Annotated in this window: 45 protein-coding genes; 25 read left to right on the top strand and 20 right to left on the bottom strand. The window is 47.6% G+C overall.

Features of this window, described 5'->3' with window-relative positions; genetic code table 11:
* The first annotated feature begins 354 nt into the window (after window positions 1-354).
* The 7 genes from Q365_RS27450 to Q365_RS0113105 all read left to right on the top strand — a co-directional run bounded on the left by Q365_RS27450 (window position 355) and on the right by Q365_RS0113105 (window position 7,914).
* Window positions 355-2,634: an HET-C-related protein gene (locus Q365_RS27450; RefSeq protein ID WP_245621550.1), complete on the top strand. Its 2,280-nt coding sequence runs from the start codon at window positions 355-357 to the stop codon at window positions 2,632-2,634.
* Window positions 2,635-2,648: 14 nt separating this feature from the next.
* On the top strand, window positions 2,649-3,365 hold the full coding sequence (locus tag Q365_RS0113080) for a DUF7738 domain-containing protein (protein ID WP_028023759.1): 717 nt from the start codon (window positions 2,649-2,651) through the stop codon (window positions 3,363-3,365).
* A gap of 214 nt (window positions 3,366-3,579) precedes the next feature.
* Window positions 3,580-3,954: a hypothetical protein gene (locus Q365_RS25725; RefSeq protein WP_051563794.1), complete on the top strand. Its 375-nt coding sequence runs from the start codon at window positions 3,580-3,582 to the stop codon at window positions 3,952-3,954.
* 7 nt (window positions 3,955-3,961) lie between these two features.
* Entirely contained in the window at window positions 3,962-4,516 is a 555-nt protein-coding gene (locus Q365_RS0113090) for a DUF3592 domain-containing protein (RefSeq protein ID WP_028023760.1), read from the top strand.
* 68 nt (window positions 4,517-4,584) lie between these two features.
* Window positions 4,585-6,303 (top strand): hypothetical protein, encoded by a 1,719-nt coding sequence (locus tag Q365_RS0113095; protein WP_028023761.1) that lies wholly within the window; start codon window positions 4,585-4,587, stop codon window positions 6,301-6,303.
* Between the two features lie 121 nt (window positions 6,304-6,424).
* Window positions 6,425-7,186: a DUF2927 domain-containing protein gene (locus Q365_RS0113100; protein ID WP_028023762.1), complete on the top strand. Its 762-nt coding sequence runs from the start codon at window positions 6,425-6,427 to the stop codon at window positions 7,184-7,186.
* Window positions 7,187-7,302: 116 nt separating this feature from the next.
* Entirely contained in the window at window positions 7,303-7,914 is a 612-nt protein-coding gene (locus Q365_RS0113105) for a hypothetical protein (protein ID WP_028023763.1), read from the top strand.
* A 347-nt stretch (window positions 7,915-8,261) separates the two neighbouring features.
* Here the strand turns inward: Q365_RS0113105 and Q365_RS0113110 are convergent, their stop codons facing one another.
* The 7 genes from Q365_RS0113110 to Q365_RS0113145 form a co-directional block, all read right to left on the bottom strand.
* Window positions 8,262-9,953 (bottom strand): sigma 54-interacting transcriptional regulator, encoded by a 1,692-nt coding sequence (locus Q365_RS0113110; protein WP_028023764.1) that lies wholly within the window; start codon window positions 9,951-9,953, stop codon window positions 8,262-8,264.
* A gap of 14 nt (window positions 9,954-9,967) precedes the next feature.
* On the bottom strand, window positions 9,968-11,761 hold the full coding sequence (locus Q365_RS0113115; protein ID WP_028023765.1) for a helix-turn-helix domain-containing protein: 1,794 nt from the start codon (window positions 11,759-11,761) through the stop codon (window positions 9,968-9,970).
* A gap of 172 nt (window positions 11,762-11,933) precedes the next feature.
* Window positions 11,934-13,016, bottom strand: a complete 1,083-nt coding sequence (locus tag Q365_RS0113120) for a glycerol dehydrogenase (RefSeq protein ID WP_028023766.1) — start codon at window positions 13,014-13,016, stop codon at window positions 11,934-11,936.
* A 28-nt stretch (window positions 13,017-13,044) separates the two neighbouring features.
* Window positions 13,045-14,679: a dihydroxyacetone kinase subunit DhaK gene (locus Q365_RS0113125; RefSeq protein ID WP_028023767.1), complete on the bottom strand. Its 1,635-nt coding sequence runs from the start codon at window positions 14,677-14,679 to the stop codon at window positions 13,045-13,047.
* Window positions 14,680-14,969: 290 nt separating this feature from the next.
* Window positions 14,970-16,556, bottom strand: coding sequence for an acyl CoA:acetate/3-ketoacid CoA transferase (locus Q365_RS0113135; protein ID WP_028023769.1), 1,587 nt, complete (start codon window positions 16,554-16,556; stop codon window positions 14,970-14,972).
* A 44-nt stretch (window positions 16,557-16,600) separates the two neighbouring features.
* Complete coding sequence (locus tag Q365_RS0113140; RefSeq protein WP_028023770.1) at window positions 16,601-17,749, bottom strand: acyl-CoA dehydrogenase family protein; 1,149 nt, start codon at window positions 17,747-17,749, stop codon at window positions 16,601-16,603.
* Window positions 17,750-17,779: 30 nt separating this feature from the next.
* Entirely contained in the window at window positions 17,780-19,024 is a 1,245-nt protein-coding gene (locus Q365_RS0113145; RefSeq protein ID WP_028023771.1) for an MFS transporter, read from the bottom strand.
* A gap of 325 nt (window positions 19,025-19,349) precedes the next feature.
* Between Q365_RS0113145 and Q365_RS0113150 the strand changes: the two genes are divergently transcribed.
* Window positions 19,350-20,033, top strand: a complete 684-nt coding sequence (locus tag Q365_RS0113150) for a nitroreductase family protein (protein WP_035024978.1) — start codon at window positions 19,350-19,352, stop codon at window positions 20,031-20,033.
* A gap of 231 nt (window positions 20,034-20,264) precedes the next feature.
* Window positions 20,265-21,272, top strand: coding sequence for a substrate-binding domain-containing protein (locus Q365_RS0113155; RefSeq protein ID WP_028023773.1), 1,008 nt, complete (start codon window positions 20,265-20,267; stop codon window positions 21,270-21,272).
* A gap of 136 nt (window positions 21,273-21,408) precedes the next feature.
* Here the strand turns inward: Q365_RS0113155 and edd are convergent, their stop codons facing one another.
* Window positions 21,409-23,205 carry a phosphogluconate dehydratase gene (gene edd, locus Q365_RS0113160; RefSeq protein ID WP_028023774.1) on the bottom strand — a complete coding sequence of 599 codons (1,797 nt, stop codon included), beginning with the start codon at window positions 23,203-23,205 and terminating at the stop codon, window positions 21,409-21,411.
* Window positions 23,202-23,723 carry a gluconokinase gene (locus Q365_RS0113165; protein WP_028023775.1) on the bottom strand — a complete coding sequence of 174 codons (522 nt, stop codon included), beginning with the start codon at window positions 23,721-23,723 and terminating at the stop codon, window positions 23,202-23,204. Before Q365_RS0113165 ends, edd begins: the two co-directional genes overlap by 4 nt.
* 158 nt (window positions 23,724-23,881) lie before the next feature.
* Here Q365_RS0113165 and Q365_RS0113170 point away from each other — a divergent pair, with 158 nt between their 5' ends.
* The 3 genes from Q365_RS0113170 to hdhA all read left to right on the top strand — a co-directional run bounded on the left by Q365_RS0113170 (window position 23,882) and on the right by hdhA (window position 26,875).
* Window positions 23,882-25,258, top strand: a complete 1,377-nt coding sequence (locus Q365_RS0113170; RefSeq protein WP_028023776.1) for a GntP family permease — start codon at window positions 23,882-23,884, stop codon at window positions 25,256-25,258.
* A gap of 9 nt (window positions 25,259-25,267) precedes the next feature.
* Window positions 25,268-25,885, top strand: a complete 618-nt coding sequence (locus Q365_RS0113175) for a bifunctional 4-hydroxy-2-oxoglutarate aldolase/2-dehydro-3-deoxy-phosphogluconate aldolase (protein WP_028023777.1) — start codon at window positions 25,268-25,270, stop codon at window positions 25,883-25,885.
* A 222-nt stretch (window positions 25,886-26,107) separates the two neighbouring features.
* Complete coding sequence (hdhA, locus tag Q365_RS0113180; RefSeq protein ID WP_028023778.1) at window positions 26,108-26,875, top strand: 7-alpha-hydroxysteroid dehydrogenase; 768 nt, start codon at window positions 26,108-26,110, stop codon at window positions 26,873-26,875.
* Window positions 26,876-26,973: 98 nt separating this feature from the next.
* Here the strand turns inward: hdhA and Q365_RS0113185 are convergent, their stop codons facing one another.
* The gene (locus tag Q365_RS0113185; RefSeq protein WP_245621548.1) at window positions 26,974-27,537 is read right to left on the bottom strand and encodes an SRPBCC family protein; all 564 of its coding nucleotides are present in this window, start codon (window positions 27,535-27,537) and stop codon (window positions 26,974-26,976) included.
* Window positions 27,538-27,648: 111 nt separating this feature from the next.
* Window positions 27,649-28,890 carry a polyhydroxyalkanoate depolymerase gene (locus tag Q365_RS0113190; protein WP_028023780.1) on the bottom strand — a complete coding sequence of 414 codons (1,242 nt, stop codon included), beginning with the start codon at window positions 28,888-28,890 and terminating at the stop codon, window positions 27,649-27,651.
* 275 nt (window positions 28,891-29,165) lie between these two features.
* On the opposite strand from Q365_RS0113190, the gene dctP reads away from it, so the two are divergent.
* The 8 genes from dctP (at window position 29,166) to yjjX (ending at window position 39,180) form a co-directional block, all read left to right on the top strand.
* Complete coding sequence (dctP, locus tag Q365_RS0113195) at window positions 29,166-31,274, top strand: TRAP transporter substrate-binding protein DctP (protein ID WP_028023781.1); 2,109 nt, start codon at window positions 29,166-29,168, stop codon at window positions 31,272-31,274.
* Complete coding sequence (locus Q365_RS0113200; RefSeq protein WP_028023782.1) at window positions 31,274-33,712, top strand: PAS domain S-box protein; 2,439 nt, start codon at window positions 31,274-31,276, stop codon at window positions 33,710-33,712. The genes dctP and Q365_RS0113200 overlap by 1 nt, the downstream gene beginning before the upstream one ends.
* The gene (locus Q365_RS0113205) at window positions 33,712-34,095 is read left to right on the top strand and encodes a response regulator (protein ID WP_028023783.1); all 384 of its coding nucleotides are present in this window, start codon (window positions 33,712-33,714) and stop codon (window positions 34,093-34,095) included. Before Q365_RS0113200 ends, Q365_RS0113205 begins: the two co-directional genes overlap by 1 nt.
* On the top strand, window positions 34,092-35,741 hold the full coding sequence (locus tag Q365_RS0113210; protein ID WP_028023784.1) for a diguanylate cyclase: 1,650 nt from the start codon (window positions 34,092-34,094) through the stop codon (window positions 35,739-35,741). The genes Q365_RS0113205 and Q365_RS0113210 overlap by 4 nt, the downstream gene beginning before the upstream one ends.
* A 298-nt stretch (window positions 35,742-36,039) precedes the next feature.
* Complete coding sequence (locus tag Q365_RS0113215) at window positions 36,040-36,702, top strand: spondin domain-containing protein (protein WP_028023785.1); 663 nt, start codon at window positions 36,040-36,042, stop codon at window positions 36,700-36,702.
* Window positions 36,703-36,715: 13 nt separating this feature from the next.
* On the top strand, window positions 36,716-37,378 hold the full coding sequence (locus tag Q365_RS0113220) for a spondin domain-containing protein (RefSeq protein WP_028023786.1): 663 nt from the start codon (window positions 36,716-36,718) through the stop codon (window positions 37,376-37,378).
* 371 nt (window positions 37,379-37,749) lie between these two features.
* On the top strand, window positions 37,750-38,580 hold the full coding sequence (locus Q365_RS0113225) for a sterol desaturase family protein (protein WP_028023787.1): 831 nt from the start codon (window positions 37,750-37,752) through the stop codon (window positions 38,578-38,580).
* Window positions 38,581-38,658: 78 nt separating this feature from the next.
* On the top strand, window positions 38,659-39,180 hold the full coding sequence (yjjX, locus tag Q365_RS0113230) for an inosine/xanthosine triphosphatase (RefSeq protein WP_028023788.1): 522 nt from the start codon (window positions 38,659-38,661) through the stop codon (window positions 39,178-39,180).
* 140 nt (window positions 39,181-39,320) lie between these two features.
* On the opposite strand, the gene trpR is transcribed toward yjjX, so the two are convergent.
* Both trpR and sltY read right to left on the bottom strand, forming a co-directional pair.
* Window positions 39,321-39,614: a trp operon repressor gene (gene trpR / locus Q365_RS0113235; RefSeq protein ID WP_028023789.1), complete on the bottom strand. Its 294-nt coding sequence runs from the start codon at window positions 39,612-39,614 to the stop codon at window positions 39,321-39,323.
* Window positions 39,615-39,743: 129 nt separating this feature from the next.
* On the bottom strand, window positions 39,744-41,714 hold the full coding sequence (gene sltY, locus Q365_RS0113240) for a murein transglycosylase (protein ID WP_028023790.1): 1,971 nt from the start codon (window positions 41,712-41,714) through the stop codon (window positions 39,744-39,746).
* A gap of 500 nt (window positions 41,715-42,214) precedes the next feature.
* On the opposite strand from sltY, the gene ettA reads away from it, so the two are divergent.
* The 3 genes from ettA to Q365_RS0113255 all read left to right on the top strand — a co-directional run bounded on the left by ettA (window position 42,215) and on the right by Q365_RS0113255 (window position 45,582).
* The gene (gene ettA, locus Q365_RS0113245; RefSeq protein WP_028023791.1) at window positions 42,215-43,882 is read left to right on the top strand and encodes an energy-dependent translational throttle protein EttA; all 1,668 of its coding nucleotides are present in this window, start codon (window positions 42,215-42,217) and stop codon (window positions 43,880-43,882) included.
* A gap of 170 nt (window positions 43,883-44,052) precedes the next feature.
* A complete protein-coding gene (locus Q365_RS0113250; RefSeq protein ID WP_028023792.1) occupies window positions 44,053-44,424 on the top strand; it encodes a PilZ domain-containing protein in 372 nt (123 codons plus the stop codon).
* Between the two features lie 108 nt (window positions 44,425-44,532).
* Window positions 44,533-45,582, top strand: a complete 1,050-nt coding sequence (locus Q365_RS0113255; protein ID WP_028023793.1) for a M23 family metallopeptidase — start codon at window positions 44,533-44,535, stop codon at window positions 45,580-45,582.
* Window positions 45,583-45,698: 116 nt separating this feature from the next.
* On the opposite strand, the gene radA is transcribed toward Q365_RS0113255, so the two are convergent.
* Entirely contained in the window at window positions 45,699-47,078 is a 1,380-nt protein-coding gene (gene radA, locus Q365_RS0113260; protein WP_028023794.1) for a DNA repair protein RadA, read from the bottom strand.
* A 144-nt stretch (window positions 47,079-47,222) separates the two neighbouring features.
* On the opposite strand from radA, the gene Q365_RS0113265 reads away from it, so the two are divergent.
* A complete protein-coding gene (locus Q365_RS0113265) occupies window positions 47,223-49,559 on the top strand; it encodes a PilZ domain-containing protein (RefSeq protein ID WP_028023795.1) in 2,337 nt (778 codons plus the stop codon).
* 134 nt (window positions 49,560-49,693) lie between these two features.
* On the opposite strand, the gene serB is transcribed toward Q365_RS0113265, so the two are convergent.
* Window positions 49,694-50,659, bottom strand: coding sequence for a phosphoserine phosphatase (gene serB, locus Q365_RS0113270; RefSeq protein WP_028023796.1), 966 nt, complete (start codon window positions 50,657-50,659; stop codon window positions 49,694-49,696).
* 228 nt (window positions 50,660-50,887) lie between these two features.
* Here serB and Q365_RS0113275 point away from each other — a divergent pair, with 228 nt between their 5' ends.
* Entirely contained in the window at window positions 50,888-51,496 is a 609-nt protein-coding gene (locus Q365_RS0113275) for a YtjB family periplasmic protein (protein WP_028023797.1), read from the top strand.
* 98 nt (window positions 51,497-51,594) lie between these two features.
* Here Q365_RS0113275 and deoD read toward each other — a convergent pair whose 3' ends face one another.
* The 5 genes from deoD to Q365_RS0113305 form a co-directional block, all read right to left on the bottom strand.
* A complete protein-coding gene (gene deoD, locus Q365_RS0113280; protein WP_028023798.1) occupies window positions 51,595-52,320 on the bottom strand; it encodes a purine-nucleoside phosphorylase in 726 nt (241 codons plus the stop codon).
* A 97-nt stretch (window positions 52,321-52,417) separates the two neighbouring features.
* Entirely contained in the window at window positions 52,418-53,638 is a 1,221-nt protein-coding gene (locus Q365_RS0113285; RefSeq protein ID WP_028023799.1) for a phosphopentomutase, read from the bottom strand.
* Window positions 53,639-53,649: 11 nt separating this feature from the next.
* Window positions 53,650-54,981: a thymidine phosphorylase gene (gene deoA, locus Q365_RS0113290; RefSeq protein ID WP_028023800.1), complete on the bottom strand. Its 1,332-nt coding sequence runs from the start codon at window positions 54,979-54,981 to the stop codon at window positions 53,650-53,652.
* A gap of 66 nt (window positions 54,982-55,047) precedes the next feature.
* Window positions 55,048-55,821, bottom strand: coding sequence for a deoxyribose-phosphate aldolase (gene deoC, locus Q365_RS0113295; RefSeq protein ID WP_028023801.1), 774 nt, complete (start codon window positions 55,819-55,821; stop codon window positions 55,048-55,050).
* Between the two features lie 588 nt (window positions 55,822-56,409).
* Complete coding sequence (locus tag Q365_RS0113305) at window positions 56,410-57,648, bottom strand: NupC/NupG family nucleoside CNT transporter (RefSeq protein ID WP_028023803.1); 1,239 nt, start codon at window positions 57,646-57,648, stop codon at window positions 56,410-56,412.
* Between the last annotated feature and the right edge of the window lie 23 nt (window positions 57,649-57,671).

Below are 57,671 nucleotides of genomic sequence, written 5' to 3' on the forward strand. Positions count from 1 at the left end.
AGATTCTCTATGTGGCTGAGTGGTGTGTTTGGTCATGATATTCCGCCACAAGCCTATCTAGATTTTTACAAAGCCATTGAATCGGGAAGTATCACCAACCCACCGATTGAAGTCGTTGTTGGCAGTGTGGCCTATTACAACAACAAAACCCAGACAATCATCATTGGCAAAAATTTCATCAGAAACGCGAAAGGTGAAACAGGTAAAGACCATAAAGCCCAGCTGCTTACAGTCTTAGTGCACGAGTTTGGTCACCATGTTGATTACCTGCTGCGCAATGTTTACAGCTCGGTTGGTGGAGATGCCAGTTTGGACGAAGGTGCGGCTTTTGCCGTGCTGCTATCCAATATCAATATGCGCAAGAAAACAGAAACCGTTGTTGCAAACTACAAAGGAACATGGGGAGACGAGCTTCTTTCTATCACCTATGCCAATGTGCACAAAGAGCTTCAGAAGCAGCGCAGCTTCATAGAAAACGATAAAAAAAGCCAAGACGGAGATAGGGAGTATTTTTCCGCAGGAGGAACAGCGGAACAAGCCAAATATGGAAAATACGGGCATAGGTCGATAGAAGCAGCACTCGAAGGCTTTTTCGATGAAGAAGAAAGGGACACAATCTACTACGGCAATTGGCTACGTGATTATTCTCAGGTAGTCGATATCAAGCTTCTAGAATTCAATCTCGATTTACTTATTGGTGCAGCAGACGAGCAAATCAATGACATAGATACCATTAAGAAAGAATTACCTTCTTATCTGAATAAAGTGCAAAGCGAAACAGAGCAAATTAGAACGCAAGCTGTCGTTCAGTTAGAAAAAGCAAAACTCAATCTTGCCCGTTTCACTGATGCAACTTCTGAGCAGATGTTCAGAATGTCTTCTGAGCTATCCAGTTATAGAAGCGCCCTGAATGCTCAAATAAATGCTTTAACAGCGTCCCGGGCTGAGCTTAACACCCTACTCAATCAACGTTCGTTGCCACCCAGTAACACAAATCAAGTTAAACAGAGTATAGATAACATTGACTCCGCAATTGTCGCAAAGCGGGCGCAGCTCAGTTTAATCGATGAACTGGATGCTTTTGTTCTTGGTGGTGGCCAAATTGCTTCCTTTTCAAGCCAAAGCACAGAACATCAGTTATCTTCTGTACAACGGATTGTTACAGATGCGGATATCAGTCGCTTTTTTAAGCACGTTCATCAGTCACTCCCTGCTATCGAGCAACATCTCACCCAAATACAGGAAGCATTGAAGAAATGCTCTGCTCTGCTCAAAAAAGTGGCTGATATAGAAATTACAGATAATACAGGGATCACTTCCGGCGGGCGTCGTGTCGGTAGCAAAGCGATTTCTCGTGAGTCCTTAACACAAGTTGTCGAGATTCTGGCAAGAAAGGAGTTTCCTGAACGTTTCGCTGAAAGCGATAACTCTCCGTTCCGGCTCAACCCTAAGAAGCTCGGTGTATATCGACCCGAAGAGCATTTAGACAATCCCAAAGGTATAACCGCACCAGCCAACCCTCAATACACAGGCGCATTCAGAGGTAACTATAAAGATTCTGAAGGAGAGATTGACGCTAACAAGTGGTATAAGAATTTCTTCAAAGACTCCATCACCTACGCGAAAGAGCAGCTTTCTCTCGCCGCTGATGCGGGCAGGAATCCCAAAGGGTTGATCCACTTTGGGCAAGCATTACATGTGATGGAAGATATTTATGCCCACTCTAACTTCGTGGAACTCGCTATCAACAGGCATCGTCGTGAGAGTGGTGAGAAAAGGTTATTTTGGGCCAAGCCTATGAATACTTGGGTTCAACCAGTACAAGTTGGCAAAACTGATAGCCAAGAGGTAGAGCCCTTAACCACAGGAATATTTGGCGCCAGTGACACCGTTGTGAGCCTACTTTCGGTTTTGGAAAAAGGCAGTGATCATTCAACATCCGCAGAAAAAGAGCACTACCAAACACAAGTCAGTATTATGTTAGTGTTACTCAATGATTATAAGCCAAACGCTGTCGCGCTACTTTTTGACAAACTGGGCTTAGAATATTCTTCAAAGGCTAAAAGCCTTTCCGCAGAGCAGGCATTGGAGGCTGCCCAAAAAGCCGACGAGGTATCATACCTCTATCGTTGGATGGTCAAAGAGCTTCTAAACTTATTGTTCCTGTTTTCAAATCAGCTTAAAGCACTCATTGCCCGCCAAATGATGGAGGCGATAAAATACGCACAGGATGATACATCACCCACGAATCCGACACATACCCAGTTGGCTAAAGACCCGGATGACCATCCATTACACACTATTGCTGCAGAAACTGCTCAGCGGATGGTAGGTACAATGGGGGAAGCGATGAGCGAAGTCTGGCTCGGGCGAAGAAACAAGTCGAGCCTAGAGAATTTTGTAGATGATTTCTTCATTCATCCGGAACACGTTAGCAATAACAGCCCGGCTCATATAAGGGATTTGTATGAGGAAATACGCATATGGGCACTTAATAACCCTATTAAACTGAGGATGGCTGCCGAGTATGATGGCCATCTGGAACATGAGTTAGAAAAGCTCAAGGTAATGGCAGAACAAAACACCCAAGCCCTGGACTTTTACATTGGACTTGAAAAGTTACTTTCAGAGTAAGGTCATTGTCATTTATGAAAATTAGATATCTTATTACCATCGCCTTATTTCTTCTAAGTGGATGTTTCTCTGAAACAGAAGCATCTAACAAACCCATTCGATTGGTCATATCGGGAGATCAAATTACCATTGACGGCAAGGCATTAAGTTTTGAAGAACCGCTCAAAGAGTGGATTGAGGTTTTAGGTGACGGTTATTTGCAAGGTAACAATGGACCAATTAGCGCATTTTACATGAATCGTTTTATTTACCCCGAGTTAGGTATTGACTTAGAGGTTCAATTAAACTACTCCGATGTTAAGTCAGATTGGATAGATGGAGAAGTCGGCACATTAAAAGATCCGTATAATCGCTTCGTTAGTGTTGTCAGGATCAGTATGAACCCTGAATCAAAAGCTAATCCGAGTGATTATCGTTACTTAGATAAAGAAGAGGCCGAGCACCCTTACTATACAATGTATGCCGATTATGCCATTGATTTCTATGGCGCCATTGTAGACAGTGACACGTCAATCGAATCAGTACTCAGTCAAAGCAATATCGTAAAAAGAAACCGGAAATTTCACGCCAGTGTTGGTGTCTATTCGGGTTACGAGAATCTAGGGAATATCGTTTTTAACCACTTTTTTGGTGAGCAGCCTGAAGTTTCTATGTCTATGGAAGTTTGGCCAACCTTAGAGCTAAGGTTAGAAAACGAACGCCGATATTTTGGTAAAGTGGTGACGCGCTAAATGATGCCCTGCTTTGTTAAATCCATATTTGCACTTCTCTTAGTCATAGTTGGCTTACTTACCTAGCACTCTATTTGCTGCGACAACAGCGGTAGGAAGCTACTCCACACCCATCGACTCATGAACCACCACTTTTGATCGCCAGGTATTCATTAAAACCATTCCAGAGTGGAGGTGGGTGAATGCCACGCCGTTTGTCCAGAATGGCGACAATATGAAAAAGCTCTACAGAGCTTACAGTGAATTGCAGGAAATGATTAAAAAACGCGATACCGAAGGATTGAAAGCAGCGTGGTCATTATCAAGCAGAGAGAAAACGATGGCAGATGGTTATGGCTCCACACCAGACGAAATTTTTAATGCTATTGGTATTGAAAGCAAATACGAAAGATACAAAGACATAATCTTTGAACCCATTGGTGAGTGGGCTGATTTTAAGCTTGTTACCTACGCCGGAAGACGCTTAGTTCGACTTGAAAACGCCAGAGGCCATTCACCCCTCAGAGTTTCCTCAGACGAGTTGGATGCAATAACTTCCTTTACCCCCTATTTCTCTATCATCGACGGTCGAGTCGTAACTTCAAGGTAAGGTCAAAATGCAAACAGGGAAAGCAGAAAACACCAAGGAAAAAGGCTCATCATCAGATTTCGCAAAAGCCATGTTGCTATTGGCTTCGATACCGGCAACCTTGATTGCGGCTGTGGTATTTGACGAGCACGGCGGCCATATTCTTGGTGGGTATTTCGCCTTGATTTTTGCATTGGTAGCATTTGGGGCACTACGCAAATTCGTGGTCAGTTTGTTTGTTGAATCAATGACTGTCGAAGGCGTGGTTGTCAGCCTTACTAGCAGCACCAAATTTGTAGAAAAAGAGGGCTCATTAAGCAGGGAAGCTAAAACTCATTATTCACCTGTTTTCCAGTTTTACTATTTAGGACGGGAGTATCGAATTGCATCCCTAATTTCTCGTGATAGCTTTTTTCAAAAGCTGTTCGGCCCCAAGGTCGGCGATAAAGTCAGCATATGGGTTCCCGTCAATAATCCACAAGAAGCAGAGCAAAACAATTTTCGCGGGAGATACCTACACCTGCTAGTCGGTGTTGGAATGTCAGCTCTATCCTTTTGCATTGTCCATTTGTTGACACAATAAGAATGCTTCTTGGTCGTTTATTCTTGTACTTCAATTCAAAAATGACACTCTCCGCAAGGAAAGCACCAGTGAATACAAGAAAAGACAGCAACCGGAAGATAAAAGGTCTACTGAAAGTTTCATTCCTCATTTTCAGCAGTCTGTTCAGCAACACCCCACTATCGATGGAAGTAGATGCGCTCAGAGTGATAACTGTACCATTCTATAAAGATCTGTCCATCGATCTCCCCATAGATGCTGAGTTGAAGCTTAGGGAGTCAGGTATTTACTTTTGGTACATTCAGAAGCTACGACTAACACCCGCAAAAGACAAAATCTTCCAAATTGCTCCGTATAATTTGGATATCGTCGTCAGCGAAGCGCCACAATCGGATTTTGATTATGCTTTCTGGCGAAAAAGCATGGTCGAAGATGGTGTTGAAATTATTGATGAAGTTCCTGGAGGCATGCTTTACTCCTCAGCAAATGTACTGCATATTTTCACGTATTTTTACACTGGCCAGGAGCATGTTCTTGGTAAAGCCACACTCTTTGATACTGAAGATTTGGCCCAAGCACGAGCGATGTTTGAAGTGCTTAACTCCTTCACTCCCAATACAAAACAGAGAAAATTCACAGCCCCCTTCAACATTGCGAACGAGTTACAGACCAAGGAAATAGGCAAAGATAACCCACTAGCAAATGAACTTAGAGAACATGTTCAAGAGGGCTTAACAAAAGAACGAGTGCTTCGCACCCGCACACTTGATGGTTTTTGGGCCAAATTTAACGCATTCAATGAAATCATAGACATATACCCTGAGCTTGAAACAGACACCCTAGAAAAGTTCGCTGACGAGGCAGATCAATACGATTGGGATATTCGTTTTCATCAAGCTTATTTGCCGGGAAAGCAATCGGGTAGCATGGTGATGCAAAGCCAAACAGACCCAATGAGCTTTATCACTTATTGCCTTTTCCAAGATTCGGGTTTGAACTTACTTGTCTCAATTCCATCAACAGTTTCAGTAACGAAGCAATTAGAATTTGCCCACCATTGCAATCACCTGACTACAGCTCAAACCCTGCCTTGGATGACTCAACAATGGCTCTCAAAATCGTTTTATTACAAGAGAGTTAAGCCTATGGATGAACCTGAAGGATGGTTTACTGTCTTTGATGACAATGACAACCCTGATGATTATTTCTTTGGGGCCGCAGGCGTTTTAGATAGTGAAGCCAGGCTTATCATCCCAAACCGCTTCGAAGAAATTGAGTGGGTTGACGGCTTTTTTGTTGGTCAATCTAAACTTGGCAAAGAGCTACTTAATAAGTCAGGGGAATCGTTGCTGATAGCTGAGAACTTTCGATTCGTTGACGACGAACTTTACTTTGTTTGGGAGGATGACAACCTACAAGGCCTTTTTGATCTAAAAAACAAAGCATGGATTATTCCGTTAGCCGAACAAACCATATCACAATTGGACAACAGCGGTTTGTTTACCTTCCGAGAGGTGAGTGAATCAACGCCTACGCGTGTTCGATATGGCAAAGTCGGTTTAATGAATCGTGACGGAGTCGTGTTACTAGAAAACGAATATGACCACTTTTGGTTCAACGCTCAATTGAATGTCATTGTAGCCCAGCAAAAGATGCAATTAGGTTCCCGCTCAACTTATCGCTACGGTATATTCAATTTGAAAGGGGAGCAATTGGTTCCCGTACATTATGATCATGTTCTCAATGAACAAGAAACTATCATCAACTTGCGTAAAGATGAGCTTTGGTATCAGTACCCCGCGAAGTAGATCGGCATACAAAGTGCTTGGCTTGATACGCCAAGCCCATTTCCCTTCCCACTCCAATCTGCGCTACCTTGTAACAACAGTCGCTTTGGGATTCGAGCGATGATTAACAATGGAGTGTGAAATGCGACATCTTGTTTTAGGGCTGCTTTTTTCGTTACTCATCTCGCCAGTGCAGGCGGCTTGGGATGATGAAGCCTATGTGGAAAAAGCCTTCGAGCTGATTGCCCTCAATAACGAGTATGACGATAACACGCACCCCATACGCAAGTGGCATCAGCCCATTAATGTTTGGATTGACCATCGCGTGGGAGACCAAGAGCTTCATACCATGCTGGTTCGCATGCATCTTAAGCATCTCTCAAAGGTAACGGGTCACACAGTCCAACTGGTCGATACTTTGGAGCAATCCAATCTGAGGATGGTGTTTACTCGCCAAAGTCGCTGGCAGGACGAAACCCGAGAGATATGGGGAGCGGATGAGGATTACCCGTTTCGCGGCGCTATCTGCATGGCGCATTTTTCAGTGACTCGAAGCAATGAGATTAAACGCGGCCTGATTGTCATCCCTGTCGATTTTGCGCGTGAACGTGGAAAGTTGTTTGCTTGTGTGGTGGAAGAGTTAACGCAAGCCATGGGGTTGCCGAATGACTCCAACGAGGTTTTCCCTTCCATTTTCAATGACAACACCAAGAACAGTGTTCTGACGCCGTTAGACGTGACCTTACTTAGGTTGCTTTATGCGCCTGACATTCGTGCTGGCATGTCAGGGAATAAGGCGCTTCCTTTAGTATCACAGTGGTTGAAAGCCCGTCCAAACTGGGCAGAAGAATCCAAAGCTCTCGCTCGCCAATCGGAGTTTGTCACTGAGTTGGGGTTGTTTTAAGTATGTGTTTTTACCGATATCGAAAGCTAGAAGTACAACGCAGAATCAAAACGATATCTTGATAATTTCGAGCAGGATATTGCCCCTGCCGATGTGGTCTTTGGCCACTCGACCCTTTGATTAATTCTGGTTGGCGCGATGCGAAAGTTGATGCTCGAAACCCAAACGGATGGATCGTTAAAAGTCCAAATGGCTCTACCGACGTTGTAGTGCTGTTTTCAGGTGAAGGAGAAGCATCTGCTAAGCCATTCCCTACATCTCCTTATGACAACCGGAGAATAAGAGCATCAAATGTCGGAGAAACGGTCATCAGTGAAGCCAAATTTGGGGATATAAATGCGGCCAAACACACCGTTGGAGACAGAATCGCTCTCCCAAGAAACTTCTCTGTATCGTGGCGAAAAAAACTTAACCCGGAAGCAGACTATTCACAATGGCAATTTGAAAGCTACCAACTGACTGGAGACCTTGGCAGTTTAGATTGGATAGAAAAAGCCATTCAAGCCTATCGCGCCGCTACCAATGGGTATTTAAAAACCAGCACATTTGATGTTTTCGCTGAAGGCGAATCGCTGTTCATCACATACAGCGCTGCGTGCTTAACAGACATAGCAGGAGAGCGCTGTGAGGTGGCTAAAGACCCCGAAAACCGCTGGCGTTACTTTGATGAACTTGGGCGTCATGCTTTGATATTGTTTAATGGGAAGGGGCAAAAGGTGCCACATTAACCAAAGGCTATTCAGTGGTCGAATAAATCACTCAAGTGATGGGGTAACCGAATGGTTCTGACAAAGTCTTCTCTTCTATTTTGATGATGCTTCTAATCTAAGAACAACCTGATAGCGCAATTAGACCTCACATTACTCCGTTACTCTATTATTCAGATATTGGTGCTGGTATGACAGAAAAGCTGGTGATGCCCTTAATCGATAGCTGGTTCAAGAGGAATTAATTGGCCGCAACGATCAACTGATCTCTATCTTCAAAGCAAATGCATTGCTGAGTTTGGTTTGAGCTCAGAACCAGCGAAGCTAGCATTCATTTCGGTTAGCTAGCTTCATTGGATCGCATGATTTCAAAGGTCGTACTTGGCAATTTTCCGCCGTAACGTCGAAAGGCTAATCCCTAATTGCTCTGCGACATCTACATATTTTCGGTTGAGTAGAGCCAGAGCATTCGCAATTTCTCGCTTCTCAATGTCATCCAGCAGTTGAATGGGTGTTGCCACAACAGACATCGCATCAACAGATTCCGCGTCAAGCAGCACGTTATCGCGATGTAAAAATGCATGCTCTATCCATTTCGCTAACTCGGAGATGTTCCCCGCCCAAACTCTGCGCTTGGCATGTTCCAACAACAGATGGCGTAGGCTGTCATCCACAGCGCTGTTATCGCCGTAAAGTTCGCTTAGTTTCCTGTCGATGATCAGCGATATATCCTCTGTTCGATTTTGCAAGTTAGGCAAAGATAGCGATGCACCTGTAAGGTAATAATAGAGAGATGGACAGAAGCGACGCTCATGCACTAGATCTTCCAATGGATTGATTGAGCTAGTGATCAATCTGAAATCGAGGCTGGTCGATTTATTGGTATTAAAGTCGAACAGTGTTTTAGTCAAGATGATGTGCGTTAAGGCTGCTTGCAATACGCCAGGAAGCAAATCAATACGCTCGATATACAGAGTACCGCCATTTGCGAGCTCAAATTTAGACTTGTTCCCCTCCTCGTCGCTGCCAAGCAATAGCTCAGAAAGATCCTCTCTTTTAGCTGAATGGAGATTCACAGCCACAAACGGACCTTCGCTAAAGCGTGAACAAGAGTTATGCATGGTATGAGCTAAGCTTCTTTTCCCCGTGCCCTCCTCGCCAAGAATGTAAATTGGAGACGTGTTTTTCATGCAAGCTTTCGCAGCAGAAATGACACGCTGCATCGCTGGCGATTCAGTGTGGTACCTTTCCAGCGTAGAGGCCAATCGGTGTTTTTTGTCCGCTCGTGTTGTGGCTTCTGAAGCGTCAGAAAAACGCAGAACACGACAACCACCCGCAATAGGTAGCATGGTGACACGGTATTGCTGCAACTGTCCGGCAAAGTCGAAATCCACGTTGTCGCCGTTAATTTCTCCACCTTCCGCTATAAGGGATTTTACCTTTGGCGGAAACAGAAACGTTTCGAACACGCTGGTATTGATAATGTCGCCCTCAGAGACAGTAAACCGCTCCAGAAATGCTTGACTACAATGCAACACGAAACCATCGTCATCTAACACTAAAAAGCAGGCTTTGCTGGCATCGATATATTGCTGATTGAAATTAATCCCCTTCAACTGACGGCGATTCGCGCTCATCTCAACCAGACATTCCGCTATCATCATCAGGATAAATTGGACGCTATCTAAAGCATTTTTACTGTCATCAATATAACTGATGTAACCCAGCACACCACTTTCTGAATCGGCGATAGGTACACTCGTCACCGAAAGCTGTAGTTTATTGCTTAAGCGAAGTTTGTGAATCCCCTGAAGCCCCAGTACTTCGGGGGTCCAATAGCTGCCGACCACATAATCATCTACTTCTAATGACTGCTTTATCGCTTTATTGCCGCGCACAGACAAACAAACAAATTCATGACTAAACAGAAGAAGCGTACCCTCAGTACTCATGGGCCATTGACTGACTTTAGTCATCACCTTGCTGAAATCTTTGATGAGGCCAGGGGATTTGAGCCCCTCCAATCTAGCGTCGGTTATCCCGTAATGTAATGCGACCATTGTTATATCCTTATTCAGGCGCTTTCAGCCAAATCTTGACGTTCTAAATTGAGCTTTTTCATTTTGCGCCAAAGGGTTGTACGGCTCAGTCCCAGCGCTCTCGCAACATTTGTCACTTGCCCACCGTGTTCTTTCCATGCATTCGCAATAACATTGCGCTCAGCTTCGACAAGATCGGTGATGCCATATTCCTTAGTCCTTTTATTTTGGATTCTTTCAGGGAGATCTCTGGCATTGATCAAACCTTGGTTGCTCATCAAGGCTGCATTTTCTAATACCTGAAAAGCTTCGAGAAAATTGCCAGGCCAGTGATATTCCATCAATAATTCTTGGGCGTCACTATCTAGACTTAACGGCACTAATTCTCGAGCACTGAGTTGCTCCAAAATGAGTGACAGTGTTTTTTGCAGACGCAACTTATCAATGCATAGTGGTTTTAAATCAAGCTGCGCCAAAGACAACTTCAAATACAACAAGTGGCTTAATCGCGACGCATCCCAATCGTATTGTGGAGATGAACAAGCAATGAGTTCAACACTGAAAGCCTTATGCTGGCCGTGTTCATCGGTGATAACACCTGAGGATAAGATCTTGAGCAGAACACTTTGAAGATCAGGAGCAAGCAGTTCGAGGTTTTCAAGACAAAGCATATTGCCATTAGCATTGAGAAGATAACGAACAAAACGCGCCTTGGTTGCTTCATTCATCGTTCGCTGGGTAAAACCTGCCAGGCAATCCAGCATATTCAACGTTTTATTACATATCTGACGAGATATATAGTCCACCAGATATCTCTCACCTGAGCCAACTTCAGTCGTGATAAACAAACGAAGCCCTGATTTTCCGCGCTGTGCAAGCACTCTATTTATATAGCCATCCTTGACTAACAATTGACTCATTACATGGCGTCGCCAATCATCATCGCGCAAGTGCGTCTGCTCGATATCGACAAAGCAGATACAGTGCTCTCCTATAATCTGTCGGGTTATGTCTGCAGTGATAACGTTCTCAGAGGTGGTCACTGAGAACGTCTCTTTTTCTGAGGTACCAAAGAACGAAGCAATGGGAAACGTCTCCATACCGTTAATGAGCATCATGCCGTGTTTGGCACATTCTCTTGCCGCACGGTTGAGATATCGAATGCCACCACTCAGATTAAACACGCACACCATTTCGGACAGCGCGTCCAATACGCTTTCAAACAAGATCACATTACTCAGGTTTTTCGATGTGTGTTGAACGAGCCTTTCAAGCCACGGTTTTATAGATTGAAGACCAGCTTCATGATGTTTATCCATTAGTACCATCAGGAAATAGTTACCTGTATGGTTCCGCACAGGCACGCACACGGCGGCATAGTCATGAAGCGCTTTTTTATATGACTCATGACAATACATTAGCGCGGTCTCTTGCGTGCGAGCCGCCATAGAAAACGCTGTAGTTCCCACCAAGCTTTTACTGAAGCTGAAGCCCAATTCAACGCCAAGCTCTCGAAGAGGTTCTTTGACCTCAATTGCCCCATCTAACGCCAGTAAATAGCCGTCAGCATCAAGCAAGCACCATACAGCCCCTTCTCCCAAAAGCATGTTTAGCTGGCAGCCACGAAGGTAGTCAATATAAGGCTCAGCAAGTCTCTGACGAGGAAGGTTACTGCTGGGCAAGGCAGACTGCATCTGCCAATCAAAAGCACAAAGCGCACGGTCTTCAAACCAAGAGGATACTAAGGGGTCGTTGAACTCTTTTTGGTTAGGCCACTTATTCTGTATGTGAAGCATCCACTTTTTGTGCTTTTCACTGGTACGACGCATAAATACAACTCAAAAAATATGACAAATCATTGTCATTTTTGTCAGTTTTCTTGGATATCTCTTTCATCCAGTATTGAGATGTCAGGGCAAGCTAAATACACCTTGATTGACCAGAATCAAAAACCTCGGCAAAACGTTGCCAAGCCGAGGTTTTTCTTTATTGGTCAGTAAATTACTGACCTAACTGATGAGCGGTCAGGATAGCCGCAAAGACTTTTTCTGCAGTGACAGGAAAAGGCATGTTGTGGATGGTTTCGCCTTCCGCGCAAGACGCGTGTGCCACGTCCATTAGCTTCTCATTGTTCAGCTCTTTCACACCCATTTGGTGCAGGTTTGTTGGCAAACCAACACTGCGGCAGAAACCAATTACGGTCTGGATCTCTTCGTAATCAGCATTTTCCAGAACCAACTGCACCAGTGTACCGAATGCCACTTTTTCACCGTGCAATAAGTGGTGACATTCATCTAGTTTTGTTAAGCCATTGTGGATCGCATGCGCACCAGCAAGCCCACTTGATTCAAAGCCAATACCACTCAGATACGTATTCGCTTCAATGATGTTTTCTACCGCTTTGGTCGACACACCATTTTCAACAGCTACCTTTGCTTTTAAACCATCAGCCAACAAGGTTTCGTAACACAGTTTTGCCAATGCTTGCGCTGAGCGTGTTGGTGCTCCACCAGCCATCGTCGATTTACCTGAAATCATGTTGGCTCGCGCTTCAAACCAAGTTGAAAGCGCATCGCCCATACCTGCCACAAGAAGGCGAGCTGGCGCTTTTGCAATAATGGCCGTATCCATGATCACCATGTTCGGGTTAGCAGGGAACAACAGGTATTCTGCAAACTCTCCTTCTGGGGTATAGATAACAGCGAGTGCAGAAGTTGGTGCGTCAGTTGATGCGATGGTTGGTACCACTACTACAGGACGCTTTGCATAGAATGCGATAGCTTTAGCTGTATCCAGCGTTTTACCGCCACCAATACCGATAATCACATCCGCTTCCACGCCTTCAGCCAACGCCAATAGCCGATCGATTTCAGGACGTGAACATTCTCCATTGAAGCATTCAAACGTCGCAGGAATTTCGCTGGCAGCAAAACTGGTAGCTACCGTATCTTGCGTTAGTCCCATAACGAAGTCATCGGCAATGGCAAAAGGTTTGCTACCAAAGGTAGACACATATTTGCCAATATTTCCCAACGCACCTTCGCCTTGAATGTATTTACTTGGAGAGATAATAATTTTGTCCATGAATGACTTTTCCTATTCTTAATTCGTGTTATTTAGTCAATGAAGCGAATACACATTCCACTGCGTATGCACCAGGATCTTTGGTACCGTTCAGGCTGTCGCTATTAAGGTAAGACGAGCGACCCGCGTTGGCTTTCAGCATGGTAGACGTTGATTCTGCACCTTCACGAGCGGCGTTTGTGCCACTTTCCAAACCTTGCTCTGCCCATGCATTGAATGCTGGGTACAATGCATCAATCATGGTGCGATCACCCGGCTTCGCGCCGCCATACTGCATCATGCGAACCAGACCATTTTGTAGGGCAGCAACAAGATCGTCGCTTGAAGACAAGTAACTTCCTGCAGCGGTAAAGAAGATGGACAGCAATACACCAGAGGAGCCACCCATCACGGTGGTAAGCTTTTCGCCAATAACGTTCAATAGCACCGATGGTTCGCCCAGAGGCAGGTTGTTGGCATCTAATTCTGCCAACACTTTGCGGGCACCTGCGGAAAACGTTGAACCTGTATCGCCGTCACCCACGATGGCATCCAAACGGTTTAGCTCAGATTCCAAATCGATAAGAGTGCCACAAACAGTGCGAATCGCTGCTGCAACTGCATCGTTCTGGCTTGGGGTGTATTCAATTTTCACTGCTTTGTTTTCACACTGAACAACAGGACATTCACGTTTAGCAATAACGCCCGGCCACGCTTCGGTCGCTGTGTCAGATTGCAATGCAGAACGTGTTTCTTCGTCCAGACGCAGCAACGACAACGAAAAACCTTTCATATCGATAGCCGTCATCAGTGCTGCGGGGCCAACAACAAATTCCAAACCTTCACCCAGCTTGGACTCCACCACTGCTTTCGCAACCACGTTCATCTCTATAGGAGAAAGGCCCCCCAGATTATTGATCAACACAGCGTGCTTCTCACTTGGGCGCGCTTCGAGAAGTTTTTCTGACATCAGTGCCACAAACTCTTGGCACTCCGCCACATCAATGGTTTCAATCCCTGCTTCACCGTGAATGCCGAGGCCTAGTTCTGCTTTTCCATGTGCAATACGGCTTTCGCTGGTGTCACCCGGTAACGAGCAACTAGTCAAAGCGATGCCGATACTTGCGGTGTTATCTATCGCTTTTTGCGCTGCCACTTTTACGTCTGCCAACGATGCGCCTTGTTCTGCGGCATGACCTGCCACTTTGTGCACGAATAAGGTGCCCGCAATGCCGCGTGGTTTTGGATTGTTTGGAATGGAAATATCATCGTTTACGATAACCAGTTCGACGTCGTAGCCCATCTCTTTGGCTTTCTCACACGCAAGACCAAAATTCAGCCGGTCACCAGTGTAGTTTTTGATAATAACCAGACAGCCTTTATCGCCCGTCACATGAACAATGGCGTTAAGCACAGCGTCAACGCTTGGTGCCGCAAATAAATCACCACAAACTGCAGCAGTAAGCATACCTTTACCGACAAACCCGGCATGTGCTGGCTCATGGCCAGAACCGCCACCACAAATGATTGCGACTTTGTCTTTGTTCCAGTCATTGCGCGCAATGACTTTGATGTCGTTATTAAAATCGAGCTTGATCAAGTTGCCTAAACGTTGCGTGTAAAGCGTGCCGTCAATGGAGTCCGACACCCACGATTCTTTCTTGTTGATAATTAGTTCAGCCACGATTACACCTTTTTATTATCTAAATAGTTCGTAAGTTTATGTTCAGGGTTGGATGGAGTTGTTGAACCAGAACTAGGACGCTCGAAAATATGCGCCAGTTGTGCTTCAGCTTCTCCCTCACTCATTCCCAGATGACAAACAAAAATGTCTTTCGCCATCTCGTAGCAACAGTCGCCTTTCATTCGCCTATACCTCACCGAGCTGCTTCTGGGCCTTGTCGTTGTGGGCAATGTGTCGATGCAGCATGATGAAAAGGGTTCCCGGCTCCTCATAGAAGCCGGGGGTTCTTATTACTCAACGTGCTCGTTGAAGAAGCGCGCATCCATCTCTTTTAGTGCAGGAGAAATAATCGGTGTGAATGGCAGTTGGTCAAGAACGTCACGCTGCATGTCTACACCTGGTGCGATTTCAATCAGCATCATGCCATCACGGTTACGCTCGAATACGCAACGCTCTGTCACGTAGATTGTCACGCCGCCTTGCTCTGCACGGAAGTCACCACTTGCAGAAATCTCATCCACTTCTGATACGAACTTCGGATAAATGCCTTCTTGATGGATAGTCAGTTTTCCATCCGCAATTTCCGTTTTCAGGCCACCGCCAGAGAATGGGAAGCAGAACACCGCTTTCTTCGCGCTCGCAGTTAGATTCACGAAGCCACCTACACCGATGATTTTGTCACCAGCGCGGCTCACGTTGACGTTACCTGAGCCATCGACCTGCATAGCGCCAACGAAGGTAATATCCAACATACCACTATCGTAAAGATCGAACTGGCTCGCAGTGTCTTGGCACATTTCAGGGTTCAGCACTGCGCCAAAGCTCAAGCCACCAACCGGAGTTCCGCCAATCAAGCCTGCTTCAATCGTTAAGTACATGTTGTCAGATGCGCCCACTTCACGAGCTGCTCCTGGTACTAACTCAGGTACACCAATGCCGAGGTTAACCACTGCACCATCACACAGCTCCATTGCCGCACGTCGTGCGATAACTTTGTGCAACAGTTCACGCGGTTTCTTACCACTGCCCGAAGTCAGTTGTGCGATGGTTTCATGCTTATCCTTAATACCTTCCTTCGACATTACGAACTCGCCGGTGTAGGCCGGTTCGTATTTTTCGATCATGGTTTGCATTTGCTCTTCATCGACTACGATGGCGTCAATAATTGCAGCTGGCAGTTTTACCGTACGTGGGTGAGAGGCCGTTGCCGACACGCGCTCAACCTGAACGATAACCTTGCCGCCATTCGCTTTCGCTGCCATAGCGGTGCTGTATGGGTCAAGGTAGAAAGCTTCATGCTCGAATGACACGTTGCCATTAACATCAACAGTCGTACCGCGAATAATCGCCACATCTACTTTTGGAGATTTGTAGAACAAGTATTCTTCACCGTCGATAACCATCAACTCAGCCAGAGTGTCTGTTGAACGTTCGTTAAGTGCACCGCGGCTGTTGCGAGGATCGACGAAGGTTTTCAGACCAACTTTGGTTAATACACCAGGCTGATTTGCTGCAGCGGCGCGAAAACTATGACTGATTGGACCGTAAGGAAGGTTGTACGCTTCGATTTTGTTTTCAGCTGCAAGCTTTTTCAGACCCAGCATTTTAATGAAGTGAGAAGCAACTACACGACGCACCATGCCTTCGTGAGAGATACCGTCGATCAAGCGACCTTCTTGAGACTCACCCAGACCGGCACCGAAGTAGTAGCTCAGGTCACGGGGTTGGCCTTGTTCTAAAAATTTCTCGCCGAGCGCTTTGGTTACTTTTTCTGGGTAGCACAGAGAACCGAAGCCGTTAATCGCAACGCAATCGCCAGTTTTAATCAAATTGATTGCGTCTTTTACGTCCATTATTTTGTTATTTTGTACAGACATTTTAGAATTCCTTCTGGTAATACTTCTTTCAGAGAATCAGTTAATTAACGGCGTGGTAGGTACTGGCGAGCAATGCCGCGACCCACAACGATTTTTTGAATTTCAGAGGTGCCATCAACAATTTGCAGCATCTTCGCAACAGCCATAGCTCGTCCGATTGGTGCGTCTTTCATGAACCCTTCGGCACCGAAAAGTTGAGCACATTTCACCGTCACTTCCATGGCAACATCGGTTGCGAACAGTTTGTTCATGGCAGCAGTCAGAGCGACTGGTTCACCGCTATCCATCACGGCAGCCGTTTTGTATAGAAGACAGCGAGCTGCTTCGATTTTTGTTGCCATTTCAGCCAGTTGCCATTGAACGCCTTGGTTGGTCAGGATGGGCTTACCAAATGATTCACGTTGGCCTAAATATTCACATACCGAGTCAACGGCATGCTGGGCGACACCAATCGCAATCGCTGGCGTAAACACGCGGGCTACGTCAATAGCCTTGAGCGCTTCTTTGAAGCCATCGGCGGAAAGTAGGTTAGCTTTTGGCACCACACAGTTGTCGAACTCCAATCCCCCCACGAACATACCGTTACCAATCATGCGTTGGCGGTTCTCGAAGTAGCGCAAACCTTTGGTATCAGCGGGCACAAACAACATGATCATGTTTTTGTTGTCTTTGCCGTCTTTCACCATCACGTTGAAGTAGTCAGCGCCTTTCGCATTGGTGATCCAATCTTTGGTGCCATGAATGCGATAAACATCGCCGTCTAACTCCGCGTACGCATTGGTTGCTGAAGGATCGCAGCCCGATGCACTTTCAGTCAGAGCGAATGCCGTAGTTTTGTTACCGCAAGCAAGGTCCGGCACAACTTTCAGAATTTCCGGATCGATACCTTCGTAGAAGGTCGCAATTTCCATGTTGATGTTGTTTTGAAGCTGGAGCAGGAAAGACATGATGCCACTGCCGTGAGCCAGACCTTCGTAAACCAGAGACATTTGCAGATAGTTATAACCTTTTCCGCCCATCTCAGTTGGGATGCCTAAACCGTAGAAACCATGCTCTGCCATCTCTTTCATTTTTGCGTTGAGCAAATCTTCGTCTGACTCTAACTGCAGTGCGATGGGTGCCAAACACTCAAGGCTGTAAGCTTTTGCTTTTTCGAAAATTGCTTGATGTTCTTGATCGAGTAGAAAGTTCATCTCTTAGCTTCCGTCTATTGGAATAAGTAATTAAGCGTGTTCTTGTTCTAATATTTGTGGCTGTTTCTTCTGCTCTGCTTTCCAACCGGTTTCGGTCAAGAACATAGTGAGAACAGCGAAGAATCCAGGAGTAATGCAAGTCAGAGACAGGGCAGTTTCTAGGCCATATTGCATGCCTAACCAACCCGTCAGAGCACCACCAGCCGCACCGCCAAGGCCAACTAACGAGAAGATAAAGCCAGTACCCATAGACACTGCACGTGGTGACATGTCGGTTTTGTATAGCGTGGTGAAAGCCAGCGGTACGAAGTTATACGCGGCGTAACCTGCGATGAAGGTCGCGGCGGACAGTAGCAACACGTTATTGGTCAACATCAGGCTGTAGTAAGCGATAGGTAGCACCACACCCGATGCAACGATAAGCGGTTTATCGTAGCCCCACTTCTGCGCCATGACCGGAGAGACAAGACACGCAATCGCTGAGCCAATCGGCAGCAGACCTAAGACCATGCCTGCTTCTGTAATTGATAAGTTCAGACTTTCTACTGCATAGGTTGGCCAAAAGGTATAAACCGCAATCCATGTGAGAGATGTCATTGGCCAAGCCAGAGCCAGAATCCACGTATTTTTGTACTGCAATGCTTCTTTTAGTGGTTGGAGTACTGGAACCTTTTCGTAGGTTTGTTGTTCATTCGCTGAATTATCTTTTGCTATGAACAGCCAAGCGGCCGCCAGAATCAGGGCGAAGATACCCATCACAATCATCACTTCACGCCAGCCTGACATCATCGCCAGAAACATCGGGAATGCAGCAGTACCAAGCATTTGCCCTGCAGGGCCTGTGAACATTTCAATGCCATTGATAGAACCCAGCTTTTCTTTCGGGATCCATTGGATCTTGAAAACCACCAGCACAGAAACGATACCTGCGGCAACACCCATTACGAAAAGACGACCAACGAAGAGCATGGTGACGTTAGTTGCTAGTCCTTGAATTAACATACCGACGCCGAGAATAACGAAGATGCTGAAAAGAACTGTTTTAGGTTTACCCTTGCTAATGAAGCAAATGATAGGGATGGTCAGCAAGCCTTTACCGAGCCATGCGATAGCGCTCAACCAACCCGCCATCTCTAAACCGAATCCAACATCATTTCTCATATCAGGCAAGATCACACCGAACGCAAAATTCGAAAGGTTTGCGACCATAAAGGCAAGCCATGCGATCCACACAATCCCCCAGCCTCGCGCCGGAATTTTTGCTTCACTTTTCATTTTGAAGTTTCCTTGGTTAAACGAACATTCGTCTGATGAAAAGCATCATTGTGGAACGTCATAATTTTTATAAGGAATAATTCAAAATGAAAATCCAATATTTGATTAGATACTCAAAAGGATATCAACAAGGAAAAAAGGGGAATTAGACGGGTGATCCAAGTCTTGTTTTTCGATTTAATCGTGCCAAAAACGGTCATTTTGAACAGTCAGCATGACTGAGGCGTTTCACTTTTGAAACCAACAAAAAGTTTTCATTTTGAACACTTCAAACTGATACATTTTGACTCGTTCTCAAATAACAATTTGAATAAAGGAATATGGAATGAAGACCTTTTCAGACATCGTCAACTATCGTCGCGCTATTCGTAAGTACGATCCAGAGTTTAACTTTGACCCTCAAGTCATCGCAGAAGCACTTGAGCTTGCTACATTGGCACCAAACAGCTCAAACATGCAGATGTGGGAATTCCACCGTGTAAGAAGCCCTGAAATGCTAGAAAAAATGAAGGCGGCTTGCCTAGGACAAAATGCGGCGAAAACCGCCAACGAATTGGTGGCATTTGTAACAACTCCGCAAAAATGGAAAGCACGCGCTGACATGAACGCGAAAGTCATTCGAAATGCATTTGCATCCAAACCTAACACCCCTGAGCACGTATTTGCATACTACGAAAAAGACATGCCGTTTCTATACAACGGCGAAGGCATGGTCGAATACAAAGGCTTGTCGGGAGAGGAAGGTGAACGTCAGCGTAAAGAAGATGTTCGCGTCATTTTGAACAAGAGTGCTGCACTTGCTGCCATGACATTCATGTATGCCCTTTCTGAAGCTGGGTATGACTCCTGCCCAATGGAAGGCTTTGATGAAGACCACCTGAAAGATTTATTAGGCTTACCAAAAGAAGCTGATATTTGTATGGTAGTTAGCTGCGGTAAACGCTTGCCGGAAGGCGTCTACGGTCCTCGACTTCGTGTTGACCTGACTGACGTCGTCATTGAGCACTAATCTCTATACTTACGCATTGGTGCATAAAAAGCCCTGTTCGCTTTTCGCTCAATAGAAGCGTTCAGGTTCTACGTGAACTATAAAGTCAGCAAAATCCTCTCAATATTGGGGCGTAGAGAATAACTTTCTCGGTGATCGCCCTTTAATATCCATAACGCTACGTTAACCACTTGTACATCTGAGACATATCACCAATAATGTTACCGTAACATTGGAAGTTGGCTTAACTATATGTCTAAAAACAATAAAAAACAGCGCGCTACGCTTCAAGATGTAGCAGATACCATTGGTATCACGAAGATGACGGTCTCTCGTTACCTTCGAAATCCTGACACTGTCGCGGCGAAAACCCGCGAAAAAATAGCCCAAGCGATTGAAGAGCTTGGCTACATTGAAAACAAAGCACCGGCGATGCTGTCGAAATCGTCCAGTCGTGCCATTGGCATTTTGCTTCCCTCACTGTCTAACCAAATTTTCGCCTCTTTTGTTCAAGGTATCGAGTCTGTGACGAAAGCACATGGCTATGAAACCTTGCTGGCGCACTTTAGTTATGACGAGGAAGAAGAGGAGCAAAAAATTGCCTCGCTTCTTTCCTATCAAGTGGATGGGCTGATCTTAACGGAGAGTCACCACACACCGAAAACGCTGCAAATGATCGAGAATGCTGGGATCCCTGTGGTGGAAACCATGGAGCTGCCGACTAACCCGATCGATATGGCCGTTGGTCTTGACCATATTGCCGCTTCATATGATGTGGTCAATCGCATGATTGCATCTGGTAAGCGCTCTATTGCTTACTTTGGTGCGCGTCTTGATACTCGTACTCGGTTGCGAATGGAAGGCTATGACAAGGCAATGAATGATGCCGGCTTAACGCCAAAGCATATTCTGACTGGCGACCACTCCAGCTATTCGTTGGCTGCGGATCTGCTCACTCGCGCGTTTGAGCTGCACCCTGATTTGGATGGGGTATTTTGTACTAACGATGATATCGCCATTGGCACTTTGCTCAGCGCGCAACAACGCGGGCTAAATGTGCCAGCGCAGTTATCGATTGTGGGGTACAACGCGTTAGATATTGGCCAAACCGTACAGCCGAAATTGACCAGCGTGGACACTCCTCGCTTTAAGATTGGTGAAAAAAGTGCGGAGCTGTTACTGGCAAGGCTAAGAGGCGATGAGATTGAAAACAAGATTGTCGACTTGGGCTATAAAATCAGCCACGGCGGCAGCCACTAGCCAGCGGCTCAGTGACTAGCTGCTTGGTGACTAGCTGCTTAGTTACTAGCAGCTTAGTGACAAAAAATCAAAGGGCAGCCAAACGGCTGCCCTTCTTTGTTTGCATCGATGATTTGTATTCCTGATGCGTTGAGGGTCAGAGAATAAAGCTCGCGCCTTCTTCAGCACTGGTCACGCTTTGGCGCATCACTTTAAACATGTTGCGTCCCCACGTTTGTTGCAGCGCTTCAGTGTCCAGCACGATTTGCTCTCTGCCTTGAGTGTCCGCCAAGTTGTTAAGCTCACCCGTCTCGCAGTTCACAGAGATCATATCCCCTTCATGCACCAAACCAATCGCGCCGCCGCGAATGGCTTCCGGTGAAACATGAATGGCTGACGGTACTTTGCCCGATGCGCCCGACAAGCGACCATCAGTGACTAATGCCACGTTAAAACCGGCTTTTTGCACGTTGCCCAAAATTGGCATCAGTTTATGCAGTTCAGGCATGCCGTTCGCTGCAGGGCCATTGTGCGTTAACACCACGATGCAATCTTTGTTCAGCTCGCCGCGCTTATAGGCCGCTTCTACTTCGTGCTGGCAACGGAACACAGCCGCTGGCGCTTGAATGATGCGCTGATCAGATTTAAGCGCAGAGACTTTAACCACTGCGCGACCAAGGTTGCCATCCAGAACGCGTGTGCCGCCTGTGCTTTCAAACACTTCACCGCTCGCCGCGATAACCGACCCATCAATTGAACCATTGCACGCCTGCCAGCTCAGTTTGCCGTCATTTAGGATTGGCAATGACAGTTGATCGTCGAAAGAACCAAATGCTGGCAACACATCAGAATGCACCAATTGTGCTTCGTGAAGGCGATGCATCAATGCTGGCACGCCGCCCGCTTGTTGGAACGCATTCATGTCGGCTGGGCCATTCGGGTATACCTTGGCGAGTAGCGGAACCACGTCTGACAAATCGCTAATGTCTTGCCACGTCAGCATGATGCCCGCCGCACGCGCGACAGCCAGCATGTGAATGGTGTGGTTGGTGCTGCCACCGGATGCCAATAGCGCGACCACGCCGTTGATCAGGCTCTTCTCGGTCACAACGTCTGAAAGCGGGCGGTACTGCGCAGAATCTTTGGTCATAGCCGCGATTTTAGATGCGGCATGATCGGTTAATGCCGTGCGCATGGCGGAATGCGGGTGAATGAACGCAGAACCCGGTAGCATCAAGCCCATCGCTTCAAACACGAGCTGGTTGGTATTGGCAGTGCCGTAGAAGGTGCATGTGCCCGGCGCGTGATAAGCGCTGCATTCCATGTCTAGCAACGCTTCTTTGCCTACTTCGCCTGCCGCGTAACGTTGGCGTACATCCACTTTTTCTTCGTTGCTGATCCCTGTCGCCATCAAACCTGCAGGTACGAACGCGGTCGGCAGGTGAGCATAAGCCAATGCGCCCATCAACTGTCCTGGGGCGATTTTGTCACAGATGCCCAGCAACAGCGTGGCGTCGTAGCTATTGTGACTCAGTGACAGCGCAGTGGACTGCGCAATCAGATCACGAGAGAACAACGACATGTCCATGCCCGGCTGACCTTGGGTCACGCCATCACACATGGCAGGCACGCAGCCCGCGACTTGCGCCGTGTGTCCTTGCAGCGCCAGCGTTTGTTTAATTTGGTCTGGGTAATCCTTGTAAGGCTGGTGCGCGCTTAACATGTCATTGTAAGCACTGATAAGCGCCACGTTAGCGCGGGTGAGATCGAGAATCGATTTCTTCTCAGACGCACAAGACGCCGCTACGGCATGCGCCAAGTTGCCGCAAGAAAGCTGATTGCGACCTTTTCCGGCATCGGCTTGCGCTTGAGTGTGAGCAAGGAACACATCGCGAGTGGCGCGGCTGCGTTCAATCAAACGCTCGGTGACTTGTTTGACGATGGAATGAATCATACGACGACCTCGCGCACGTCCAGCATGGCTTCAGCGGCGCGATCAACCACGGTGTTGATGTCGCAATCAATGCTCACAATAATAGTTTGTGGCTCGTTATCAGGACGATCAAGCGTTTCAAACTGGCTTTTCACCATGTTTTCTTTCATAAAGTGGCCTTTGCGGGCACGCATGCGTTTCATGATCAATTCCATATCGCCATCTAAAAACAAGAAGGTCACGTTTTGGTTGCCTTCGCGGATCTGGTCGCGGTACTTTTTCTTCAATGCTGAACACACGATCACACCGTGTTCATTCTTACTTTCTAGGCTGTAAGCCGCATCGCGAATACGCTCTAGCCATGGCATGCGGTCATCATCATTGAGGGGTTCACCTGATGACATTTTTTGAATATTGGCACGTGGATGGAGATCGTCCCCATCGATGAATTTGCGATCAAGCCGTTTAGCGAGTAACTCTCCAATGGTGGTTTTTCCACTGGCACAAACGCCCATAACGATGACACTACTTCCAGCCATGACTAATCCTCTTTACCAAATTTGCGCGTGCTCTCAATTTTGGAATTCACTTTGAAATATGGGTTTATCTTACGAATGTTATCGGTAACATGTTACCGGTAACGTAAACAAATGTGAACTCACACACAAACAATAACAATGCTAGATAAGGTGTCACTATGGAGCAGTTAGTTCAGCCCTCAGATCCTACGTTTTTGTTAACCATTGCCGTTTTCGCTATCGCGGCACTGTTGGTATTGATCATTAAATTAAAAGTGCACGCGTTTGTCTCTCTGACCATTGTCAGCTTGGCCACCGCGATTGCGACAGGCGTTGCGTCAGAACAAGTGGTGCCGACCATGATGGGTGGTTTCGGTGGCACATTGGCTTCCGTTGCGCTGCTTGTCGGTCTTGGCGCGATGATTGGTAAAATCCTCGAAGTCACCGGTGGTGCGCAGGTTCTTGCGGACACGCTGATCGGTCGATTTGGCGAAGACAAAGCCCCGTTTGCGCTGGGTGTTGCCTCACTGCTCTTTGGTTTCCCTATTTTCTTTGACGCTGGCCTTGTGGTGATGATGCCTATCATCCTGAGTGTTGCGAGCCGTTTCGGCGGCTCTCCGCTGAAATACGCACTGCCATCAGCGGGCGCATTTGCCGTGATGCACGGTTTCGTTCCGCCACACCCAGGCCCTGTGGCTGCGGCTGAGTTTCTTGGCGCAAACATCGGTCTACTACTTGTTGTGGGTCTGCTCGTTGCCATCCCGACTTGGTACTTCGGTGCATATCTGTTTGGTCTGTACGCAGGCAAAAAATTCGATATTCCTTTGTCTAAAGCATTCTTCAACGGCGACACCGTGGTTGATGAAGCTAAATTGCCTAAATTCGCCACGGTAATGAGCATTCTGGTGCTGCCTGTGGTACTTATCTGTCTCGACACAGGTCTGCACACGCTTTCTGTTGCTGGGATCATTGACGGTAAAACACCGCTGGTTGAATTCCTTCGCATGCTAGGCAAAACGCCCGTCGCGCTGCTTATCACCCTGTTGGTGTGTTTGGTGATATTTGCCAAAGACTACGGCATGGCGAAACTAGAAAAACTGTGTGGTGATTCACTCGCTCCTATCTGTGGCGTGGTACTGGTAACCGGTGCTGGCGGCATGTTCGGTGGCGTATTGCGTGCCAGCGGTATTGGCGATGCATTGGCAGGCGTACTGACAGACACAGGTATGCCCGTGATTGTGGCCGCATTCGTTATCTCAACCTGTCTGCGTGTGGCTCAAGGCTCGGCAACCGTTGCACTAACGACCACCGCAGCACTGATTGCCCCAGTGGTAGCGTCGACGGTAGGCTTAAGTGAACTTGACTTATGCTTTATCGTTATCGCCATTGCGAGTGGCGCGACGGTACTTTCACACTTCAACGATTCAGGCTTTTGGCTGGTATCTCGTCTACTCGACATGGATGAGAAAACCACGCTGAAAACATGGACCGTGATGGAAACATTGTTAGGCGGTATCGCATTTATTATCGTCGCAACACTTAGCTTCATTTTGTAGAGGTAAATAATGAAAACGATTGAACAGCGACTAAAAGAAATCCAAATCGTTCCAGTCATTGCGATTAACGATGTCGCTCACGCTCTGCCTCTGGCAAAAGTGTTGGTAGAAAACAACCTGCCATGTGCTGAAGTCACTTTCCGCACCGAAGCAGCAGCAGAATCAATTCGTATTATGCGTGATGCCTACCCTGAGCTACTGATTGGTGCAGGTACGGTACTGACGACAGAACAAGTCGACATCGCTATCGACGCGGGTGTGGATTTCATCGTGAGCCCGGGTTTCAACCCAACCACAGTGAAGTACTGTCAGCAGCGCAACATGCCAATCGTACCGGGTGTGAACAACCCGAGTTTGGTTGAGCAAGCCATGGAAATGGGCCTGAAGACGCTGAAGTTCTTCCCTGCAGAGCCTTCTGGCGGCGTGAACATGCTGAAAGCGTTAAGCGCGGTTTACCCGGTGAGCTTTATGCCAACAGGCGGCGTTAGCCCAACTAACGTTGATCAGTACCTTGCGCTAAAAAGCGTCGTTGCTTGTGGCGGTACGTGGATGGTACCGACTGACATGATGGACAACGGCGACTGGGACGGCATTGCCGCACTCGTAAAAGCGGTTTCTGAGCGTTAATCGCTAATCAGTCAAACCCATAACATCCTAAGCCGAGCTCCCCCTGCTCGGCTTTTTTTTCGCTTATATTTCCGTATGCATCCTCGCCATCATTGCCGTCATTGCCATCCTCGCCGTCATTGCCTTAACCCCGCTTGATCGCCACGCTGTATCAACAATAAACCGACAAATTTACTCAGCCATAACTACGCTCTTTGCATTCATTATCAAGAGGGGTTTGCTATGTCTGCGATTCAACAATTCAGCCTTGATGGGCAGGTCGCCATTGTCACGGGGGCAGCGGCGGGTATTGGTCGGCGTATCGCTGAAATGTTTGCGGATGCAGGCGCGGCGATTGTGGTGAGCGACTTAGATTTGCAGGCTGCCAATGATGTGGCTTCTGCAATCAAAGCCAGCGGCGGTCGCGCGGTTGCTACCGTGTGTAATGTCACCCAAGATGAAGACCGAATCGCACTTGTAGACACTGCCATGCGGGAGTTTGGCAAGTTGTCGATCCTTGCCAATAACGCGGGCGGAGGCGGCCCTAAACCGTTTGATATGCCCATGCAAGATTTCGAATGGGCATATCAACTCAATGTCTTCGCGCCATTTCGGTTAATGCAGCTCTGCGCCCCTGCCATGCAAAAAGCGGGCGGCGGCGCGATGCTAAACATCAGCTCTATGGCGGGAGAAAACAAAAACAGCCACATGGCGTCTTATGGCTCGTCAAAAGCGGCAGTGAATCACCTCACCCGTAATACCGCGTTTGATTTAGGGCCGATGGGCATTCGCGTGAATGCCATTGCTCCAGGGGCAATTCGCACTGCGGCGCTAGAAAAAGTGCTCACGCCAGACATAGAGAAAGCCATGCTGAAACACACGCCACTAGGCCGATTAGGAAAAACCGATGATATCGCCTCTGCTGCGCTATTTTTGTGTTCGCCAGCGGCGGCTTGGGTGAGCGGACAAGTGCTCACCGTCAGCGGTGGTGGCAGTCAGGAGTTAAGTTAATATCTGTTTTGAAGAGGGATGCGTTGAAGCAAGGAAGCCGATAACAAGGGGCACAAGGTTGAGTGAAATTGCCCCTTTGACGTTTGGGAAGACAGTGATTACTGCTCCATGATGACCTTCAGGTTCTCTAAGCCCACCTTGTATAACCCGACGATCGCACCAATCGCCGTTTCGTCATTCAGATTCTCTGGCGGATCGTTGTTTGGATCACCGCGGTAAAAACCGGCCTTCCACGTCACGATGCTTTTATCGCCGTCAGCTTTGACAGTTAAGGTCGATTGATAATTGGTGACAGGAAGAAGTGCAGTGTTGTTTTTGCTGATTTTATATTTCAGTAGCATGCCTTCTTTGTCTAACTTTTTCAGTTGCTCCGTCACGCTTTGCTCACCCACATACACGACGCGCACAGCCCCTTTCTGATCCGCAGGTCCTTTTTCCATCACTACCTTGGTCACTGGCGGAAGCCAAGCAAGGCTGTCGAAAGCGCCCACCGCTTTCCATACTTTGTCGGCAGGGGCATTAATGGTAATGGACTCGTTAACTTTGAGCCGTGAAGGGCCGTGTGCGTAGACAAAAGACGAACCCAGTAAGCTGATAATGGAAAGCAAAAGGAGGGGGAGTTTTATTAGCGTGACTTGTTTGAGCATGAGTTGTTTGAGCATGAATCGTTTCCTTCTCAATACCGAAGACCGTTTCTGTTATAACGGTGATTGAGAAGGAACAGAATCGCCCCTCAGGCAAAAGTGTTTTTCACGCCAGCGTGTGCAACTAGACTATGCAGCCCGCACCAGTTTGGGATTATGTTTCTTGATAAACCCTTTAATTTTCGGGGCGATGACTTCGCGATAACGTCTGCCATTAAAAATCCCGTAATGACCCACGCCCTGTTGTTCATAATGCATTTTTTTGGATTTTCTCAGTTTTCCGCACAACTCTAACGCGGCGGCCGTTTGGCCTCGTCCTGTAATATCGTCTAACTCCCCTTCAATCGTGAGAATGGCGGTATCTGTGATGCAATCCAGATCCACTAGCTTGCCACGATAGGTCATGGTTTTATTAGGTAACTTATGTTCTAAGAACACTTTACGAATGGTGTCCAAATAGTAATGAGCGGGCAAATCCATTACCGCCAAATACTCATTGTAAAACTGTCGGTGTGACTCGGCATTATCGCCATCACCCTTCACCAAGTCGCCAAAGAACTTGAAGTGCTTTTGCACGTGGGTATCAAGGTTCATCGACATAAACCCAGAAAGCTGCACGAATCCGGGGTACACCCACTGCCCCACCCCTTTGTATTGTTCAGGCACAGAACAAATCACGTTCGACTCGAACCACTCCAAGTCTTTTCCGCTGGCGTAATCGTTCACTTCCGTTGGGTTGATGCGCGTATCAATTGGCCCGCCCATCAGCGTCATGCTTGATGGCGTTGCAGGGTTGTTTTTCTCCGCCATCAACGCCGTGGCGACCATGAGAGGCACGCACGGCTGGCATACCGCAATGGCATGCGTATCCGGCCCCAGCATTTCGAGGAACTCAATCAAGTAGTCTACGTAGTCATCAAAATGAAACTCACCTTCACTGACGGGAACATCGCGGGCATTTTGCCAATCCGTCACATACACATCATGATCAGGCAAAAATTCTTTGATCGTTCCACGCAACAGCGTGGCGAAGTGACCAGAAAGCGGGGCGACAAATAGCACTTTCGGTTGTTGTGGCTGGGCTTTACTTCGACGAAAATGAAGCAAATTACAAAATGGCTTGTTGGCAATAACATTGTATTGAATCGCCAAACTTTGGCCGTTAATCACCGTATGGTCGAGCCCCCAAGCCGGTTCGTCGTAGCAATCCGTTAATCTCTCCACCAACTCCATCGATGCGTCAAACGTACGAACGACGGACAAATCACGCATACAGTTCCAAGGCGCGGCGTTAAAATCTCTGACAAACTTCACCCAACTGTTTAGCGGTTTGATGGATTCCATGTATGTCGCATTGAGTTCATAAAGCATACCTTGCCCCTACTGTTAAAAAGCGTGTGGCAAAATGCCACTATTAACCAATTACTTAATTGGCCGCTTATTTAACAGACTAGACCAGAATGTGATGATGCAGGATTGCGTCTTTGCATCACCTCACAAACTCTCGCCCCAATTTTCCCTCCTTCCATGTCAAACCCCGAAAAGTCTCACTGGCGAAACATTCGTTCTATTTCTAATCTCTAAAGGTGCAAGCGGTATTTGTGCACAGGCTGATAGCAATTCAATGAAAGACCAAAGGAATACCAATGAAGCGTATGCTAATGCTAGGCATCGCGACCCTATTGCTGACGGGTTGTGACCGCAACACTGACCCCCAAGCACTAACGCCCGAAAAAGCAGAGACCACCACTCTCACTTTGGCACTCTCCAGTGCATCTGGTCATGCAGAAGTCCAAACCGCGCTTTATTTTGCCGATTTAGTGAGCACCAAAACACAAGGGAAACTGTCGGTAAACGTTGTGTCGACGACGGCGTCTACATTTGACCGAGAGCTTATTGCGCAAGTTCAACAAGGTGAGCTTGATATTGCCATCACGCCATCGTCCAAGTTGTCACACCTCGCACCGACCCTGCAGATTTTGGACCTCCCTTACCTGTTCAATGATCACGCAGCGGCGCGTCGAGTTTACGAAAGCAACGCCGGACGAACATTGTTGTCGTCACTTGAAGAGCATGGGGTGACAGGGCTTGCACTTTTGCCCGGCGGGTTCAAACAACTCGTCAGCAGTTTTTCTTTTCAATCCTACGGTGATTTTCAATACCGACTCTTTGATGCGATGGAAAGCAGCGTGATACGGGAGCAATTCGACACGTGGGGAGGAAACACGGTGGCGATTGCGGCCGATCAAGCCCCTGATGCTTTTACACAAGAAGCCATCGATGGAACGGAAAACACCTATGTCAATCTCGCCAAGCTTCCTAATCAAGGGTTACACGTTTTAGAAACCAATCACGGGTTTCTTACACTCGTCATGATGATGTCTTCAAACACATTAACGTCGCTGCCTCCTGCCGTCAGAGCCCAGTTGTTGGATGCAGTTAGGGACAGCAACTTACATCATCAATTGTTAGTCGATATCGCTCGGGAAGATGCGTACCAATTAGTGAACGAAAAAATGACCGTGATGCCAGCGCCACCAGCACTGAGTCAACAAATGGAAAAAGCCTTCCCCCTCCTTCTTGAACGTCACCGAATGGAATTTGGCACTGTGTTAGTCGAGCAAGTGCTTCAAGCTCGTGAAGATTGGGACAATGCGCATTCCGACTCGCTCGTTGTTGCGTTAGATGCAGACCTGCAAGGCAGCGCTGCCCTTTCCGGGCTCGCCATTCGCCGTGGCATTGAATTGGCGCTTGAAGAGATCAATGAACAAGGAGGTCTGCTCGGCAAACCAGTAAAACTGGTCACCAGAGACAACTCCATGGTCCCTGCTCGGGGGATCGACAACATCGAAACCTTCGCCACACTGCCAAATCTGCTTGCCGTGTTTGGCGGGATCAGCAGCCCAGTCATGCTGGCAGAACTCGATTTAATCCATAAACACAAGATACTGACTTTAGCACCTTGGGCGGCAGCGACACCGATTGTCGACAGCGGCCAAAATCCCAACTATGTGTTTCGCGTGTCGGTGCGAGACGAATATGCTGCAGGGTTTCTTCTCAAAGGCGCTTTAGAGGTCTCCGATAAAGTCGGGTTGATGTTAGTCAACAACGGCTGGGGAAGAAGTAACTACGAGGGTCTGTCAGAGGTGATGAAAGGCCTTACGTTACAACCCACATCTCTAGAATGGTTTGACTGGGGCGAGAAAGAATTTGAGTCCAAAGCGCAATCGCTGGTCGACCAAGGCGCAGAAGCGGTCATCTATGTTGGCAATGCAATTGAAGGGGCTAAATTTCTCGACGCTTTATCTAGGCACCCGAATCCGCCTGTGGTGATATCTCACTGGGGTATCACAGGGTCAGAATTTGCGCAAAAAGCCGCGAAATCATTGGAAAAAGTCGACCTTAGAGTCCTACAAACGATTTCGTTCATCGACAACGAAGCCCCTAACGTTAAGTCGCTCGTGTCCAAGTATCATGGTAAGTACTTCACATCATCTGCAGAGGATATCGTTGCGCCGTCAGGAACCGCTCATGCTTACGATTTAATGAACATGCTCGCCCAAGCAACACGTAAAGCGGGCAAAAACGACACGGGGCGTATTCGTCAGGAGATGAAAAACACAGATATACACAAAGGCCTGATGAAAACGTACCAGCGCCCATTTGAAACACGACAAGACGCATTAACTGCGGACGATTTCATTTTCACTCATTACCACAATGGTAAGCTCCACCCTCTGGAGCCAACGCAATAATGATTAAAGATCGGAGCATTGCTGATAGTTTCACGAAACTCATCTTAGTCTTACTCATTGCCTTTTTTCTCTTCGTGGTAGGCACCACCACGATTATGGAATTGTTCCGAATTCAGAAATACGTTCATTTAGAGCTCAGCACTCAAGCCCTAAATCGTCTAGAAGCCATCGAACAAACATTAGAAAACCACCGAGAAGCTATTATCCGCACCGCGCAAAGCCAGCTTTCCATCAACAGTTTAATTGATACAGAGGGCTCTGATTTCTACTTTGAGCATGCACTCGAGGACCTAACACGTTCAAACTCGATAAATGGGGCTCAGGTATTCGATTATGCCGGCAATATTTTCAAATCCCCCTCTACGCCGACTTGGTATTACCCTTCATTAGTCAGCGAAGCGTTAGTCACCGGAAAAGGCTACATAAAACTAGAAAATAATGCCTTTTACATTGTCGAACCCATTGTTTATTTTGGCGCGGTTCAGGGAGGTATTATCGCGTATGTGACCTTGCCTGCGCTTGTCACACCTACTTTTGAAAATGTCACGCAAAACTACTCGCTCACCTTTGAGCGTAAATGGACGTTCGAAAATAAGAGCCGAGATACCATGGGTCTAACGGCCTTCGTCACACCACCCTCTGACATGATGTTAAGTAAGTACGACGTTTCGCTAATGCTATCAGAGTCTTACTTTTACTTGCTTAGCGCTATCGCGCCTTGGCTAACCAGTTTTAGTATCCTCACGCTCATTTCACTGTTTCCAATGGCAGTAATTGCACGTCAACTAGGGCGCAGAATGGCGGCGCCAATCGCCCACTTATCTGAAAAAGTGAACACAGGCAGCTACCCCATTGAATTGACACAAACAACAACCGAGTTGACGGTATTGGCCAATGCATTCAACCACGCTACCGAGCAAATAAGACACGGCAACGAACTCACGGTCGAAGCCGAACGCCAGTCCGGGCAAAGTCAACTCGCAGCCATCGTTGAAACCGTGATTGACTGCATTATTACCATTGATGATTCTGGCCACATTGCTACGTTTAACCCCGCTGCTGAAGGTCTGTTTGGCTACTATGCCGAAGAAGTGATCGGGAAAAACGTAAAATTGCTGATGCCTGAAGCGCTTGCCAGCCAACACGACACCTATCTTGCGAATTACTTAGGCGGTAAACCGGCAAAAATCATCGGTAGTGGTCGTGAAATTGTGGCCATGCGCAAAGATGGCTCCACGTTTCCCGCAGAGTTGTCAGTGAGCCAAATGAACGTGCTAGGCAAGCGCATGTTCACCGGCATCATTCGAGACATTACCGCTCGAAAACAAGAGCAAGACATGAAAAATGAATTTGTCGCGACAGTCAGCCATGAGCTTCGCACGCCACTCACTTCAATTCGCGGCTCACTGGGGTTAGTGCTAGGAAAATTTGGCGACGATATTCCAACCAAAGGCAAAAAAATGCTCACCATTGCGCTCAGAAACAGCGAACGATTAACCCTACTCATTAATGACATTCTTGATATCGAAAAACTCGAATCAGGACAAATGACATTCCAATTCAGTCGTAACAACCTCAATGCCATTATTCGCCGCTCTGTTGACGACATGGACGGTTATGCAAAACAGCACCATGTCTCATTGGTATACATCAATGAGATCCAAGATGCCTATATCAATGTGGATTCAAGTCGACTTCAACAAGTCATCGCAAACCTGCTTTCAAACGCCATCAAGTATTCGCCAGCCTACAGCCAAGTCACCATAACTCTGTTAAGGGTCGATACGGAATTTCGTGTTGAGGTCACGGACGTGGGCTCAGGGATACCCGCAGAATTTCATAACGATATTTTCGAACGTTTCTCGCAAGCTGACAGCTCTGCGACGCGTCGTGTGGGTGGCACAGGGCTGGGGCTCAGTATTACCCGAGCGATCATCAATGGTCACAAAGGGAGTATTGATTTTTTCTCAGTGCTAGGAGAAGGATCGACGTTTTTCTTTACACTACCCATTGATGCATCAGAGGCTAAACGCTTGGCAGCATTTGATAATCGCGTATCTCACTCCGACTACGCGATACCACAATTGCTTTATGTGGGTGATAACCAAGCCTTAAAGCTAACACTGCGCGATGCATTTAAAAATGACATTGAGATTTCCTGTTCGCCATCTCTTAAATCGGCAGAGATAGCAATTGAACACCAACGTTTTGAGTTGATTATCTGCGATGTCGCGAATGGCGAAGCGCGTTACATGCCCTTTTTCAATACGCTTTCAAACCTTGCCATTCCTGTCATTGTGCTCTCCAAAGTGGCATCACATACTGCGATGCCAAGTAACATCCTATCGCGCCACACAGTGTCAGATTTGAATATCGACAAACTCAAATCTGAAGTCCGTCTTATACTTAAGAAAAACTTTCCTCAAAAGGCAATGTAATGAACAAACCAATTACTGTGCTGTACGTTGAAGATGACGAGGATATTCGTGATGTCTCTGAAATGGCGTTAGAGGGAGATGAGTTTGTACTCCTGTCGTGCTGTTGCGGCAACGAAGCGTTAGAGAAAGCGGCGCTTTCAGACCCAGATTTATTGCTTCTGGATGTCATGATGCCTGATATGGATGGCCCGACGACCTTGGGGCATTTGAGAAAGCTCCCTCATCTTGCGTCAACGCCTGCCATATTCATGACCGCTAAGGTGCAACCTTCAGAGGTAAAGGCGTACCACGATTGTGGCGCCATTGGCGTGATCAGCAAACCGTTTGACCCAATGATGCTTGCCGAACAAATCAAAGGCATCATGGTAGGGGAAGGCTTATGAGACCATCGCAATTAAAAAAATTCCAAGAGCAACAAGCCAAGTTTGCCAAAGGCATCAATAAGCGTGTCAGCAGAATAAAAACCTTGTGGCATACGATTCAGACAAACAAAGAATCAATGCATGGCGAGCTTGATGAACTCGTCCTTGAAGCCCATAAGTTAGCGGGCACTGCAACAACATTAGGGTTTGTTGACCTAGGCGAACGAGGCCGCGACATAGAAGTGTTGCTCAAACCTTCTCTGGAGAATCAGGAAAACCCTTGGCCCAACGCCGACATCGACACTCTCATTGCCACCATTGACGACATCGCGAGCATCGCCCCTAAGCCTCCAGAAGATCTGACCTATGGTGAAGTCACGCTGCTTCACGAGCAAGGCCGAACCAAGCAGCTTGTTTATATGCTCGCCGATGATTTCACAACCATTCAGGACATGGTCGACCAACTCAAGTATCTCGAATATGACGTGCTGTCATTCGATTCTACTGATGACTTAAAAGAAGCATTAAAGAACGAAGCGCCATCGGTCTTGATTGTTGATATCAATGAATGTGATCTATTGAGTAAAGTCACCAAAGTTTGGCGAAAAAACAGCGGTATTCCCTTGGTGGTATTGAGTAGTACGGAGTGTTGGAACAGTCGATTGCTCGCCGCCAAAGCGGGGGCGTTTGCCTTTTTTCACAAGCCGGTTGAATACGATGACATTCTCAGTGTGCTTGACTCACTTTGGGAGAGCCATAACGCGCAGTATCGCGTACTGATCGTTGAAGATGAACGCATGCTTGCAGAGCACTATTCTATCGTGCTGCAAGGGGCGGGGATGAAAACCTTGATCGTGGATGACCCCGAGCACCTCCTCGACGAGCTTGGTGAGTTTAGCCCCGATCTGGTATTAATGGACTTATACATGCCCAATTGTTCGGGCGTCGAAGCGGCCAGTGTGATCAGACAACACTCCTCCCACACTAACGTGCCTATCGTGTACCTTTCGGGTGAAACTGACCTGAAGCTACAGATGAAAGCACTACAAGTGGGAGCCGATGATTTTCTGACCAAACCAATAAACGATCTCCATTTGACGCAAGCGGTTTCCATTCGCGCTAAACGATTCCGACAATTAAGTGCGTTGATGGACAGAGACAGCCTTACTGGTCTACTCAATCACTCCAACCTTAAAGTTGCACTTGAACGAGAATTGTCACGAGCACGCCGTCACAACTCACCGTTGAGCTTTGTGATGATAGACATTGATCACTTCAAATCAATTAACGACAGATATGGACACCCTGTGGGCGACAAAGTCATCAAAGGTGTGGCACGCCTGCTGAATTATCGTTTCAGAAAAACCGATACCTGTGCGCGCTACGGGGGAGAAGAGTTTGCGCTTATTTTACCGGACACACCGGCGGATATCGCCTTGCGCCTTATCGATGAGTTTAGGATCACGTTTGCGAAAACACCGTTCTCAAACGGCCCGGAGACGTTCTACGCCACGTTGAGTGCAGGTGTCGCAACCTTCCCTGAGTTTGATGCTATCGAATCTATCATTGAAGCAGCAGATTCATCCCTTTACATCGCCAAAGAAAAAGGCCGTAACCGTGTAGTGACACACGTAGAATTGGATGCAAACAAGAAAAGTAGCGCCTAAACGAGAGCAACGGGATATATACCCAGAGGGCGCTACCCTCTTTACCGCCAACAAACCGCAACTTCACAAGTTGTTGACCTTACTGCTTAAATTCGCGCGCATGCTCAACCTCTTCGATTGCGCCCTCTTTCAACGCCTCTTCAACGCACCGTCCATTCAGGCCTCACTGCGCACCTGATGAATTTGACATTGTTCTGTGAGAATTTCGCAAGAAGTTCGAGACCATTTCGAAACTTTTCCACGCCATGCTTTGAATAACTCAATGTATTTGAGCCTTTCATTCACCATGGAGCGAAATATGAAACCACTACTTTTAGCCATCGCAATGGGCGCGGTTTTTAATGCCAATGCCGCCAACATCGATGTGAGCATTACTAACGCGACTGACGGCATCTATTTCACCCCCCTTATTGTTGCCGCTCATGACGACGATGCCGCACTTTTTCAAACTGGCGAGCTAGCCTCTGAAGCCGTTGAAGCCATGGCTGAAGGTGGTGACATCTCAGGCTTGGAAGACATCGCATTGAGTATCGGCGCGACGGTAAGTGCGAACCCTGCGGGTGGCATTCTTGCCCCGGGGGAAACAGCACAAACTAACCTTTATGCACAACATGGAGATGTATTGTCTATCGCTGCTATGCTTCTGCCTTCCAATGACGCATTCATTGGCGTAGATAGCTGGAAAATCCCACACAAGAAAGGCACTTATGTCATCAAAGCCAATGGTTATGATGCGGGTACCGAAGCTAACGATGAACTGGCTACCAGCGTCCCAACACCGGGCTTCCTGACCTTTGGTTCAAATGGGACAGGTGTAGACACCGAAGTGGCCAATGAAAAAATCCACATTCACCCAGGGAATCTGGGCGACACCAATGCTTCCGGCGGCATCAGCGACTTCGATAGCACGCAACACCGTTGGTTAAACCCAGTGGCTATCATCACCGTCACGGTATATTAAGGGAGGGCGCACTATGTTTCGCTTATCTCTCGTTGGGTTAACTGCGCTGGTACTGGCGGGTTGTCCTTTGCAAAAAGAGTACACGGTTACGGTAGAAAACCTGACTGACGCGCAACCTATGTCGCCCGTCACCTTGGTAGCCCATCGTAAACATTTCGAACTATTTGAAGTCGGGCAACCTGTTTCTGTCGCTTTAGAAAAGCTCGCAGAAAGCGGTGACAACAGTGATGTTATGAAGTATTCAAAACGTCGCTCTGTTGAAGACACCGTATCAGGTGCTGCGCCACTTGCCCCTGGCGCATCTGAAACATTCACTCTGCAACTGAACCACCAAAAAACGCGCTACTTGTCTGTGGCATCAATGTTGGTCAATACCAACGACGCGCTAGTCGCAGAGTCCGGTATCGACTTACGAAAACTCAAGCCGGGTCAGAGTATCACTCTCGCATTACCAGTTTGGGATGCAGGCACTGAAGCCAACAGCGAATCGCTACTTTCTGTTCCAGGGCCAGCGGCAAACGGTGAAGGCTTCAATGCTGATCGCGATGATGCGGATCATATTCGTATACATCCCGGCGTATTGTCGAAAGATGATGGTTTATCAACATCTATTCTGAGTTATCGCCATCGCGTGCTGAACCCTGGTGCGAAAATAACCATCCAACGGGTTTGGTAATGGGTCACATCGCTGATAACGCAGCCCATTAACTCGATCTCCCAAGTCGATGGGTTGCCGCCCGCGATTCACTAGCGCTTCGTCAATGAAGACAATGCGCCTGACGCTCCCTCTCGTCAGGCGCATTTTTCAATTTTGCCGTTGCGCTTATACCCAAATAACCTGAGAAGAGGCTATGTATTGAAAGAAACCAACGTTTTAAATTAACAATGTACCCAAGAGATTGAGCCAACACCGCGGAAAACCGTATATACCTGAGTAACTTCAAGGTGCTTAACGAGAGTGTGATAAGCTTATATACCCAAGCAACCTAAAGATGCAGGATTCAGGTTGCTTGGGTATAACACCCGTAATTCAAAGCAGGAGCGCGCGTGCTGACATACATAGAGTCACAAGAAATGGTTTTCCGACTGTTCACATTTTTCTCTATTTTTGCGGTCATGGCACTCGCCGAATGGCTCTTTCCTAAAAGACTTCTCACTGTGAGTAAAGCCAAACGTTGGCTTAACAACATCTCACTGATGATCCTAAACACAGTCGTACTTCGCGCTATTTTTCCGCTCGCTGCCGCTGGGTTCGCTGCATGGTGTCACAGCCAAGGGATTGGCCTGTTTAATCTCGTGGAAGTCCCATTATGGGCGTCAGTGTTAGTTTGCATCATTGCATTGGATGGCATCATTTGGCTGCAACATCGCCTGTTTCATACCGTCCCGGTGTTATGGCGATTGCATGCCGTTCATCATGCCGACCGTGATTTAGATGTCACCTCGGGCGCTCGCTTCCACCCGATTGAGATATTGCTCTCCATGGTGATTAAAATCATCGCCATCGCGCTACTGGGTGCGCCCATAGTCGCCGTGATCTTATTTGAAGTCATCCTAAGTGGTATGGCCTTGTTTAATCATAGCAACGTTGCTATCCCTCCAGCGATTGACCGCTGGTTAAGACCCTTTGTTGTGACACCCGATATGCATAGGGTTCACCACTCTATTCATCGCTATGAAAGTGATTCAAACTTTGGCTTTAATCTCGCGATTTGGGATCGACTGTTTCACACCTACCGTGCGCAGCCCGATGACGGGCATTACGGCATGACAATTGGCATTAAGGCGCATCGAGAAGAACGACATGTTGTTTGGATCACGGGTTTGTTAACCCTGCCTTTTCGGTTGTTTCGCCCCTCAGCATCAAAGAAAGACTAAAGCACATGACCTTGATATCCTAGCCCACGCAATTAAGCCAGTCAGCGCATTAACACCCAACATCAGGACATCTGAATCATGACAAAAGTGATCGTAACTTCACTTAACCCTGCAAAAATTGCAGCCGTGGAAACGGCATTTCGAACCGTATTTCCGAATAACGACATGACTTTTGAAGGTATATCCGTATCGAGCGGCGTTGCGGATCAACCCATGACCAGCGAAGAAACACTTCTAGGAGCCCGAAATCGTGTTCACAATGCGAAGAAAGTAGTTGATGGCAATTTTTATGTGGGTGTGGAAGCGGGATTAGATAGCCCGTACACGTTTGCATGGATGGTGATTGAATCATCAAATCGTGTCGGTGAATCACGTTCAGCATCAGTGCCTTTGCCAACACAAGCACTGAAAGCGTTAGAAGCAGGACAAGAGCTGGGTGATGTGATGGACGAAATGTTTAACGAGGAAAACGTCAAACAAAAAGGCGGCGCGATTGGCATGCTAACCGGACACTTATTAACGAGAAGTTCGGTTTATCATCAAGCGCTGATTTTGGCGCTGATCCCCTTCATGCATCCGGATTTGTACCCAACGACGTAAGCACACAGACAAACAAACAAAAAGCGAGTCATCCCCCCCATAACCAGCCCAAGCCTCAGCCACTTGAAGATTCGCGAATACATGAAGATACTCGCTGTCACCCGTTGTCTGGATGGTACGGTTAACTCGCTTTTTGTCGATTATTTTTCTAACACCTTGCCCAGCCAATCTTTCTGACTGTCATCAAGTTGCTTTAACTCATTCGAACCACGCGTAATGGTGGCAATGCCCACACCCAGCATTTGGCTCAGTTGACGTTGGCTCATCTCGCCTTTCATCAGCTCATTGACGATGTTCACTCTGGCGATCAACGAAGTGCGCTCATCTTGTGTCAGCAACATTTTCAACAGCTCGGCTTCATGCCCCACGTCTATCGCGCGGTGGATCAAATCCAATACGTCTTGCCACTCAGAATACTCAGGCGTTTCTTGCATACTAGCCTCGTAGGAAGAAAAAACTCTGGCACAGTTTACGCATCGCCAGAGTTTCTCTCAATAATACAATGTCGTTGAACGGCAGAATCTCTGGCCGTTTCATGGCACAAACCGTCACCAAATCATCCACTAATAACGGCGGTTAAGTTCGCCTTCTTGTAGCAATTGGAGCGGTTGGCCAAGCAGTTTGCTGTAATAGATATCGTACATGAGCACGTTTTGCACATAGCCACGCGTTTCGTTAAATGGAATGGCTTCAATAAATGCAATCGCATCCAAGTTTCCGTCTGATTTCTCTAACCAGCGTGACGCGCGGTGCGGGCCTGCGTTGTAGGCAGCAAACGCCAAAATTCGATTTTCATCAAATCTATCCAACACCATTCTCAAATAGCCACTGCCAAGGCGAATGTTTATCCCCGGATCGCTCAAGGTATTCTTGCCCAAATAGCGGTAGCCAAGCTTTTTCGAGGTTTCTTGGGCGGTTGCTGGCATCAACTGCATTAAGCCACGCGCACCTACCGGAGAAACGGCGTTAGTGTAAAACGCACTTTCCTGACGAGACAGCGCTAACAAGGTGGTCAACGGTAATTCACGCTCCTTGCTGAAAAATTCGAACCACCAGCGATGCGCAACAGGGAAGCGATACTCTAAGTGCCCCCACAATTTTCCCGCAATGGTAGCCTGCACAGAAAGGTGATACCAATTACTTTCAGACGCAAACGCTGCCAACATGGCTTTTTGCTCTACGTCAGCTTGTTTTAACAGATACTGCCATTCCCTCTTGGCTGCTACCACCTTATCAAGCACCAACAACTCCGCCACTCGATCGAGCGCTGGGTTGAAAGGCTTCAGTGCTTCGATGTTTAACGGCGTCGTTTGGAAAGGAATATCGATGGGCTGATCCAAGTGCATCGCCGCTGCAACGCTGTAAAAGTTGCGCTTACCCGTCATGTCTGCGAACAGCTGTTCCGCTAGCGTTTTATTGCCTTTCTCTAGCTCAACACGTGCACGCCAGTAGCGCCATTTAAGCTTCTTCGCATCTTTTTCAGACAAGACATTTAGCCAGCCTTCAACGCCCTTCCAATGGGCTTGTACTAGGCTCACCCGAATGCGTCGCTCCAACAGAGAGGCATTGGCGGTTTGCTTTAGCCATTTGTCACGCCACTTCGCCAGCACATTGTCGTCCGTCGACATCAGGCGGCTTGAAACGTAATCAGCCATTTCTTGTCGTTCAAGTGCTTTGTAGTGCTGCCCTTCGACAACTCGCGTAAATTGCGCCACGGCATCTTTTGATTTAATTCGCGCGAGCCGCTCAAAACTCAAACGAGTGAGACGTTGGTTAAATGGCGTCACTTTGCTCTTTTTCGCAAAGTCACCCACACCTTGAGGCTTGTTATAGAGCGCAATGATCTGCTTACCCGACGCCTTAGCACTGCCTGTCAGTTGCTTATTCAAATAACGAAGCAAGGATGTGTTTCGATTATCAAACGCCAGCAACATGCGATCCAATACCAAGGCATTATTCAGCTTGCCTTGATCTTTCAGTTCATCAAAAAGCTTGTTACAGGCGTTATCGACCGAGGAACCTGACAAATACAAAGATTTGGCACCAGACATGGCGAGGGCTTTATCGCCAACTTGGCTGTGAGCGTAGTAGTAGTGGCACTGATAGCTCTCCCCGCGCGGCAAGGTGGTTTGAAAAGCCAACAGTTCAGACCATTGCCCGCGAGCTGCTAATACATTTAAGTATCGCGCACGCACCGTGTTCTTAAACGGCAAAGTGTCATAACGTCCAACGAAAGCTTCTATCTCCTCAACGTCTGCGCTGCTCAACCCACGCATGAATTCTCGATAATCAAGGTAGGGATAGAGGGGATAGTCTTTCAGCTCTGATTTCAGTTTGGAGAACGTGGCCATGTTATTGCGTTCAACTGCTGCAATGGCCTTTTCATAGCGGGTACGTTGCTCATCCATACTCAGTGCTTGTACTGGAAGAGATGTACAAAAAATTGCAATCGTTCCCAAACGAATCAGACGAAAAATGCCGCTCACTGACGTCCTGTAGCTTTTTGTAATTATTGATTTTTCTGTTGATAGCATTCCGTATGCTTCTCCAAAACGCACTGGTTCATTTAGCTTATACCCAAACCAGTCAAAGATTCAGGTTTCACCAAGTTTAATTCAATCTTTGATCTAAACCTTCCATGCTTCCACTGTGTCACTTTTGGTGGTGTTACAACGCATCATGCGTACGCGTTATTCCCAAGCAACATAGTGATGAAAATATTCAGGACTATTGGTTATATACCAAACTGGCAGCAGGAATGCCTCAAATTAACTGTTGCTGAATGCGTCTTAGTGAAGCCTGTAGCACATTAAGCAACGGCACTGCCTTTCTAACATTGATATCAGTACCGATAGGTTTGCGACATTCCGTTTTCCCACCCTTTATGAATTGGTTGTCTAATCGACGAATTGGTTCCGTTCACGTTTAAATTTCGTATCACGGATAGACACCAGATTTCTCTCGTTGATACCTGCAACTTGAGGTGGTTTGGGATAGAATAAGCCTTTTATGTGACAAGAGAACGCGAGCAGAAATGGCTGAGTACGTTTATACCATGTCGCGCGTTGGCAAAATTGTGCCACCGAAGCGTCAGATCCTGAAAGACATCTCTCTGTGCTTTTTCCCTGGCGCCAAAATCGGCGTATTGGGTCTGAACGGCGCAGGTAAATCCACCCTTCTTCGCATCATGGCGGGTATCGATACCGATATCGAAGGTGAAGCACGTGCACAACCTGGCATCAAAGTGGGTTACCTGCCACAGGAACCAAAGCTTGATGAAGACAAAACCGTTCGTGAAACCGTAGAAGAAGCGGTAGCGGATGTTGCAGGTGCACTTTCTCGTCTAGACGCAGTTTACGCGGCGTACGCAGAACCTGATGCAGACTTCGATGCCCTAGCAAAAGAGCAAGGCGAACTTGAAGCACTGATCCAAGCTAAAGACGGTCACAACCTTGATAACGCCCTTGAGCGCGCTGCTGACGCACTGCGTTTGCCAGAATGGGATGCGAAAATTAAGCATCTGTCTGGTGGTGAGCGTCGTCGTGTTGCTATCTGTCGTCTACTGTTAGAAAAACCTGACATGCTGCTTCTTGACGAACCAACGAACCACTTGGATGCTGAATCTGTGGGTTGGTTGGAGCGTTTCTTGGTGGATTACAACGGTACCGTTGTGGCTATCACGCACGACCGTTACTTCTTGGACAACGCTGCTGGCTGGATCCTAGAACTTGACCGTGGTGAAGGTATTCCATGGGAAGGTAACTACACCTCGTGGCTTGAGCAAAAAGATGCGCGTCTACAACAAGAATCGTCGCAAGAAAGTGCTCGTCAAAAGACCATCGAGAAAGAGCTTGAGTGGGTTCGTCAGAATCCTAAAGGTCGTCAGTCAAAATCTAAAGCACGTATGGCGCGCTTTGAAGAGTTGAATAACAGCGAACACCAACGCCGTAACGAAACCAATGAGCTGTTCATTCCGCCTGGTCTACGTCTTGGTGACAAAGTTATCGAAATCAACAACCTGACCAAATCATTTGGTGATCGCGTGTTGATCGACGACTTGTCATTCAGCGTGCCAAAAGGTGCGATCGTCGGCATCATCGGTGCGAACGGTGCGGGTAAATCTACCCTATTCAAGATGTTGAGTGGTACTGAGCAACCAGACAGCGGCACCATCGAGCTGGGTGAAACCGTGCAACTGGCATCAGTTGAACAGTTCCGCGACAGCATGACGGATTCAAACACCGTATACCAAGAGATCTCTGAAGGCGCGGAAATCATCCGTATCCACAACTTTGAGCTTCCAGCACGTGCTTACTGCTCGCGCTTTAACTTCAAAGGCAGCGATCAACAAAAACGTATCGGTGATTTGTCAGGTGGTGAGCGTAACCGTGTTCACTTGGCAAAACTGCTTAAATCAGGCGGCAACGTATTGCTGCTGGATGAACCAACCAATGACTTGGACGTAGAAACCCTGCGTGCATTGGAAGAAGCGCTGCTGGAATTCCCAGGCTGTGCCATGGTTATCTCGCACGACCGTTGGTTCCTTGACCGTATCGCTACCCACATTCTTGATTACCGCGACGAAGGCAAAGTGAACTTCTTCGAAGGTAACTACAACGAATACAGCGAGTGGTTGAAGCAAACGCTGGGCGCACAAGCTGCCCAACCACACCGCATGAAGTACAAACGTGTAACCAAATAAGTTTGGGCACACTGTACGCAAAGGGTCACTTCGGTGGCCCTTTTCTTTTTTGGCCTCTTTTTGAGTTTCCTATCAACGAGACGCGCAGCGCATCACGGAGACGAAACACAAGAGTAGAGATATTGCATCGTCTCTCCTACACTGGTGTAAAATATAGAGGGAGTTTGTCGATGCCAGAACGTCGTATGTTTTCGCGTGTAGTCTATCTCACCGCAGCAACAATCAGGCAGCACGATCAGAGTTGGAGCTCAAGCGTACTTGATCTCTCACTCAAGGGAGCGCTGTTAGCCACACCATCCGATTGGGCAGAAGGGAACAACGCAGATTATTTCGTCACGTTTCAACTGCATGACTCTGACATCGAGATCAAGATGGAGGTGCTTCTGGTCAGCGATAGCGACGATTTCCTTCGTTTCCAAATCGATCACATTGATATCGATAGCGCCAGTCATTTGAAACGACTGGTTGAGCTCAACGTCGGGAATGACGATTTGCTGCACCGAGAATTAGGGCAACTCACCGACCTAAAAGATACTGTATAATCCGCAATCTTCATTGCGCACTTCGTTTTAAGGGCGCATTACGTGTCCTGAAATGCATCGAATACATGCTTAGACACAAATGCATAGATACATTAAGTAGTAGTAACCATGCCTCACAACATTCGAATCGCCGTTTCACATGCGGATGGATCGCGCCACTTTGTGCTTTCCCCGCCACTAAAGAACGTCATCCTGACGTTATTGTTCACCTTGTTGTTAGGCATCATCGCCAGTATTGCGACGATTTATTACCTCAATCATCGCTCTGAAACCGCGGAGCAAACCCTTCAAAGCATGACAGTGCAAAGCTCTGAGCTGGCAGGTCAGCTTGATACGCTAAAACAAAAGCGCCAACAGTTAGAGCAACTCATCAGCAACAAAGAAGAAGAATATGCTCAGGTTATTGAGGAAAAAGACAGTGAACTCAATTACCTCACTCAACGCGTCACCAGTGTTGAAGAAGTGCTCGGGCTAGAGAAAGACGACAACGATACTCCCCTTGTCGAGCGCCTAGACGTTGCAGTGATTAACTCAGCCGTGCGCGCCACCATGTTGCAATTGATCCCAAGCGGTAAGCCGATTGAAAGCTATCGCCGCTCATCCGGTTACGGTTCTCGCACCCACCCTGTCACCGGCAACAAGAAATTCCACCTCGGGCTCGATTTAACCGCAGACATCGGCACACCGGTTTACGCCCCTGCCGATGGCGTTGTCGAATACAAGCGCCCGAGTCGTAAAAAGGGCTACGGTAATTTACTGAAGATTGACCATGCTTTTGGCTTCATGACGCTGTATGCCCACCTCGACAAGTTTAATGTCAACACAGGTCAGTTCGTAAAAAAAGGCGACCTGATTGGTTGGTCGGGCAACACCGGACTCTCAACCGGCCCACACCTGCATTATGAAGTACGATTCCTCAGCCGTGCCTTGAACCCCAAACGCTTTATTGCGTGGACATCTGATAACTTCGAATCACTGTTCAAAGAAGAAGATAAAGTGAATTGGGCGATGCTCGTCGGTGTGATTGAAAGCATGGTCGCCACACAAGTTCAGTTGGCGTCTGATGCGGTAGCACAGCCAGAACTCATTACTGCGTCCACTGACTCTGTAGACGGTGCAAGCAACCCCAAAAGCCCTGAGGCAAAAAATACAAAGTAACAGCGTGTTCAGTACAAACAACGCAAATAACACAAACAAAAAAAGGCACTCAACGTGCCTTTTCTTGTTTATGCGTGTGTGCTCTGGTCGCCCTGTTTGGTATTTGGTGTTTGGTACTAATCAAATTCATCCAGCACTGACAACGCTTCCGATAGCTTGTTCACGCCATACACTTTCATGCCGGGAATGTCTTTTTTGGGTGCATTGGCCGTCGGTACAACAGCACGAGTAAAACCATGCTTAGCCGCTTCCATCAAGCGCTCCTGACCACTTGGCACAGGACGAATTTCACCAGCAAGGCCAACTTCTCCGAACACCACCAAATCACGAGGTAATGGACGATCACGGAAGCTCGAAATCAGCGCGAGTAACAAAGCAAGATCGGCACTGGTTTCCGTAACCTTCACACCGCCCACAACGTTCACAAACACATCTTGATCGGACATTTGAAGGCCACCGTGTTTGTGCAATACCGCAAGCAATAGGGCCAAACGGTTTTGCTCAAGGCCGACAGCAACACGACGAGGGTTAGACAGCTGGCTGTAATCGACGAGCGCTTGGATCTCTACCAGCAACGGTCGCGTACCTTCCCACAGCACCATCACCGAACTGCCAGATGTCACTTCTTCGCCACGGCTCAAGAAAATTGCAGACGGGTTGTTCACTTCACGAAGCCCCTGCCCAGTCATGGCAAAAACGCCAAGCTCGTTCACCGCACCAAAACGGTTTTTGTGGCTACGCAGCGTTCGAAAACGGCTATCGTTGGAACCATCTAGCATCACTGAACAGTCAATGCAGTGTTCGAGAACTTTCGGGCCTGCCAATGAACCGTCTTTGGTCACATGCCCCACCATGAAAATGGCGACATTATGCTGTTTGGCATAACGCGTCAGCGCCGCGGCGGATTCGCGGACTTGAGCCACACTACCCGGCGCAGAGACCACATCCGCACAATGCATGACTTGAATAGAATCAATCACCATGATTTTTGGCTGTTCTTTGTGCGCGATCTGGCAAATGGTTTCAACATTGGTTTCCGATAGCATTTTTAGCTTATCTTTCGGTAAACCCAGACGTTCTGCGCGCATCGCCACTTGCTGTAGCGATTCTTCACCTGTTACATACAAGGTTGGCATTTTGCTTGCCAACCAGCACATGGTTTGCAGTAATAAGGTACTTTTACCCGCGCCCGGGCTACCACCAATCAAGATGGCTGCGCCAGGAACAACGCCCCCACCCAGCACGCGATCGAGTTCTTTAAAACCACTGCTAAAGCGCGGTACTTCTTGCAGATCTATCGATGATAGCGTCTGCACCTGGGCATCGGCTTTACCCGCATAACCCGCGTATTTTTCGGTTCGTGCAACCTGAGGGGATGCCGCTAAACGTACTTCTGTAATAGTGTTCCAAGCACCACACGCTGAACATTGCCCTTGCCAACGTGGATAATCAGCGCCGCAATCATTACAGACATAGGCACGTTTTGCTTTCGACATGATTTCTCCTGAAATAACGTCTAAAAATGAGATAAATGCGAGACACGGCGCTTTTATGCAACTCTTCGCGATTAGTTAGCGAAAAAAGGTAAACTATGCATCTTCACTGCCGTTAAAGAATCCACGATTCTACCAGACTTTACCATGATGCAGGACCACGATAAGGCGCTGTACGATCAACTCCTTCCGCTGTACGAAACAGAGGGATTCGATGATCTCCTTTTAAAGCTGACGCCAAGCGAAACAAACCCCGAACGCTTACTGATCAAAATGGAAGTGCGCAAACTCATGTCTGCATGCAGCCGACCTATCGACTTGCGCGGTAAAGTCGTCGGTGAGTGTCGACGATACTTCCTCCATGGTGTTAACCATTGGCTAGACGACGTCGCTATTAATGTGTATCACCGTCGTCTGGATATTTACCAAGGAAATATGACTCAAGGGCTGTGGGATGAGCTTCATAACACCGCGAACAGCTATCGCGTATTGCAGCGTCAAGGCGAGGTTCTCGCCACAGAATCACTCGATACGGTAGAAACCGTGCCACTGCGCTTCGGGCATTATTTGTCACGTAGCGAGAATCGTATTCAACTATCGACTCGCATTCAGGCCTTTCTCCCTGACGGCACCGAAGTGAACGGGTCAACTATCGATATTTCCAACTCGGGAATGCAAGTCAAACTGCCCGCTTCTTTTCGTTATGAAGCTGGTTCGACACTGATCATCTACTTCCCACAACTGGGTGATGAGTGCCAACTACCCGAATTGTTTAGTGGCTTGAATTACCGTGTTGTTGGCGTCGAACTCAACGTGAATAAAGATAGCTTTCAACGTTTACGCTTGCGCCTTGTGTCCAGCACCGATTGCATCAAAAAGGCGATTGAAACCAAAAGTGCAAAACAGGATATCTCTGCACTTGCGGAGAACGAAGATAAGTTTTTGTCCACACGTTCGCGAAGCTATGAACAAGTATTCCTTGAGCAAACCCCATCCCTACCGCTGTTTTTCTGTGGCAACCAACTACGCTACAGCTTGATCACTGAGCAAAACCGAGCACTTTGGGATTATTGGCACGACGAACGCAACTTGCCAGTGATCGACAAACTGTTCTCAGAGCAACGCCTACAACATCTGGCATTGGATGGATTAACCAGCAGTGAAACACTGGTGTACTGCTTTAACCACCAACACAGTGACAAAACCTTCTTTTTCTCTGCTTGCCCAACGGAACTGTCGACCGAATTACGTCGGCTGTTTTGGCATATAGGCAGCGCAAGAGCCTCTTGGCGGGTTCTTCGCGTCACAATGGCAAAGATAAGTGAAGAGGATACTCGTCGTTTGCAAGAAGCCTCTCCGGCTTATATCGACCAAATTGAAGAGCTAACGCACATAGCCACTATTCAAGATTTAACCTTGTCGGCGGTCAACAGCGACTTTCGCATTCCTATCAAACCCAAACAGCCGTCTCGAGCGCTGAATCAATTTGTGCATCGACGTGACCCTATTTCCATGATTGATGCCATTCCCTCAGCACTAGCGCCTCAGCGAAAAGAGCCACGATATCAGCATAAGACGGGGACGATTCTGATCCATCATGTCAGTGGCGAGCTGCATGGTGAAACCATTGATTTCTCTCCGCATGGTTTGAACCTCGTACTCAGCGAGCCTTTTTCTGGCAGTAAGTGTCAGGAGGTCGCGGTGACATTCACGGACTTAAAACGGGTTGACCCCAATGCGCCACTGGGCAACGTTCCGTACAAAGTCGTCCAAATCAGTGAAGACAGAATGCAGGTAAAGCTGTCATTACTGAAAGACAGACACAGCAAACACCGAAGTCATTACTTACAAAGGCTGATTGACCACAACCAACATAAGCTTTTGTTAGACAGTGAAAAAATGCCTGATGCGCCATTGCTAAGTGCGATGCATCAAATGTTGCTGACTCGTTTATCTGTGACGCCATACTTTTTGCTACGTCGCGGCGAAACGTTACAAGTATCAGGTATTGGCACTAACTACCCAGGTAGCGAATTGAACCGTGTTTTGCACCAAAGTGCTTCGGCTGGGATGATTTCTCTCGCCCCAGTGCTGGGTGAACATTTGTCTAAATACACCAATGCTATCACCCGACAACGCAACCGTTTGGAGCAGGTGAAACATGAGTTTTATGTTGCCGCAACAATCGCTGATGGTGTCGTGATCGATGTGACATCGCGATCACTAGAGAGCTTTCAGTCGGTGGAAGAACGAAAGTTTTTCATTTCACGCGCGAAAAAGCGCGGTAAGTTTTTTGCGGTACGAAATTGGATGCACCCAATTGAAAGTGGCGGAAAATGGCTAAGTACGGAAACCACAGAGCAACTGATGAAGCTGTCCACCAAAAGAGCGGCGCAGCTCGAACATGAATTTGCTGATTTATGTGTTTACGGTGAGATGAGTGATATTACAGATGAAGTGCTGATGCGTCTGGAAATGGGGTAACCCCATTTCCAGCTTCACATCATCATATGTTTTAGGTACGCGATATGTTTTAGATAAGCGATGGTAAACACATTGAACGGCTTGCGCCGCCAATGATTGTGACCAGCATGGCTACATGCTTAACGCCTGCAACGTTACCAGCTTAGGCGCTGTGGCAGTAAAGAGGCCGATAACACGCACATCACGCCACCAAGATCGGCATGACGAATCGCCACTTGAGCTGCTTGCTGCACTTTTGGCTTGGCGTGGAACGCAATGCCCAGCCCTGCCGCTGACATCATTGTCAGGTCATTCGCGCCATCTCCGACCGCTAACGTGTTAGACGGCGGAAATTCATAACTTTCAGCGAGATCACGTAAAATATCCGCTTTTCGCTGAGCATCAACCACATTGCCAGACAATTCACCTGTTAGCTTTCCATTCTCAATCACCAGTTGATTAGACTCTGCGTACGCAAGAGACAAATCATCTTTGAGTTTATCGGAAAACCATGTGAATCCGCCGGAGGCAATGGCCACTTTCCAGCCTCGCGCTTGAAGCGAAGCGGTTAAACGATGCATGCCTGGCATATAAGGAATGTTGTCGCGAACTTGCTCTAGAATCGACACATCGGTGCCTTTCAGCGTTGCAACACGCTGACGAAGGCTTTGTTCAAAATCAAGCTCACCACGCATTGCGCGTTCGGTGACTTCAGAGACTTGAGCACCTACGCCTGCCAGTTTGGCAATTTCATCAATACACTCGATTTGAATGGCGGTTGAATCCATGTCAAACAAGGCTAAGCCTGGCTCGTAAAGATTAGGAATATTTTCAAGCCCTGAGCAATCTAAAGACAAGGCATCGCAGAGGGCGACGATTTCTGGCGTCAGTTCACCACGCATCAGGAGAACTTCATAAGGGCCTACCGTCCAACCCGCTAAAGGCAGAATCTGTTCACCCGTTAAAAAGGCCAGGTCATCAAGATAAGACGGGCTTAGGTGAAGACCGAAAAGAAGCCATCCCGCTTGACGGCAATCTGAGGGGCGAAAGCCACGGATAGAAGGAAAACGGTTAAGAAGCTTTGTGTGTTTTTTTATTGGATAAGCTGAAAGTGCATCCATTGCATCAATTCCTTTTCGAAAACTCATATACCCCAACAACCTCAGGTCATCCTGCATATCGAGGTCGCTCGGGTATATCACTATACCAAAGAGTGCGAGTGATCACATTAACGGCAGACTCGCGTTAAACCAAGCACTGACTTGCATTTTTTGAGTGCGGGCAGCAAACTGAGAACGCGCTAATTTGATGCGAAGCCTTTGATGTCTTCGCCATGGCTTGGAAAGCTTATGCTACAAATAAACAAAAAACGTTTAAAGAAACTGTGGCAGTTCATCATTCTTGTGGCGTGTTTTGCCACTGTCATGATGCTCTTTATGTACAGTAACCAATTGAACAACCGCAACTATAAGATGCTATACGATCAGACAGAGTCACTTTCTCGTGTGATCTTACGGCAGGCAGCCGCCACCGCTCATGACGCTATTGCCAGCGATGATATGGATGCCCTGCAAAAAATCGTTGCGAACCTTCAACAAGAAGACCTGATCTTGGATGCGGCGGTGTATGACATGAGAGGTAACCTCGTTGTCAGCTCTATTGGTGCAATGCCGCTTGAACAACTGACCGGTTTGAACACTCCGCTGTCGGTGGCAAGCATCGGCAGACAACAGCTTGTCGAACCTGTGGCAGAAGATGGCAACATGGTGGGTTTTGTTCGCATTACCTTAGAGCACGGCAATGTGATTAAGACAGCGTCTAACCGCTTGGATCAGAGTATTAATTTGGTACGCGCCATGATTTTGGTCGCTATCATGACAGGTGCGCTATTGATCTTTACCTTTGCAAACCGGAAAGATTTATTGAAATCGACGTTTTTGCTCAAGAGTAACGATTGATAGAGCAAGCTAAGCCCTAAGCCCTCGCGACTCATTATCTCACTGAAACGCAAAAAGGATGGCCAAAGCCATCCTTTTCTCTTTCTGAACTGTGTGGATTACGCTTCGTCAGCGTCGCCAAGCAGTACAGATTCAAGTGCGATTTCAATCATCTCGTTGAACGTGTTTTGACGCTCTTCAGACGTTGTTTGCTCGCCAGTCTTGATGTGGTCAGAAACGGTACAGATAGTCAGTGCTTTCGCGCCAAACTCTGCTGCAACACCGTAAATGCCTGCTGCTTCCATTTCTACACCTAGGATGCCGTACTTCGCCATGGTGTCGAAGAATTCTGGCTCTGGTGAGTAGAATAGATCTGCAGAGAAAATGTTACCTACGCGCACGTTGATGCCTTTTGCTTTCGCTGCATCAACTGCGTTACGGGTCATTTCGAAGTCTGCAATCGCTGCAAAGTCATGGCCGTTGAAACGAGTACGGTTGATTTTCGCATCAGTAGATGCACCAACACCGATAACAACATCACGCAATTTCACGTCTTCACGCACGGCGCCGCAGCTACCTACGCGAATGATTTTCTTCACGCCGAAATCTTTGATCAGCTCAGTCGCGTAGATTGAGCATGATGGGATACCCATACCGTGGCCCATCACAGAGATCTTACGACCTTTGTAAGTGCCTGTGTAACCAAACATGTTGCGAACATCACAAACTTGCTTAACGTCTTGCAGGAAAGTTTCTGCAATGTATTTAGCACGTAGCGGGTCACCCGGCATCAGAACTACGTCTGCAAAATCACCCATTTCAGCATTGATATGTGGAGTTGCCATTTGTTTTTTCCTTTTGATCAAAATTCGGATTCAACCCATCGAACATCTCGTTGCGATGCGGCACTTCATCGTCACCGCAACGGCGTTCCACGGGGTATTACAAGAATGAATTACCGTATTCCATGTCGGAAGTACCGAAGTATTCCGCCAGGGTCTGGCCAATATCAGCAAAGGTTTCACGGCGACCCAATGAGCCCGCGGGAACCTTTTTGCCATATACCAACACAGGAATGTATTCACGTGTGTGATCTGAACCAGGCCAGGTTGGATCGCAACCATGATCAGCCGTCAGGATCAGTACATCGTTCTCATCCAACATGTCGATGATTTCAGGTAAACGACCATCGAAATATTCCAACGCAGCAGCATAGCCCGCGACGTTACGGCGATGACCGTAATGTGAGTCAAAATCGACAAAGTTGGTGAACACAAGGCTGCTATCGCCTGCGGTTTGAATGGCGTCTTTCGTCGCATCAAACAAGGCTTCTAAGCCCGTTGCTTTCACTTTCTGAGTGATACCTACGTGCGCGTAGATATCGGCGATTTTACCAATGGAGATAACCTCGCCCGATTTTTCTTCTACCAGTTTTTGCAGAACAGTCGCCGCTGGCGGCTCTACTGACAAATCACGACGGTTGCCCGTACGTGCAAACTGACCTTTGCCTTCACCAACAAACGGACGCGCGATAACGCGGCCAATGTTGTAATCTTCCAGCTCTTCACGCGCAATTTGGCAAAGCTCAAGTAGACGATCTAAACCGAAGGTTTCTTCGTGACATGCGATTTGGAACACCGAATCTGCAGAGGTATAGAAGATAGGCAAACCTGTCTTCATATGCTCTTCACCCAGTCGATCCAGAATCTCTGTGCCTGATGCATGGCAGTTACCCAAGTAATCCGGGATACCTGCGCGCGCAAGAATGCGATCAGTCAGTTCTTTCGGGAAGCTGTTTTCTTTGTCGGTGAAATATCCCCAATCAAACAACACAGGCACGCCAGCAATTTCCCAGTGACCAGATGGCGTGTCTTTGCCCGACGATAACTCTTGAGCATGACCATAAGCGCCGATGATTTCAGCGTTAGCATCTAGGCCTTCTGGGAAGTAGCCCGACGCTTCTTCACAGGCTTTACCTAGACCGAGCTTATTAAGATTCGGCAGCGTCAAAAGGCCGTGACGATCTTCATTATTCGCTTCCCCTTTGGCACATGCTTTCGCGATTGAACCTAGGGTGTTGGCGCCCACATCACCAAATGTGTGGGCGTCTTCTGACGCTCCGATCCCGAAAGAATCGAGAACCAAAATTATCGCACGTTTCATGATCGCCTCCTTTAGACGTCTTCTGGGCCAATCTGACGGTAAACATCCGGTGTTGCTTGTGGCGCGATGTCTGAAACAACCATGGCTGACTGAAGCGCAGTTGCCGCTTGCTGCCATTGGTCTTCATTATTCGCGTGCACTACCGCCAGTGGCGTGGTGCTGTCAGCGCGCATTCCAAGTCGAATCACGTCACTAAAGCCCACTGAATAATCAATTGTATCGCTCGCAACACGACGTCCGCCACCTAAACCCACAACAGCCATACCAATTGCTCGCGTATCCATCGCTGACACAAAGCCTGAGGTGTTTGCAAACACAGGTTTTATGACGCCAGCAGTCGCTAGGTATTTGCTGTAATTCTCAACGAAATCGAGTGGGCCGCCGAGGCCCGCAACCATTTTGCCGAAACACTCTGCCGCTTTGCCATTATCTAGCACAGCTTGCAGCTTGTTCATGGCGTGATCTTTGTCTTTCGCCAAACCGCTGATCATCAGCATTTCAGCACACAAAGCCATGGTTACGGTATACAAGCGAGGGTTACGATACTCGCCCGTCAAAAACTGCACCGCTTCTTTCACTTCAAGCGCATTACCAGCACTTGAGGCCAAAACTTGGTTCATGTCGGTCAGCAATGAACTTGTGCGTGTTCCCGCGCCATTTGCTACCGCCACAATGGATTTCGCCAGTTCTTCAGATTTTTCGTAGGTTGGCATAAATGCGCCAGAACCGACTTTGACATCCATCACCAGCGACTCTAAGCCCGCCGCCAATTTCTTCGACAAAATTGACGCCGTGATCAACGAGATATTATCGACGGTCGCAGTCACATCTCGCGTCGCGTAAACACGTTTATCTGCAGGAGCCAGATCGCCTGTTTGGCCGATGATAGCGACGCCCGCATCTCGCGTGACTTGACCAAAAACATCATTGGTCGGCGTGATGTTATAACCGGGAATGGACTCAAGTTTATCCAGCGTTCCGCCAGTGTGGCCCAAACCACGGCCTGAGATCATGGGAACATAGCCACCACATGCTGCCACCATTGGGCCTAGCATTAATGAGGTAACGTCGCCCACACCGCCAGTGCTGTGCTTATCGACAATTGGGCCATCAAAATTCATGTGTGACCAATCAATCACCATGCCGGAATCGCGCATGGCGCATGTCAGTGCAACACGCTCATCCATAGTCATATCATTGAAATACACTGCCATCGCAAACGCCGCGATTTGACCTTCGGACACAGTGTCTTTAGCAATACCTTGGATGAAAAAATTTATTTCTTCGGTCGTTAGCGCAATGTTGTCGCGCTTCTTTCTGATTATCTCTTGGGGAAGGTACATGGTCGACCTCACAATCTCAGTGAACAGCAACATACGGGGAGCGTAATCACTCCCCGACCAAAAGGCTTAGTAACCGCCTTCTGCCGCTTTTTCACCTTCACCCAAGGTATTAAGAAGGTTTGCTAGCAAGCTAGATGCACCGAAACGGTAGTGTGCGCTATCAGCCCAGTCACCACCAAGAATGCGATCCGCCATTGCCAAGTATTCAGCAGCATCTTCTGCAGTACGCACGCCGCCAGCTGGCTTGAAGCCCACTTTCTGCGCTACGCCCATGTCTTTAATTACAGTCAGCATGATCTCTGCAGATTCTGGCGTTGCGTTAACAGACACTTTGCCCGTTGAGGTTTTGATGAAATCAGCACCTGCTTCAATTGAAATTTCTGATGCACGCTTGATCAGCGCAGCGTCTTTCAACTCACCGGTTTCGATAATCACTTTCAACGTGATATCACCACATGCTGCTTTCACTTGTTTAACCAGTTCAAAACCAGTTTTCTCGTCGCCAGCGATCAGCGTACGGTATGGGAAAACCACATCGACTTCGTCTGCGCCATATGCGATTGCTGCGTTAGTTTCAGCCACGGCAATCTCAATGTCATCGTTGCCATGTGGGAAGTTCGTCACGGTAGCAATTTTGATTTCAGGTGTGCCTTGTTCGCGAAGTTGTTTTTTCGCTACAGGAATGAAACGCGGGTAGATGCAGATAGCAGCAGTGTTGCCGACAGGCGATTTAGCACTCTTACACAGCGCGATCACCTTTGCATCGGTGTCATCATCGTTAAGGGTGGTCAAATCCATCAATTTAAGGGCACGTAGGGCTGCTGCTTGTAGATCGCTCATGACTTTCTCCAGTCTAAATATTCAAAACCAAGTAACAAACTGAACGGCCAAAATTGGCGCGTCACAATCTGATGAGCGGACTTGGCTCCTTGAAGTTTGGCAATACAGTGGCCAATCAACATTCCTTGTTGCCGCACACCCTCTATCATCAATATCGAGGGTGCCAACCCAACCGCAACATGCGCTATACGCAAGCAGCGTTTGGGCATTGATATTTCATCGTTCCGCTGTCGTGATGAAACAGAAGTGAAAATATATGAAATGTACCTTCTGAATCTTTGACAGTGCTCACCAATTTTACCAATGTTCTGCGAGCACGACTAGGTGTTACCTGTTTCTGTTGAAAAACACTTTGTTGCCCTTGGTGTCCAAACCATCAACGCAGCAATATTAATCACACGGGAACCAACAGAACGTCGAAAATAAGGGCAATAATCCAACTATATGTGCTTGCCCACCGTTGCCCTGTCTTATTGATGGGTAAAATTCGTTTCGATACTTCGCTCGACATCAATATCAAAAAACACAAATCACAGGCACAAAAAAGCCGCCAGTGAAGGCGGCTTTTCGTGTCAGCAATTGCTGTGATTACATCATTGACAGAGTCAGGAAGAAACCAGCAATGGTTGCACTCATCAGGTTAGAAAGCGTACCTGCTGCAACAGCTTTCATACCGAAGCGAGCGATGTCGTGACGACGTGTCGGTGCGATGCTGCCCAAGCCACCCAGTAGAATTGCTACTGAAGATAGGTTAGCGAAGCCACACAATGCGAACGAGATGATAGCAACAGTCTTCTCAGACAATTCAGGAATCAACGGTGTGAAGTTCAAGTAAGCAACGAATTCGTTCACAACCAGTTTCTGACCGATGAAAGAACCAGCAAGGTCAGCTTCAGCCCAAGGAACACCGATTAGGAATGCAAGCGGAGCAAAGACTTTACCTAGCAGCCACTCAAGGGTTAGACCTTCAATGCCAAACCAACCACCGATGCCACTTAGCATGCCATTCACTAGCGCGATAAGACCGATGAAAGCAAGAAGCATAGCACCGATGTTTAGCGCAAGTTGCATACCTGATGATGCGCCGCCAGCAGCAGCATCGATAAGGTTTGCAGGCTTATCTTCTTCTTCGTCTGAATCTTTACCAAACTGCTCAACAGGTTGATCAGTTTCAGGTTTGATGATTTTCGCGAACAGTAGACCACCAGGTGCCGCCATGAATGATGCTGCAATCAGGTATGAAAGAGGAACGCCCATTGCTGCGTAACCTGCTAGTACACCACCTGCTACAGATGCCATACCACCACACATTACTGCGAACAGTTCTGATTGGGTCATTTTAGGAACGTAAGGACGAACAACCAATGGTGCTTCTGTTTGGCCAACGAAGATGTTCGCAGTCGCAGACATCGACTCAGCGTGTGAGGTGCCAAGTACTTTGCGTAGTGCGCCACCCAGAATGCGAATAACAAACTGCATTACGCCTAGGTAGTAAAGTACGCTGATCAACGCAGAGAAGAAAACAACGGTTGGCAGAACTTGGAAAGCAAAGATAAAACCGATGCCATCTACTGAGAAGTTAACCAGGCTACCGAAAAGGAAACCGATACCATCTTTACCATAGTTGATAACATTTTGTACGGCATTTGCCATACCGTTCAGTAGGGTTTGGCCCCACGGAACAAAAAGGATAAATCCACCCAGGATAAACTGGATAGCAAACGCACCACCAACGGTGCGAAGGTTGATTGCTTTGCGGTTGTCAGACAGAAGTACAGCGATTAACAGCAGTACAACCATCCCTACAATGCTCATAATCAGGCTCATAATATGGGTTCCTAAGAAAGTCT

It is taken from the genome of Enterovibrio calviensis DSM 14347 (assembly GCF_000621165.1).
GTDB classification, from domain to species: Bacteria; Pseudomonadota; Gammaproteobacteria; order Enterobacterales; family Vibrionaceae; genus Enterovibrio; species Enterovibrio calviensis.

What these genes read in the sequence shown, in the direction of transcription:
- Q365_RS27450 (WP_245621550.1), top strand. Translation starts at nt 355, where the DNA reads ATGCGCAAGAAAACAGAAACCGTTGTTGCAAACTACAAAGGAACATGG.
- Q365_RS0113080 (WP_028023759.1), top strand. Translation starts at nt 2,649, where the DNA reads ATGAAAATTAGATATCTTATTACCATCGCCTTATTTCTTCTAAGTGGA.
- Q365_RS25725 (WP_051563794.1), top strand. Translation starts at nt 3,580, where the DNA reads ATGAAAAAGCTCTACAGAGCTTACAGTGAATTGCAGGAAATGATTAAA.
- Q365_RS0113090 (WP_028023760.1), top strand. Translation starts at nt 3,962, where the DNA reads ATGCAAACAGGGAAAGCAGAAAACACCAAGGAAAAAGGCTCATCATCA.
- Q365_RS0113100 (WP_028023762.1), top strand. Translation starts at nt 6,425, where the DNA reads ATGCGACATCTTGTTTTAGGGCTGCTTTTTTCGTTACTCATCTCGCCA.
- Q365_RS0113110 (WP_028023764.1), bottom strand. Translation starts at nt 9,953, where the DNA reads ATGGTCGCATTACATTACGGGATAACCGACGCTAGATTGGAGGGGCTC.
- Q365_RS0113115 (WP_028023765.1), bottom strand. Translation starts at nt 11,761, where the DNA reads ATGCGTCGTACCAGTGAAAAGCACAAAAAGTGGATGCTTCACATACAG.
- Q365_RS0113120 (WP_028023766.1), bottom strand. Translation starts at nt 13,016, where the DNA reads ATGGACAAAATTATTATCTCTCCAAGTAAATACATTCAAGGCGAAGGT.
- Q365_RS0113135 (WP_028023769.1), bottom strand. Translation starts at nt 16,556, where the DNA reads ATGTCTGTACAAAATAACAAAATAATGGACGTAAAAGACGCAATCAAT.
- Q365_RS0113140 (WP_028023770.1), bottom strand. Translation starts at nt 17,749, where the DNA reads ATGAACTTTCTACTCGATCAAGAACATCAAGCAATTTTCGAAAAAGCA.
- Q365_RS0113145 (WP_028023771.1), bottom strand. Translation starts at nt 19,024, where the DNA reads ATGAAAAGTGAAGCAAAAATTCCGGCGCGAGGCTGGGGGATTGTGTGG.
- Q365_RS0113150 (WP_035024978.1), top strand. Translation starts at nt 19,350, where the DNA reads ATGAAGACCTTTTCAGACATCGTCAACTATCGTCGCGCTATTCGTAAG.
- Q365_RS0113155 (WP_028023773.1), top strand. Translation starts at nt 20,265, where the DNA reads ATGTCTAAAAACAATAAAAAACAGCGCGCTACGCTTCAAGATGTAGCA.
- edd (WP_028023774.1), bottom strand. Translation starts at nt 23,205, where the DNA reads ATGATTCATTCCATCGTCAAACAAGTCACCGAGCGTTTGATTGAACGC.
- Q365_RS0113165 (WP_028023775.1), bottom strand. Translation starts at nt 23,723, where the DNA reads ATGGCTGGAAGTAGTGTCATCGTTATGGGCGTTTGTGCCAGTGGAAAA.
- Q365_RS0113170 (WP_028023776.1), top strand. Translation starts at nt 23,882, where the DNA reads ATGGAGCAGTTAGTTCAGCCCTCAGATCCTACGTTTTTGTTAACCATT.
- Q365_RS0113175 (WP_028023777.1), top strand. Translation starts at nt 25,268, where the DNA reads ATGAAAACGATTGAACAGCGACTAAAAGAAATCCAAATCGTTCCAGTC.
- hdhA (WP_028023778.1), top strand. Translation starts at nt 26,108, where the DNA reads ATGTCTGCGATTCAACAATTCAGCCTTGATGGGCAGGTCGCCATTGTC.
- Q365_RS0113185 (WP_245621548.1), bottom strand. Translation starts at nt 27,537, where the DNA reads ATGCTCAAACAACTCATGCTCAAACAAGTCACGCTAATAAAACTCCCC.
- Q365_RS0113190 (WP_028023780.1), bottom strand. Translation starts at nt 28,890, where the DNA reads ATGCTTTATGAACTCAATGCGACATACATGGAATCCATCAAACCGCTA.
- dctP (WP_028023781.1), top strand. Translation starts at nt 29,166, where the DNA reads ATGAAGCGTATGCTAATGCTAGGCATCGCGACCCTATTGCTGACGGGT.
- Q365_RS0113200 (WP_028023782.1), top strand. Translation starts at nt 31,274, where the DNA reads ATGATTAAAGATCGGAGCATTGCTGATAGTTTCACGAAACTCATCTTA.
- Q365_RS0113205 (WP_028023783.1), top strand. Translation starts at nt 33,712, where the DNA reads ATGAACAAACCAATTACTGTGCTGTACGTTGAAGATGACGAGGATATT.
- Q365_RS0113210 (WP_028023784.1), top strand. Translation starts at nt 34,092, where the DNA reads ATGAGACCATCGCAATTAAAAAAATTCCAAGAGCAACAAGCCAAGTTT.
- Q365_RS0113215 (WP_028023785.1), top strand. Translation starts at nt 36,040, where the DNA reads ATGAAACCACTACTTTTAGCCATCGCAATGGGCGCGGTTTTTAATGCC.
- Q365_RS0113220 (WP_028023786.1), top strand. Translation starts at nt 36,716, where the DNA reads ATGTTTCGCTTATCTCTCGTTGGGTTAACTGCGCTGGTACTGGCGGGT.
- yjjX (WP_028023788.1), top strand. Translation starts at nt 38,659, where the DNA reads ATGACAAAAGTGATCGTAACTTCACTTAACCCTGCAAAAATTGCAGCC.
- trpR (WP_028023789.1), bottom strand. Translation starts at nt 39,614, where the DNA reads ATGCAAGAAACGCCTGAGTATTCTGAGTGGCAAGACGTATTGGATTTG.
- sltY (WP_028023790.1), bottom strand. Translation starts at nt 41,714, where the DNA reads ATGCTATCAACAGAAAAATCAATAATTACAAAAAGCTACAGGACGTCA.
- ettA (WP_028023791.1), top strand. Translation starts at nt 42,215, where the DNA reads ATGGCTGAGTACGTTTATACCATGTCGCGCGTTGGCAAAATTGTGCCA.
- Q365_RS0113250 (WP_028023792.1), top strand. Translation starts at nt 44,053, where the DNA reads ATGCCAGAACGTCGTATGTTTTCGCGTGTAGTCTATCTCACCGCAGCA.
- Q365_RS0113255 (WP_028023793.1), top strand. Translation starts at nt 44,533, where the DNA reads ATGCCTCACAACATTCGAATCGCCGTTTCACATGCGGATGGATCGCGC.
- radA (WP_028023794.1), bottom strand. Translation starts at nt 47,078, where the DNA reads ATGTCGAAAGCAAAACGTGCCTATGTCTGTAATGATTGCGGCGCTGAT.
- Q365_RS0113265 (WP_028023795.1), top strand. Translation starts at nt 47,223, where the DNA reads ATGATGCAGGACCACGATAAGGCGCTGTACGATCAACTCCTTCCGCTG.
- serB (WP_028023796.1), bottom strand. Translation starts at nt 50,659, where the DNA reads ATGGATGCACTTTCAGCTTATCCAATAAAAAAACACACAAAGCTTCTT.
- Q365_RS0113275 (WP_028023797.1), top strand. Translation starts at nt 50,888, where the DNA reads ATGCTACAAATAAACAAAAAACGTTTAAAGAAACTGTGGCAGTTCATC.
- deoD (WP_028023798.1), bottom strand. Translation starts at nt 52,320, where the DNA reads ATGGCAACTCCACATATCAATGCTGAAATGGGTGATTTTGCAGACGTA.
- Q365_RS0113285 (WP_028023799.1), bottom strand. Translation starts at nt 53,638, where the DNA reads ATGAAACGTGCGATAATTTTGGTTCTCGATTCTTTCGGGATCGGAGCG.
- deoA (WP_028023800.1), bottom strand. Translation starts at nt 54,981, where the DNA reads ATGTACCTTCCCCAAGAGATAATCAGAAAGAAGCGCGACAACATTGCG.
- deoC (WP_028023801.1), bottom strand. Translation starts at nt 55,821, where the DNA reads ATGAGCGATCTACAAGCAGCAGCCCTACGTGCCCTTAAATTGATGGAT.
- Q365_RS0113305 (WP_028023803.1), bottom strand. Translation starts at nt 57,648, where the DNA reads ATGAGCCTGATTATGAGCATTGTAGGGATGGTTGTACTGCTGTTAATC.